The organism is Paenibacillus sp. JZ16 (genome assembly GCF_015326965.1).
GTDB lineage: Bacteria > Bacillota > Bacilli > Paenibacillales > Paenibacillaceae > Paenibacillus_AQ.
In genome coordinates this window covers 6,209,727-6,267,397 of sequence record NZ_CP017659.1, presented here as the reverse complement: position 1 = coordinate 6,267,397, position 57,671 = coordinate 6,209,727, and the positions used below count along the sequence as shown (strand labels likewise).

Sequence of the window (57,671 nt, the reverse complement as noted above, 5' to 3'; positions counted from 1 at the left end):
TCTCTTTTGTGACGAATTCTCCATCCAGATAGATCCATTGCTCTGACATTTACTTAACCTCCATTTTCTCACTCTCGTACGCATAGCCCGGATAAGTACCCAGCACACGAACCACACATCCCAGCGCTTCAATCTCTCCCATGGCGGCGACCAACAGAACCGAATCTGCTGCAGCCATGACATCGATGTAAAAATAGTAATTACCCAGCTTCTTCTTCGTCGGACGGGATTCAATCCGCGACAGATTCAGGCGCCGCCAAGCAAACGCCGAAAGCACCTGATGCAGCGCTCCCGGCACATCCTCTGGGAGGGTCACGAGAATGCTGGTCTTGATATGCTCCGGCGAACGGTTGACTAAAATCGGCTCGCGTCCGATTAAAACAAACCGGGTGTAATTATTATCATGGTCGGTAATACGCTCGGCAAGCACGTTTAATCCGTGAGTGGCAGCGCCTAGTGTAGTGCCGATCGCCGCCCATCCCTGGCCGGGATTTTCCTTTACGATTTTAACCCCTTCCGAGGTGCTGCCTACTTGCTCCAACTCAGCCTGTGGCGCGGCCTTCGCGAGGAACTGACGGCACTGGGCCGTTGCTACTTGGTGAGACCAAATTTTTGTGATTTTACTGTAATCCATCGTACCGTCATTGGACTGGAACTCGGCAGCATTTCCGATCAGGTTCTGAATGGAAGGATAGACCCATTCCACCTGCATCGGCAGATCCACCTCATTGACCAACCAATCCATATGAAGGCTCACGGAACCTTCGATGGTATTCTCAATCGGGATTACGCTGTAATCGCTTTTTCCTTCTACTGTAGACATAAATACATCAGAGATCAGTTTATGGTGGACAAATTCCACCGGCTCACCGTTAAGGAGATAAAGTATCGCTTCATGAGATACCGATCCTGAGGGCAACAAGGCTATTTTTTTCATGCGGTAACTTCCCCTCTAATCATATCCAAAAAGGATCTGTTGTTTATATCTTCCAAGAGCTGGACGCCTTCGGCAACTGGATTCAACGGGTAGCACGAAGCCGAAATTCCTTCCGCCTTCATCGTCTGCACTAAATACGCGCTCAATTCTTCTACCCGCGAATCGTTCCGATCCACCAACGCAATCATCGTCGGGCCCGCTCCGCTTAGCGCAATCCCCAGCGCTCCGTGGCTTGTCGCTTCGGCCAAAATTTTGCTCATCCCTGGCACAAGCGGTACCCGATAAGGCTGATGAATCCGGTCTTGCATTGCGGCAGATATCAAGTCCAGTCTGCCTGCAGAAAGAGCCGCGGTCATCAAGGAGGACCGACTAATATTATACACAGCATCCGCTAAACTGACCTGGGCGGGCAGCGCTTCTCTTGCTTTGGATGTTGCCAATTCGAAATCGGGAATAACAACGAGCGTTCCGAGGTCTGCTGGAGGTTCAATACGTATATAATCCGCATGAGCTCCGTCCCATACAGCCGTAATAATCCCTCCAAATAATGAAGCTCCTACATTATCCGGGTGCTTCTCAAGATTCGTCGCCATATCAAAAAGCTTGGAATCCGGCAGGGGTGAACCGATCAGCGCATTGGCAGCCGCCAGCGCCCCTACAATCGCCGAAGCACTGCTGCCAAGACCGCGGGTAAGCGGAATTTCGGAATACATGGAAATCTCAAGATCGGGAACAGCCTGTCCCGCCTCTTCAAAAACCATCTGAGCCACCTTATAGATCAGGTTGCTCTTATCGGTCGGCAGACCGCCCATCTCATCACCATGAAGATGGAATACGGTCCGCTCCGACGCCTTCATCTCGATCCAGGAATACATAGACAATGCCATGCCGAGTGTATCGAATCCAGGTCCCAAATTAGCCGTACTGGCCGGTACCTTCACCCGGACACCTTGGGACAAACTCATACCCGTGCAGCTCCTTCAAGCTTAGCAATAGCATCCATTACGGCTGATTCCGTATCTGATACGACGAGCGGTTCGGCGTTCACGGTAGAAATGGCGATATTCGGATCCTTGAGCCCATGCCCTGTCAGCACACAGACTACGGACTCTCCACCTTTAAAATATCCTTCGCGCTTCATTTTATAAACGCCTGCGATGGAGGCAGCCGATCCTGGCTCGGCAAAAATGCCCTCACGCGATGCGATTTTGCGGTATGCGTCCAAAATCTCTTCGTCCGTAACATAGTTAATCTGTCCGCCGGATTCCTCAGCGGCCGCAACCGCGGTTTTCCAGCTGGCCGGGTTCCCGATACGGATGGCAGTCGCTACCGTTTCCGGATTTGCAATAGGCTCTCCCTTCACGATGGCCATCGCTCCTTCCGCTTCAAATCCAAGCATTCTTGGCAGAGAGGACGATTTGCCCGCAGCATGGTATTCTTTAAATCCTTTCCAGTAAGCGGAGATGTTCCCCGCGTTGCCGACCGGAATGGCCAGCACGTCCGGCGCTTTCCCTAACTGGTCAACGACTTCGAATGCAGCCGTCTTCTGGCCTTCGATTCGATAAGGATTCACGGAGTTTACAAGCGCAATCGGATGCTTCGCCGTAATCTCACGCACAATTTCCAGCGCGCGGTCAAAATTGCCTTCAATCGCAATGACCTTCGCTCCGTAAATCATCGCTTGGGCGAGCTTGCCCAGCGCAATATTGTTGTTCGGAATGATTACGATACAATTCAATCCGCCACGAGCGGCATAAGCAGCAGCTGCTGCAGACGTATTGCCCGTTGAAGCGCACATGATGGTGCGGCTTCCCTCTTCCATCGCTTTCGCTACAGCCATCACCATCCCGCGGTCTTTGAATGAACCCGTAGGATTCAGCCCTTCAAATTTGAAATGCAGATCAATTCCAAGCTCTTCGGATAAATTCACAGCTTTGATCAGAGGGGTGTTCCCTTCCTTTAGCGTTAGAAGCGGAGTACGCTCATTCACCGGCAAATATTCTCTGTAGGTTTGAAGCAATCCTTCATACGGCATCTCTCTTGTTCTCCTTTTCTTAAGAAAAAATTATATAGGGTTATTTAATGAGTTCTAATCCTTTATCCTTCAACACGGTAAACACTTTTAATCCGGCGAATGACTTCCAGGCCTTCAAAATGATTCAACACTTCATCCATATTGGCTTTGCTCGCATTGTGGGTGACGATGATAATCTCTGCGTCCGGATTATGCTCGTTCGGCTGCTGGACAACGGATTCCAGGCTGACGTTATATTCAGCGAACACCTGGGTAATTTGGGCAAGTACACCTGCTTTATCGTCGACATGAAGCAAAATGAAGTTCTTATACATGATCTGCTCGTCGGTTTTGAGTTTCTTCGGTTTGTAAGGAACGATGGCTTTGAGACCGTTGACGCCGAGCTTCAGATTCTTGATAACGGCAACCAGGTCTGCCACAACGGATGTAGCGGTTGGCATCTCACCAGCGCCGGCTCCGTAAAACATCGTTTCGCCTACAGCTTCTCCATATACATAAACCGCGTTAAATACCCCATTCACGGCTGCGATAGGATGTCCCTTCCGAACCATCGTAGGCTGAACCGTGATGCTGAACTCATCGTCCTGACGCTCCGCGATACCCAGAAGTTTCATCTCATAACCCAAACGCTTCGCATAAGCGATATCTTCTTTGGTCACTTGCGAGATTCCCTTAACGGTTACATCCTGGAGCTCGACGTTCGTGCGGAAGCCAAGTGTGCCGAGAATCGCCATCTTGCGCGCCGCGTCCAATCCTTCAACATCGGAGGTCGGGTCAGCTTCTGCATAACCCAGTTCCTGAGCTTCGGCCAGGACATCTTCATACGATGCGCCTTCTTGACTCATCTTGCTCAGAATGAAATTGGTTGTACCGTTCACGATCCCCATAATTTTCATGATACGATCCGAGGAGAAGCCTTCAATCAGCGTGCGGATAATGGGAATACCGCCAGCAACACTTGCCTCGTAGAACACGTCGCACTGCTTCTCTTGCGCCTTGGCCAATATTTCGGCACCGTGGAGAGCCATCAGATCCTTATTCGCGGTAACGATATGCTTGCCGCGCTCAAGCGCTTCGAGAATATAGGTTTTCGTCTGCTCGATCCCGCCCATCACTTCAACGATGACATCAATCTCGGGATCGCGGATGACCGCCCATGGATCTTCCGTCAGTTTATTCTGATCCACATTGACACTGCGGTACTTCTCCAAATGTTTGACAGCGATACGTTCTATCGTAATCGGCGAACCGACCTGGCTGCTCAAATCCTCCTGGTGTCCCTCTACGATGCGGACAACCCCTGTTCCTACGGTTCCTAATCCCAAAAGCCCTACTTTGACCGGTTTCATTAATACATTACCTCCTGTATCCCATCACATAGATATCTATTTAATTCGTCATAACTTAACCTTGGCCTATCATCTGCACTCTTCTTACTCCAGCTATTCGCCTCAATCCGTCAAGCAGGTCATCCAGCTCCTCATTCAGCCGGGAAACTTCGACGGAAATCACGACATTGGCGATTCCCTGCAGCGGAATACTCTGATGAATGGTTAGCACATTCCCGCCTTCACCCGCTACCAGCCCCAGCACTTCGGATAGCATCCCCGAGCGATGTTCCATATCGATAGAAATCGTTACGATTTCATCACGTTCCAGTTGATTGATGGGATGGATTCCATCCTTGTACTTATAAAAAGCGCTTCGGCTAAGCCCAACCTGTTCAACGGCTTCATGAACCGTTCTAACGTCTCCCGATGCCAGCAATTTTTTTACTTGCATCGTCTTAACCACAGCCTCGGGAAGGATGTCTTCCCGGACCAAATAGTAGCGTTCCTTCACAAACGTCCTCTCCTCAAAGACTACTGTATTCGTATAGTGGACATTATACTGGATATACCATGTAAGGGCAATACATAAGTGTCCAGTTTTTTGGTTAACCCGATATTTATATGTCAACTCTATAGCCTATACTATATCGCAATTCAAACCGGAACACATCGATATTCACGTCAAAATTGTAAATGATGCGCAAAAAAAAGCAGTCTCCGGTATGCGGAGACTGCCGATAAAACATTTGAGTTCAACGGTCCGCGTGAAATCTAAGCAACAATGATCGTGCCGCAGTACTCGCACTCTTTTTCCTCTTGGTGTGAAATCACGGTTCTTGCACCACAGCCTGAACATTCCACAGACTTCGATCCAATATCCTGCTGAATCTCGGCTGACTTTACTGACTCTCTATGCAGTGAAGTGATCATCAGCACACCATTCTCAATCTTCCCGTAAGGGAGCATCCGCTCCTTGATCATATAGTTCAAATCACGGACCACATGGGATGGAGTTTGATTCGCTGCAATCGCAATATGATCGATGTAAATCAGACGCCGCTGCAAGACGGCCTCTGCATAAATTCTCAACAGCTTTCGGAATTTCTTGTCTGCCAGGTCAGCAGCGACAAGCAGCAGCAGGCCAGGGACTAATAGGCACAATGCCATTGCTAAATTGTCGTTTAAGAACTCCTCACTGGTTTCGCTCGCCAGTAAAAAGATCACAGAAGTCATAATGTACGAACCGAACAATACCCATCCCATCAGCCTTGCATTTCTGCCCCTGTAACTGTGATGTTGTTGTGTAGGCAAAATACGAAATCCAGCAATGATCAACGCTAATGGAAAAAACACATACGTCAAGCCAATAATAAAATAATCGAATTTTGAAAATTGCGATTTAAAGGGCTTTATTGGAATGCTCATACCACGATCTCCTCAATTTTGTTAATCGGACGCATAACTAGGGTTAAGCCACAATCACCGAACCGCAATACTCACATTCTTTTTTCTCCAAATGCGTTACGACCGACCTTGCCCCGCAGCCCGGGCATTCCACAGACTTCGGCCCAGGATCGGGCTCCGCTTCGTTTCGGGTTATTGCCGCTGGTTCAGCCGCAACTTGACCTAGTGAATACTGCACTCGCTGTCCGCTGCGTGAAACAAATTCTCCTTGGAATGAAGACTGGGGTCTCCTCTGCAAGGAGGGGATGATGACAACTCCATTGTCCAGCTTTCCATTAGGCAGCATATGCCGTTCAAACATGAACGTAATATCTCGGACGGCATGGGCCGGCTTTTGCCTTGCCTCTCGAGCGATATGATCAATTTGGACGAGCCCTCTTTGCATAATGGCATTCGAATAAAATTGCAGCAAACGGTTGAATTTCTTATCTTCTTTCTTGCCAATCAACAGCATGATGATGGCTGGAACCAGTATAATAACGCCCCATACGATGGAAGCCGAATAGAGGCCGTCGACATCTTTATCTTCAATCGTCGCGAGGATCATAAGCAATTCAATGATTCCATAGGTTATGACCAGAACCCACCCGAAGAGCCGGTTGTTTCTTCCCTTACAGTGGTTATGGCGATGGGTGACAAGCACCCGAACAGCCGCCAGCACAATGGCCAGCGGAAAAAACAGTACCGCCAGCGCAATAATGAAATAATCCATGGTCGTGAACTTCTGTTTAAAGCGCTTCAGTTCAGACGCTCCCATATTCTATCCCCTCTATCATCTGCATTAGGTCGATCCCGCTTTTGCCTTCAAAAGTTCGGTGTTACGATCCTGTACCGTTCTCAGGATATCGCGGATGATGTGAACGGTTTGCTCTGCCAGCTCATCGCGTTGTTCTGCTTGCGTCTCTCCGATCAGCGCCACTTGGTCCTCCAACAATGCGATTTTTTGCTGGATCATATGCTCCACTTCATATAAAGAGGTATGCGTGATAGGATCGCTATAACGAAGCGTTTCTTCCAGCTCGGCCATCTGCCGGTCTAACGAATGAATGTTCTCTCCTGGCATCTCACCTAGTTTTCTTCGGATTCCCCCGATCCAGGCCACCGTCTCTTTCTGAACCGCCAGATGATCACTTTCCTTTCGTTCATGAGCTCCTGCATATTTTCCCGTCAGAGCTATCAGTCCCAAAACCACCGAGAACCCCAGGAAGGTTATAAGATGAATCATAAAATAAGAAGATTCAGGCAGCTTAAATAAATACCCCAGCAGAATGACCTCCAGCAAAACGGAAATGGCATAGACTCCTATAATGACGCCTGAAGCAATATAAAAAGGAGCTCCTGGCGAACCCGCTTTGCGCCGGTGGACAACTAAACCGATAAAGACGAGAATGGCCGCCTCGGCGCATCCGAGAGCGATGCCCGATATCCAAGCATTCAGCTGAACGATCCCTCCGATCAATCCGAACAGAAGGATGGTTAAGACCGGAAGCACCGCGGCAGCCAGCCATAATCCATTTCGACTTGTGGTTCTTGTACTCACTCTATTCCCTCACTTTCACTTCACATCAATTTATGTCCGCACTCCATGCAAAACTTCTGGCCCGGTTTGATCTCATGATGACATCCAGGACATGTTAGCGCATGGCTTGACCCGCAGTGCGGGCAAAACTTGGCTTTTGCATCCACCAGTTCACCGCATGCCCTGCAAGGCATAGGAAGCGCTGCACCGCAATCCGGACATTCGACGGCACCGGCCGGGTGGTCATGGCCACATTCAGGGCATGCATGGTACGGGTCACCGCAGTGAAGACAAAACTTGGCATTGGGAGGCAGTGGCTGTCCGCAATCGTTGCATTGAACGGTGCTCGCCAGTTCCTCCTCAGCCTGCACCTGAAGCGATTGTCCGCATCCCGAACAGAATCGCGCCTCTTCTGCGCTCAGTGTTCCGCACTGGGTACACGCTTTCTGTTTGGTATCGAGCTCGTTCTTTCCTGGATCCTTTGAGTCCTCAAACATTTTCCCCACGGTCTCATACATCGGACCAACCATCCCAAGTCCCATGCCCAATCCGGTTCCCATGACCGCTGCCGGGCTGCCTTGATTCTTTGCCGCCCCCTCCAGCGTATTAAAGGTTCTTTCTTGATGATAGGTATATCCGATGATGTCCATCTCCGCTTTCTTTGCCAACGCTTCCTTGATTCGAACAGCTGCCGGGTCATTCTCCGGGATGTTGATGGAGTCCACATAGAAATTCAGCAGGGTGATCCCCATTTCTTCAAATGAAGGCGCAATCGCTTCCATGATATGCTTCGATATTTCCGCTATGTAAGCATTGATCTCCACAACGCTGATTTTTTTGCGAACGATATAGGAGGATATGATTTCCGTAATATTGGACATCAGTACGCCGCGATAATATTTAATCAGTGTGCTTTGGTCAAAAGTCGGCAGTGTGCCAACCAGGGTCCCCAGAAACTTTCGCGGATCGCTGATCTGTACGCCGAATTGGCCAAAAGCCCGGACCGATACGATAATATTGTATTTTGGATCTTGCAGCTGGATCGGCGAGCTGGTCCCCCATTTCACGTCCAGTGAACGAAGTTTGTTCACAAACCAGACTTCTGCCGTAAAGGGAGACTTCCCGCCGAATGGAAGATTGATCACATTGGATAATATCGGTATATTCGCCGTACTCAGTGTATGCCGCCCAGCCGCGAAGGAGTCCAGGGCCTGACCACCCTTATACAGGATGGCCTCCTGTGTCTCATGAACAATAAGTTGGGTCCATGTACCTAACTCCTGATTCGGATAACGCCAGGCAAACACATCCGGCGGTCCTTCGTATTTTACAACTTCAATAATAGCCATAGTTCTACTCTCCTTTATACACCGTTCCTTCCATCCTGATAGTCTATGGAAAAGGACTATTGTACTACCATTGTATACGATTTACCCGATATGTGGATGCAAAATTTGGAAACCTAAGTGGAAAAGGATATCTCTGAACAACTTCCTAACCGTTGCCATAAAACACAGAGCATGTTTACGTGATATCTGGGACACAACTTCCTCCATAAAAAAAATACCGCCAAGCCTGCTGTTAAACAGACCTTGCGGTATTTTCTTACGAACGTATTTTTTGCGCATTAATAGTAGCTGCTGCCTTCAACAAATTCAAATTCGAAATCACCAATTCGTACAATGGTGCCTTCTGTCGCGCCCCGTTTCCGAAGTTCTTCATCGACGCCCATATGGCGCATCGTTCTTGCAAGCTTCAGAATGGCATCATGCGAATTCATCTGCATCCGTTTCAGCATCCGCTCAATTCGCTCGCTATGCACAACATACATCTCATTATCCCTAGTAACGGTGAAGGAGTTGTCGTTCTGCGCTTTGAATTTATAAACCTTGCGCTCGGAAACCTCGGATACTTCTTCAATGGCCGGCTCGTCCGGAATGCTCTCCAGCACATCGATCGTGCGGTAAAGAAGTTCCTGAATACCCTGACGGGTCAGCGAGGAGATTGGCATGACCTCGATGTCCGGACGAATCTCTTTCAGCTTCTCTTTGAAGGCCGCTAGATACTCTTCGGCCTCCGGCATGTCCATTTTATTAGCGGCTACGATTTGCGGCCGTTCGACCAGAACCGGGTTGTAGAGCCTGATTTCATCATTGATTTTTTCCCAGTCCTCAAACGGATCCCTTCCTTCCGTGCCTGCCATATCCACGACATGGACAATGACGCGTGTTCTTTCCACGTGCCGGAGGAATTCATGACCAAGTCCCACGCCTTCATGAGCACCCTCAATCAGACCAGGCAGGTCAGCCATAACAAAATTGCGACCGTCTCCAACCTCAACAACTCCCAAATTCGGCGTTATGGTCGTAAAGTGGTATGCGCCGATCTTTGGCTGAGCCGCAGATACAACGGACAACAAGGTTGATTTGCCTACACTCGGGAACCCGACGAGACCTACATCAGCCATCACTTTAAGTTCCATGGTTACGTAACGCTCTTCGCCTTCCTCGCCGTTCTCGGCAAGCTCAGGCGCCGGATTGTTCGGGGTAGCAAAGCGGATATTTCCTCGCCCTCCACGGCCTCCTCTGGCAACAACAACCTGTTGACCGTGTCGGGTCAAATCGCCAATCACCTCACCGGTATCGTCATCCGTTAAGATGGTACCCGGCGGGATACGGACAATCATGCTATCCGCATTGGCCCCATGCTGACTTTTATTGCGGCCTTTTTCCCCGCGCTTGGCCTTAAAATGCTTCTGGTAACGGAAATCCATCAACGTGCGCAGTCCTTCGTCCACCCGGAAAATCACGTCGCCGCCCTTACCGCCGTCTCCGCCGGCAGGTCCGCCTTCAGGAACGTATTTCTCTCGACGGAACGCAATGAGACCATCGCCGCCGTCTCCGCCTTTTACATATACTTTTGCCTTATCTACAAACATGAAATCACCTTCCTCAAGTCACAAACGGCAAATACAAACGATACGAGGTCTCCCCCGGCTCCGTTTGTTCTACCCGAATGCCTTCGCCTTTTACGGATTGTTCAATCTGAAGCTTCAAGCTGTCCGGGTCTCCAAAGGATCCTTCTCCTTGTGCCCATACCATCAGCTCTTGTTCTTGCTGCATAAATGTTAATGTTAATTGCCGGGTATCCCCCCAAGACGCTTTTCCGCTTAATTGAAAAGCTCTCACCGTTTGAATGATAGCTTCGGTAAAAGACTCCGCCGTTTGTGGCGATACTTTGTCTTCCAGTTGCACCTGGTCCACAACTTCAACGTCGAGCTGCAGATTATTGCTGTACGTACGGTATGAATGTAAATAAAAAACCAGCGAAGGAATGCCCAGCTTAGAGATTCTGCTTTCCGTCGCCATCCTGTCCTTTATTCTTTCCACAGAACCCACTGTTTTATCAAGCTTTCCAAGTTGAATGTAGCCGTACAAAATTTGAAGCTCATTCATCCAATCATGACGATGGTGATTCAGCATCTGAATCGCCGTCTGCTCCACATTCCGAATGATGGCTTGCTGCCTGCGCTCCTCCGATTTCCGGACAAGCCAAGCCCCGCAGGCAGACGCAGCGACAGCCCAAACCGTTAACACTGCTCCTGCAGCCAAAGTCGGTTTCCATACCATCCATGCTACGGGTATTACGGAGGTTAACCCCGCCCCAGCTGCTATCCATTTCCAGGATTTCATCGCTTCTCCTCGTCTTTCAACAGCAATTGGTTACATTCACCAAATCCCAGTATATCATAGACCTTCAGGACGGTTCATCCCCTGGATGATGATCTTTGCGTTATTTACAAAAAAAGAAGCCCCGGCAACGATGCCGAAAGGCTTCTTCTGTATGCAGCATAAGAAACGATTAAGCTTCTACTGCAGCCGCTACTGGAGCGACATCAACCGGGTAGACGCTCACTTTCTTGCGATCACGACCCCAACGTTCAAATTTCACAACGCCGTCAACTTTCGCAAACAAAGTATCGTCTTTACCGATACCTACGTTCGTGCCTGGATGAATTTTCGTTCCGCGTTGGCGAACCAAGATGCTGCCGCCAGTCACTGCTTGACCGTCTGCACGTTTCACACCAAGACGTTTCGATTCGCTATCGCGACCGTTCTTTGTGGAACCTACACCTTTTTTCGATGCGAATAACTGAAGATCCAATTTCAACATGTTGTCTACCTCCTTCTTCAAGTAGTCAATTCCTGTATTCTTATATACTTGCCGTATGAATCGGCAATTCCCTGTAACATAACAACCATGGATTCGAGAAGCAGTTGAACTTGTCCCGAGACGGAGTCGTTTGCCGTCGGCGGAAGATTCGCACTAAGAAAGCCGCCCTTCATCTGGGTCTCCATAACAGTTCCGGTTAACGCTTCAATGGAATTGACCGTTCCCACTGTAATGCTGGAAACTCCAGCACATACAATATCTTCTCCAGGATTGGCATATCCCGCGTGCCCCGTTACCTTAAAGCTATGGATCCGTCCATCTCCCCCGCGCAGTACTTGTACAGTAATCAATTACCGCACCTACTTACGCCTGGATTTTCTCGATGGTTACTTTAGTGTAAGGTTGACGATGACCTTGCTTCTTGTGGTAGTTCTTCTTCGGCTTGTATTTGTATACAACGACCTTACGGCCTTTACCGTGCTTCTCTACCTTTGCAGTTACAGTCGCACCGGAAACAACCGGCGTACCTGTTACCAACCCGTCCTCTTTGGATACGGCCAGTACACGGTCGAAAGTCACGCTCTCGCCGTCACCTGCAGTCAGCTTCTCGATGAACAATACGTCGCCCTCTTGAACTTTGTATTGTTTACCACCTGTTTCGATAATAGCGTACATTTGCTTGCACCTCCCTATGTCTCAGACTCGCCTAGTATAAGGTGTCCGTCCTAAAGCAGGAACGTCCTTGCTAACCCAACCGGAGCGGTTACAGCATGTGCAGCAAACCATCACTAGACACATACCTAACGATAATATCATAATCCATGTTCACCGTCAACATCATTGTTCGATAACAAAACCTCTGCCCCCGCAAGCCCCGCAAGGCTTGGCAAATGGGAGCGAAGAGCTTTCCCTGGCTTTTTTGCGGGTCATTTCCAGCAGTCCCAGCTTGGTCCAGCCCACCACAAAGCTTTTGGTGCGGTCCTTGCGCATTACAGCCTCCATGGCAGAAACAACCTGCTCCCGGTGCTCTTCACGATCCATATCGATGAAATCAACGATGATAATGCCTCCGATATCCCAGAGCCGCAAAATTCTTGCAATCTGCTTCGCCGCCAGAAGATTCGTCTTCAGCACCGTTTCCTCGAAATTATCGCCACCGATATATTTGGCTGTGTTGACATCCATGATGGTCATGGCTTCCGTCTGATCAACAACGATGGTCACACCTTCCGGAAGCGTGATTTTCCTTGCAAAGCCAGCTCTCATCTGCTCGTCCAACCCATAAGCTTGAAAAATCGGACTTCCTTCCGAGTAATATGTAACCTTAGGCTCCATACCAGGGACGGTTTCCTTCAGATAGCTTTTGGTCTCCTCGCCTTTAAGCCTGCTGTCGATCACAAGTTCATCATGAAGCGGGTCAAAGGCATCGCGGAGAAAACGCTGCAGCAGACCTAAATCGCGATGAAGCAGCGCCGGAGCAGAAGAAAGCTCGGCCTTGTCGAGAATTCGCGCCCACTCTTTTCGCAGATACTCAAGATCTCCCTTAAGGAATTCCAGAGGCTCGTCCTCTGATACCGTCCGGATAATGATCCCCTCTTCATCCGTGCGAAGCTGCTCGCCGATACTCTTCAGCCTTGCTCTCTCCGCATCACGTCCAATTTTCTTGGAGACGGCAACATAATCCGCAGTAGGCATGTACACCATGCATCTGCCAGGCAGCGAAAAATGGGTAGTGACCCGCGCCCCCTTGCCGCCTCTCGGTTCCTTCATCACCTGCACGATCAATTCCTGGCCTACCGTTAGCAGCTCCGAAATGGAAGGCTTCTGCTTGGGCTGCTTCTCTAAATGAGGATGGAGCACATCATCAATATATAAAAATGCATTCTTTTTCAGCCCGATATCTACAAAAGCCGCCTGCATCCCCGGCAGCACATTTACGACCCTGCCCTTATAAAAACTGCCGACTACACTTTGCTCACAACTCCGCTCAACGGCGAATTCTGCTAACCTCCCATCTTCGATGAGGGCCATCTGAATGGTCTCATGTTCACAATGAACTATCATTTGCCTCATGGCTTCACCCCTCAAATGGAAGACGATATTCTATTTTTTATCCTAACACAATCTCAGATGATATGAATGGATAAAGAATCATGGCCCGCCCTGCGTCTTCCTCATGGTGTTTACGATTTACGCATACCAGGGCGGACCATTTGATGCAAAATAAGAAGAAATCACATGCTGCTCCGGAACGACGGCAAGCAGGCTGCCTCGTCCGCTCATGACATAAATCAGATGATACTTCTCTCGTTTAAATAGACGCATAATATCATCCAAAGGTTTCGAAGAATCTGCAACGATTGGCTGCGCAGGACCGAGTCCATCCAAATTTCGTTCATAAATCTCGCTCCGATTGACCAAAAATCTTAAAAACCGGTAATGCACATTCCGATAGTCTTCAAAATTGGAATACGCTAAAAAGAGGCCGATCATCAGTACATTTAAACGAATACCGCCGCCGGAAAATAACGGCTGCAAGCCATATCCGATCATGATCAAGCTGCACAATATGCCAGCGCGGGAAGCCCACAACAAGGTCGCATGATATGGGGCGAGCAAACTGATGACGGCTTGCAGCACTTTGCCGCCATCCAGCGGAAGAATCGGGAGAAGGTTAAACAGCGCGATGATGAGATTCCCCTGAATGATATAAGACAACAGCTGCTCGTCTCCCCATCCCGCCCATCTGCCCATCAGGGTAATTCCAATCATGATGACATTTTGCAGCGGACCCGCAAGCGCAATGATGATTTCCTTCATTGCAGTCATCCTGCCGTCATCTTCTATGACAGCAACGCCGCCGAACGGCAGCATCTGAATGGCTCGTACCTTGAACCCCATCGCTGCCGCTGCGGCGGCGTGTCCCAATTCATGAATAAACACGATAATAAACAGGGTCAGCAATTCCAAAAAGCGACCGGTGAATACGGAGGCCAGCATGACAATAACAAAGAGAGGATGCAGCGACAATACCGTTCCCTTAAACTTAATCAAACGGAATCACTTCCGCCGGATCGATACCTCGATCCCCCTCTTTCAGTTCGAAATAAAGGGAGGGCGGGCTGCCTGCGCCTGAAGACGCCAATGTGCCAACAATATCTCCACCTTGGACCCAATCGTTTACCTTAAGTCCCGTTTCTGCCAATCTGCTGTATATCGCCGTTCTCTCTCCTGTATGCTGTATGAGAATGCTGATCCCATTCTCAGGATGTTCTTTAACCTCAAGCACGCGTCCGGTCTCTATACTCTTAACCGCCCTGTCTGCTAAAGAACCCCCTCCGGCTTCCAAAACAATGCCTTTCAGATCCACCGCAAAGGATTGGACCACCTTTCCGGAAAGCGGAGGAACTAAAGAAGTCCCGGCATTCACCTTCGTCGAGTGCTCGTCGGTTTGTCCAAAAATCGGAATGAAGGAAGGCGCGCTTCCAAAATGCTCCTCGTACCATACCTGCGCTGCCTGAAAATCCATCTCATGGCTCAGTCCCTCAACGATAAAAGCTTGCGTACGAAGAGCCCACGGGTGCTGAAACGAAAATACCCCCCATGCCAATCCAAACACCAGCGCACTGACGATGATACGGCGCACTAAGCCCGACAGAAACGAAGCTTTTCTTGGCGGTTCCCCTGGATCACCGGGATCCAGCTCACCATACCAACCGCGGTGCCCTTGCTTCCAAAGCCGCTCGGGATCCGGTTCACTCTCTGCAAGAAGCGGGGATGGGTTCGCCCTGTGATCCTGTATAAAGCCTGTCTTGTGAAGATTGGGATGGGCAGGCTTTTTCTCGGGAACGGGCCCCCATGACGACGTATCATGCGGCGCCGGTGACGCTCCTTCCAGCAGCTCGCGAATGCGGGCTTCTCTTCGGTTCTTAACTGAAGTTTTGATGTCCATTGTTCTTTCCCCCTTGGGGCTTGTTTTCTTACTCTATCCTATGAGGAGATGAAAGATATTTAGAACAAGCCCTATTGAAGAGGCGAACAGAACAAAAAAACCGATGCCTCCCGGCACCGGTTCACGTTAAAGTCTTTAACCCATTCCAAAAAACTTTTTGAATTTGGTAAACATTCCTTTTTTCTGATGGATTTGCATCAGAGGAACGGTATCACCCAGGATACGCCGGGCGATGTTTCTATAGGCGATGGCTGCCTGAGAGTCCGGATTCATCACCGTAGGCTCCCCGATATTGGCCGCTTTAATGACCATTTCATCATCGGGGACGATCCCGATCAGATCAATATTCAGCACCTGCAGCACATCTTCGATCTCCAGCATGTCGCCGGATTTCACCATGTTCGGGCGAATCCGGTTTACAACAAGCTTCGGAGACTCTACATGAGAGCTCTCCAGCAAGCCGATAATCCGATCCGCATCCCGCACGGCCGCATTCTCGGGCGTTGTAACCACAATCGCTTTATCTGCGCCGGCAATGGCATTCTTAAATCCTTGCTCGATTCCAGCCGGACAATCGATAATGACGTATTCGAATTCCTTTTTCAATTCAAGTACGATATCTTTCACCTGCTCTGGAGAAACGGCATTCTTGTCTTTGGTCTGGGCTGCAGGAAGCATATACAGCTCATCGAAGCGCTTGTCCTTGATCAGCGCCTGGTTAAGTCGGCATCGCCCTTCTGCAACGTCGCATAAATCGTATATAATCCGGTTTTCCAGGCCCATCACGACATCCAAATTACGAAGACCGATGTCCGTATCAACCAGACACACTTTTTTTCCGAGCAGTGCCAGAGCTGTGCCGATGTTCGCCGATGTCGTCGTTTTACCGACTCCGCCTTTACCTGAAGTTACGACGATTGCCTCTCCCATGTTCTACACCCCTTTAAACACATTAAAATCCCGACCCAAACGTGAGATGTTGCTGATCTTATCGATCTCCATGCTACCGTCCTTCAAATACGCAAATTCCATGACCGTTTCCCGCGTCTCCCATTCATCCGGCGGTCTGCTGATCATCTGGGAGATACGGAGCTGGGTAGGGGCAAAATACGAAGCCGCTATAATCGCTTCCTCGTTGCCCTCTACACCGGCATGCGCGGTTCCGCGCAGAGCTCCCAATATGTAGATATCACCGGTGCACGTTATGGTTCCGCCGGGATTCACATCCCCGAGGAACAAGAGATCGCCGTCATGATGCAGCACCTGTCCGGAACGCACCATCCCTGTCTTAAGCGTAAGCTTCTCCTCTGGTATGAGCTCCGACTCAAACGGCGGTGATTCCACATTACGTATCAACAGATTGCCCTTTTGCTTCAATATGTCAAGAATCGTCTGCTTCTCTTCTTCGGAAATTTTCCGGGAACCCAGCTTCACATCCACATGAATGATAGGTCCGGTCAAAATATTCTGATGACTGTGCTCCAGCTTATAGCGCAGCTCGCCGAGCAGCTCCTCCAGCTCACACTGGTCATCAAGCAGGAATACCAGGCCATCTTTGATGCCCTTAATCGTCACATGATTGGATTTTACAGCCATAAGCCTGTCCCTCCCATCCCTATACATTTCGCGCTCAAACCTTCAAGTTCCTGCTAGTCTAGTAAAATGTCATAATGGAGGGTTCAGGATGCCTTCCTTCTCTGATTCTTCGTAACCAACTCAATCTGCTTGCGAAGAGGAACGTAAATCGCCAGAGCAAAGGCAAAATGAACAAGGAGATTGGGTAGCATATGATGAAGCAGTGACCAATTATAAGAAGTCGGATTGAGTCGAAACACCTTATATATGCCAAAAAGCGTACTGTCAAACAACAGGCTCCCCAGAATGACAATGGTCATCATCATGGGCAGCGGCGCCCGCGGGGACTTGAATACAAGTCCCACCAGATATGCGGATACGCCCATAGCGAACGAATAAGTGCCAATCATCTCGCCGTAATACACGATATCGTGAAGCATGCCGAATATGAGTCCGAGTACCAGCCCCGTGTGGCGATGATAATAAATTGATACAAAAAACAAGCAAACCAACACAAAATTAGGATAAATCTGAAGCTGCAGCGAGCTTGGCGTTAACCAGAAAACCACCGTGCCCTGCAGAATAAACAGCACGAACAGCAGCAGGACGAGAATTTGTTTACGCGCCATCATTTCGGCTCCTCAGGGGTAAAGACGATGATCAGATATTTCCAGTCATCAAACTTGGCCGCCGGTTCGATCGTAGCCGTTCTGCTTTGACCGTATTGGCTCGTCTGAACGCTTATGACTTCACCTATGATCATACCTTGTGGAATAACTCCTCCGGCACCGGATGAAATGATCTTATCTTTTTCCTTAATCGGATCATCTTCCGAAATTCGCGTCATGAGCAGCGTGTTGGTCTTCTCATCATAGCTCTCAACCACGCCAAACGTTTTATCCTCTTTCCCGATCGCCGTTACCGAAATCGGCTGTGGATTCGGATCCTGAGCGTCCATCGTTGTCAACAGCTTCACCGTTGAGGTGAAATTGCTGACGTTGCTAATAATGCCGACCATGCCGTCCACTGTCGTGACCGACATGTTGGGACGAACCCCATCGCGCTCTCCCAGATCGACGACAAGTGTCCGATTATTGGGGTCCGAATTAACACTTAGCACCTGGGCAGTACGGTATTCATATTTATAACGATTTTTCTGGTTCTCTGTAAAACCTTGTAATTCTTGAAGCTTCTCGTAATTAGCTTTCATCGTGTTGTAATTCGCACTCTCTCGAGAATATTGAGCCACGGCTCTCCGCAGCTCCTCATTCTCTTCATAGATTGCCTTCATGTTCCGCACATCTTCAAAGAAACCCGCTATATAGGCAGCGGGCTTATAAAACACACTTTGCACAAAACCGACCGTATCCTTGACGAATTTTTCAGGCCAAGATAAAGAAGCTCTCGGGCCGAGCGTAAACCCCATAATAGCGATAAACGCTACCAGCCCGATGAGCATAATAAACAAACGCTTATTGCCTAGCAGCTTAAACAGTTGCAACACCCTCTAACTTACTGTTTTCTCTCCCAACATTAGGGGTTTACACTTCTATTCGGTTTCTACCGTTTAGAACGGACGGCAGAGCTGCTCCGGGATTTAAACAGGTGAATGTTCTCGAGCGCTTTACCTGTACCAATGGCTACGCAATCCAGCGGATTCTCTGCAACGATCACCGGCATGCCGGTCTCTTCGGCGAGCAGCTTGTCCAGGTTGCGAAGCAATGCGCCGCCTCCCGTAAGCACGATGCCCCGGTCCATAATATCCGCAGCAAGCTCCGGAGGACATTTCTCAAGCGTAACCTTTACCGCTTCAACAATCGCATTAATGGTATCTGCCAACGCTTCGCTAATCTCATCCGAAGTAATGGTGATCGTCTTCGGCAGCCCCGTCACCAAGTCACGGCCGCGAATTTCCATCGTTTCCACGGTCTCCAGCGGCATGGCGGAACCGACTTCCATCTTAAGCAGCTCGGATGTGCGCTCACCGATCATCAAGTTATATTGACGTTTGATATAGGAGATAATAGACTCATCCATCTCATCGCCTGCAACGCGTACAGAGCGGCTGGTTACAATACCGCCAAGAGAAATGACCGCAACCTCGGTCGTACCTCCGCCGATGTCAACGACCATGCTGCCCGTAGGTTCCCACACAGGCAAATCGGCACCAATTGCAGCTGCAAAAGGCTCTTCGATCGTGTAAGCTTCGCGTGCTCCCGCTTGCTTGGTAGCATCTTCCACCGCACGCTGCTCTACCGCCGTAATGCCGGAAGGTACGCATACCATCACGTTCGGATGACGGGGGAATATGGAACGCTGCTTCTGTGCTTGACGAATAAAGTATTTAATCATCGTAGCCGTTGTATCAAAATCAGCGATAACGCCGTCCTTCATCGGACGAATGGCACGAATGTTGCCTGGTGTGCGTCCAATCATTTTCTTAGCCGATTCACCAACGGCTTCAATGCTCTTCGTATCTGTACGCAGAGCAACCACGGAAGGCTCTCTTACGACAATTCCTTTCCCACGAACATAAACCAGCGTATTTGCCGTCCCCAAATCGATTCCCAAATCTTTCGTAAAACCACCTAACATGATGTATCTCCCTTTCTTCGTCAATCTGAACTATTATATTACATCAAGCCCCGTTCCTTCAAACTTACAAACGATCCGTCCCCAATGATCAGATGATCCAGTACGTCGATCCCGACAATCTGTCCTGCCTCCACTAAACGTGCAGTCAGCGATATGTCTTCCGGGCTGGGCGTCGGATCTCCGCTAGGATGGTTATGCGCGCACACCAGGGATGCACTGCTGCATTTGATGGCCGCTCTGAACACCTCGCGGGGATGAACGATGGAAGCATTAAGGCTTCCCATCGATAACGTTTCCTGGGCAATGACATGATTTTTCGTATTTAAAAATACACAGACAAAATGCTCTTTCTGTAAATAGCGCATCTGTTCACTGAGCAGTTCTGCCGCGTCATGCGGACTGCGAATAATAACCGGCTCTACATGTCTCGATGCGGCCAAGCGCCGTCCAAGCTCGATGCCAGCCTTCAGCTGAACAGCCTTAGCGGTTCCAATTCCTTTGATTTGCGTAATTTCCTCAATGCTAAGATCAACGAGCTGCCGGATGCCGCCTGCTTCCCCCAGCAGCCGCTGGGCTATATGTACGGCAGATTCCTGGCGGGTTCCGGTCCGAAGCAATATCGCCAGCAATTCTGCATGGCTTAAAGCGCTCGCCCCATATTGCATCATGCGCTCTCTTGGTCGTTCATCATGGGGGATGTCGCGCAGCAATAGCGTTGGCGACTCCATATATTCCCCTCTTTTCTAAGATTTAAATCAGCAGGTCACCGAAACTTCAGGATACCCCTACATTTCGTATGCCGTTGTTCTATATCTATGAATCGGTGAGTACATCCATCCCCATTTCAGACAGCATGTCCGACAGCAGAGAAAGCGGCAGGCCGACAACGTTAAAATAGTCGCCTTCGATTCCTTCCACGATGGTTGCACCCAAGCCTTGAATCGCATACGAGCCCGCTTTGTCAGCAGGTTCCCCGCTCTTTACATAAGCCGCGATCGCGTCATCACTTAACGATTTCATCTTTACGGTTGTCACACGATGAGCGACCTTGGTACGACCAGATTCCCGGTCAACACAAGCCACGCCCGTGTACACGAGGTGAGCCCGTCCTTGAAGCATGGACAACATCCTTGCCGCGTCAGCATGATCCTCCGGTTTCCCGAGGACAAGATCATCGACAACTACAATCGTGTCGCTTCCCACAATGATACCATCTCCCGGATCATCCGTCAGCTTTCGGAGAACCGCTTCCGCTTTACGTAGTGCCAGTGACTCCACAATTCGCTCTGGCGACCACCCATGCGGGGTGTCCTCGTCAGCTTCACTAGGCATAATCTCAAATGGGATACGAAGGGAGGCAATCAATTCCTGACGCCGAGGAGAGGTGGAGGCCAATATAATACGGCGGTTTCTCTTCTCATTCAAGGGGGATAATCTCCTTTGTCATGTCTTAGAGCCTGCGGTATAACCAAAGCGCTGCTATAATGCCAAGCAGACTGAGCAGGCAAAAGTTAAGTTCAAGGTTAATGTCATAACGAATAATGTCAAAATCAGCGCTAGGCGACCACTTAATCGGTGTAGTTGACGTTAAAAACGACAAAGCCTTAACAGGTTGAAGCGCCTTGGCCAGCCAAGTTCCCGTCAGCCACCCCAGCAGCAAAAACAAGATGAGCATTCCTTTGTTTTTCTTCATGCATCCTCTTCCCTCGCCATATTTTGACACCCTAATTATTATACGGTGAATCGATAAGCAATACAAACAGAAATCCGGCAGGGGGAACTATTTCCAGTTCCGAGCCGGATTTGACGTAAATTTGAATTTATAGGCCATCCAGGAGTTTCTTTTGGCCCATGACATAGTTCATCATGCCCGTTTGAATCTCCCACAAATGCCCCTTGGATTGGTTTTTGTTATATTCGGAGAGCGCCGTGATCGAACTGTTCATGGATTGCTCCATCGCCGGCAGCACTGCCCCGGTCTCCGGACCCAAGCCGGCGGACAGCAGCTTCATCGATTGGATCCACTGCTGGTGCAGATTTGTGATTGCAGTCATACTCTCTGACGCCACCGCGCCCGCCTCCTGCTGCCCCAGCAGCGATGCCGATAGCGTACTCAACTCCGACACAAGCTCCCCGCTTATCGTGAAATAGTCCGTCAGCGTCTGCTCCTCGCCCGCAAAGGCAGCTGACTCTATATCAGGCAGCGCGATTTCTCTCACGTATAATTCGACGCCTTCGGCTTTAAGCTGATTGCTGAGCAGCTTGGCCTGCTCGCGGTCTGGTGATACGCCGGCGTACACCCGGTTCTCCTCATCCAAATCTCCCCCAGCCGCAATACCGGACTGCAGCAGCTCCCCTTTCGCCTGCTCTGCCCGTTCCGACGTGCTGAATACACCGTACTGAAGCATATAAAAAATTTGACCCGGAACGTGTACTGCCGATTCAGTTGAACCGGGTGCGAGTGATGCCCCCGTTCCCCCGGAAGAGTCAGCCGGTGCTTGATTAACTGCGTCATTGCTTCCAAGCTGCCCCGATGCAGGGTCTTCACCTGCATTACCGCCGTTAAACATAGACAGCACCATATACCCAAACAGCAAACCCGTCACAACAGCCGCGGTCACGGATACAGCCATTTTCCAGAAGGAGGTAGGCTTGCGCGAGCGATAATAACCGTAATCATCGGCAGGTGACTCATATAGATCCTTCTCGGGCCCGAGATTCCAATTCGAATCGTTTGCGCCGGAGCCCACACTTCCGGAATACGCGTCATCATGAAGATCGTAAAGATCCTCAACCTCACGCATATCGTCATATGTATCGGCAGGATCAGGCCCGTCACCGAACGACCCGCCCTCAACATGATCCAGACGTCTTCTTTCCTCAGCTAATCGCCCCCTGGATTGGGTATGACGCGATGTTCTCCAATCTTGTCCGTTCACATCCCGAGTGTCCTCCTCCCGGAGCGGCGGAACAACGCGCAGATGATCATGCTGTATGCTGCTCCTATGTTCAAACGAATTGCCCGCATCGGTAAACCGATCAGTCGTTGAGTCAAACTCGTCGAATACAAGATGACGGTCATCAACTTGATCATTGCGCCTTGCGGGAACTTTCTGATACGAATCCCGTTCCTCACGCATATGATCCTTATGACTATCTTTTGGCGGATCGTGATCGAAGCGAATCGTCATTCGTGCTTTATTCATATCCACACACCTCACTTGTCCTTCTACACCTAGCTATATGATCAAGCTTGGCAACTTATGAGTGTGCGAAAAACAAAACAAACAGGCTGATCAAGAAAGTATCTTGATCAGCCTGTATTCTACTTATCGATCCGCTGCTTGCCTCCGTTCGAAGACAAAAGCCCATGCAATCCCCTGCTGCATCGAAGCAGCAAAGCATGCTTGCAATCCATTTACTTCTTGCCTTTAATAGACTCCGCTAAAGCAGCGCCGACCTTCCAAATATCGCCCGCACCCATCGTCAGAACCAGATCGCCTTCTTTTACGCGACCTTTGAGATCGCTCAGGACATCTTCTTTGGTAGGCAAATAGCGGGCACCGGCATTGCTGTTCTGGACAATCAGCTCCACCAGCTTACCGGAACTGATACCCTCGATCTGCTTCTCGCCGGCAGGAGAATAAATATCGGTAATGATCACCTCGTCCGCTTCCCCGAATGCGCGGCTAAACGCATCCAGAAGGAAAAAGGTCCTCGAATACCGCTGCGGCTGGAATACGGCAATAATCCGTTTGCCTGTAGCTTTGGCGGCACTGATCGTAGCCTCGATCTCCGTCGGATGATGCGCATAGTCGTCAATCACCAGAATGCCTTCAGCTTCGCCCAGCACCTGGAAGCGGCGCTTAGCTCCGTTGAACTTGACGATGGCCTCTACAATCGCTTCGAACGAGATTCCGCCTTTCAAGCAGCAAATCACCGTAGCCATGGCGTTGTAGACATTGTGTTTACCCGGTACGGACAATTCAACGGTACCCAGCTCCATGCCGTTATGAAGCATCGTGAAGCTGACGTGACGGTCGCCGAGCACCAGATTCGTTGCCGTATACTCTGCATCCGCATGAATGCCGTATGTGGTCACATTGCATTTTAGGTCAGGCAAAATCGCCTGAATGTTGTTATCGTCGGCGCAAACCACGGCCGTACCGTCTGCCTTGATTTGGCTCAGGAATTGTACATATGCTGCCTTGAGACGATTGAAATCCCCTTCGTAATTCTCCAAGTGATCGGCCTCAATATTCAGAACAACGCCGAGCCAAGGGTGGTACTGAAGGAATGAACCGTCACTCTCGTCCGCTTCGGCCACCACGTGCTCGCCTTCACCAGCTTTGGCATTCGTGCCAACGTTCATGATTTCCCCGCCGATAATAAACGTCGGATCGACGCCGCATTCTTCCATTACGAGCGCAATCATCGATGAAGTGGTTGTCTTACCATGCGCACCCGCTACGGCAACCCCTTTGCGTTCGTTCAGAAGACGCGCCAGCATCTGCGCACGGTGAAGGACAGGAATGTTCAGCTTCTCTGCCTCGACCCGCTCCACGTTGTCTTGGGACAATGCCGTCGAGTAAACCACAAGGTCCGCGCCCTGGACTTGCTCGGCGGTATGTCCAATGTATATTTTGGCGCCCTTGGCCGCCAGCTTTTCTGTCAATTCTTGCGATGCCACGTCAGAACCCGTGACTTTATAACCCATCTCCAGCATAACTCTTGCAATGGCGCTCATCCCGTAGCCGCCAATTCCTATAAAATGAACATGTTCCGATGTATTCAACAGATATCACCAACCTTTTTCAGAATCGGAAAGGCCCAGGAGGTTGGAACGCACGTCGGCAATCAGGTACAACGTGCCCGACACCACCCCAAGATCCTCCGCTTCCGTCCGTGACTTCAACTCTTCAAGTGCGTTTTTCCAATTTGGTTCTATGATGATTTGCAGTGTATGTTTGGCGTATTTCTCCCTTACCTGCTCTACGATGTCACCAAGCGCCTTGGCGTCCAGTTTCTTCCGGAAATCCGGTTCAGTCAGGATAAGCGTATCCACTATTGGCAGTATATGCTGCAAATACGATTCATGATGCTTATTTGCCAGCATTCCCATCATTAAGTTCAGTTTCCGATACTTATAGATCTGCTGCAAGCTTTTGGCCAAGGTTTCAGCCCCTTCGGGGTTGTGCGCACCATCGAGAACAATCCGCGGGGAGGACTGCACTTGTTCCAGTCTTCCCGCCCAGAAAGTATCCTTAAACCCTCTCCGCAATTCTTCATCATCCACGATGAAAGCCATATACTGGCGAAGCACTTCCAGCGTCATCATCGCAAGCGCGGCATTGGCGCATTGGTGCTCACCCTGCATCGAGATGTCCAGATCCATGTCCCGGAACGGACCCTTAAAACGGAAAGTCTGGCTTTCTTCGTTCCCACGCAGACGCTCATAGGAGAACTGTTCATCTACGAGATACAGACTTGTACGGTTTTTGGCTACCGTTTGTTTCAGAATATCGACAGCTTCCGGCTGAGTTACCGTGCTCACCACAGGAACTCCAGGCTTGATAATGCCAGCCTTTTCCGTGGCGATCTCCTGAATGGTATCACCCAGAACGTCGGTATGGTCCATTCCGATATTCGTGATCACCGAAATGATTGGATGAACGATATTGGTCACGTCCAGACGACCGCCAAGTCCCGTCTCCCATACCACCACGTCCGGATAAGATACCTCGGCGTAATACAGTATCGCAAGGGCGGTGGACACCTCAAACATAGTGGGCGATCCGAGCCCGGAACCCGCAATTTCGGCTACAAGCGGCTCTAAGCGATTAGCCAGTTCAAGCAGCGTCTCTTCCGATATGTCCTCGCCGTTATACTGAAACCGATTGGTAAACTTCGTAATATAGGGAGACGTGTAGGTGCCAACCGTGAATCCCCCTTGAAGCAGAACCTTTGTTAAAAAAGCGCATGTGGAGCCTTTTCCATTCGTTCCGGCCACGTGAATAAATTTTAACCGCCGCTCCGGATGGCCGAGAAGCTCCATCAATCGCTGAATTCTATCCATGCCCGGGCGGATTCCAAACGGAATCAGCCCGTTGATCCAAGCTACCGCTTCCTCATAGGTATGGAACGGAGCTGCCACTGCAGCTTCCGAATGATCAACCATCGTTCTCACCTTCTGGTCCAGATTCATCTTGCCCTTTAGCCTCTCAGTTCTTCGATGCGCGCAATCACTTTACTGCGTTTGTCCGAGTAATCCGCAAGCTTCGCCCGTTCTTCTTCAATCACCTTTTCAGGTGCTTTCGATACGAAACCTGGATTGTTCAGCTTCTTCTCCACACGCTCGACTTCGCTGTTCAAGTGCTGAATTTCCTTCTCCAGACGCGTGATCTCCTGAGCGATATCGATCAACCCGGCAAGCGGCAGATACATTTCAACACCTGTTACCACGGCGGTCATCGCCTTATCCGGCGCCTCAAGCGCAAGGGAGGATTGATACTCCGACGTGTTGCAGAAGCGGCGAATATAATCCGCATTGCGATCGATGATGCCGGCAATTTGCTCGCTTACCGGCTTCAACTGGAGTTCTACTTTTTTGCTCATCGGTACGTTTACTTCCGCCCGGATGTTACGTACAGCACGGATGACATCCATCAGCAGGTTCATTTCGGTAACGGCTTCCGCATTCTCAAATGCTTCATCATAGGTCGGCCATGAAGCCAGCATCACCGTCTCTCCTTCATGCGGCAAATGCTGCCAGATCTCTTCGGAGATGAACGGCATGAACGGGTGGATCAAGCGCATCGTGCGGTCCAGCACATAGGCAAGCACCGACTGCGTCTTTCTCTTGGCCGCTTGATCCTCGCCGTACAGGGACAGCTTAGCAAATTCAATATACCAGTCACACAGATCATCCCAGATGAAATTGTAGAGCAGTCGACCGGTCTCGCCAAATTCGTAGGCATCAATTAGACGCGTAATGTCGCGGGAAGTTTCGTTCAGACGATGCAAAATCCAACGGTCGGCCGTTCCCAGCTCTCCGGAAATGTCGATATCCGCCGCCGTGAAGCCCTCCAGATTCATGAGTGCAAAACGTGACGCATTCCAGATCTTGTTCGCGAAGTTACGCGCTTGTTCCACACGTTCCCAGCGGAATCGAAGATCCTGACCCGGCGTACTGCCGGTCGATATCATATAACGCATGGCATCTGCGCCATACTGTTCGATAACCTCGAGCGGATCGATACCATTGCCGAGCGACTTGGACATCTTGCGGCCTTCGCTATCCCGAACCAGACCATGGATAAGCGTATCTTTGAACGGCATTTGATCCGTAAATTCAAGCCCTTGGAAAATCATCCGCGAAACCCAGAACGGAATAATATCATACCCCGTTACGAGAACGCTTGTCGGATAATAACGTTTGAAATCCTCACTGTCCAGATTCGGCCAGCCCATGGTCGAGAACGGCCACAATGCCGAGCTGAACCAGGTATCCAGCACGTCCTCATCCTGTCTCAGATCGTCCTTGCCAAGCTTCGCGCGCGCTTCCTCTTCATTCATGGCAACAACCACTTCGCCCGTGGATTCGGAATACCAGGCCGGAATCCGGTGGCCCCACCACAATTGACGAGAGATGCACCAATCGCGCACATTCTCCATCCAATGCAGGTAGGTTCTCTCGAACCGGTCAGGCACGAAATTAACGCCCTTGCCGGATTTCTGCGCAGTAACGGCTGCTTCCGCAAGCGGCTGCATCTTAACAAACCACTGCGTCGACAGATACGGCTCGACAACGGCGCCGGATCTTTCGCTATGGCCAACCTGATGAACATGATCTTCGATGCGAAGCAGCACGCCCGATTCCTTCATGTCGCTTACGATCTGCTTGCGGCATTCTGCTCGGTCAAGACCCTGGTACTTGCCGGCAAATTCATTCATCGTCCCGGATTCATCCATCACGGTGATTTGCGGCAGATCATGTCTCAGACCCATTTCGAAGTCATTCGGATCATGGGCCGGCGTAATTTTAACCGCTCCGCTGCCGAAATCCTTCTCCACGTACTCATCGGCAATAACCGGAATTTCTCGGCCGACAATAGGCAGGACCAATGTCTTGCCGATCATGTCTTTATAGCGCTCATCTTCCGGATGAACGGCTACCGCCGTATCGCCAAGCATGGTCTCCGGGCGGGTGGTTGCTACGGTAATGGAGCCGCTGCCGTCTTTGAGCGGGTATTGCAAGTGGTACAAATGGCCGTTGACCTCTTTGTACTCCACTTCGATATCGGACAAAGCCGTGCGAGCAGCCGGGTCCCAGTTGATAATGCGTTTGCCGCGATATATAAGCCCCTTATCATAGAGCTTGACGAATACTTCCCGAACCGCTTCCGACAACCCCTCGTCGAGCGTGAAACGCTCTCTGGAGTAATCGAGGGACAGGCCGATCTTGGACCATTGGTCACGGATCGTATTCGCATATAGATCCTTCCACTCCCACACTTTCTCCAGGAATTTTTCACGTCCCAGATCGTAGCGGGTAACGCCTTCTTCGCGAAGCTTCTGCTCAACCTTGGTTTGCGTGGCGATGCCCGCATGGTCAGAACCCGGCAGCCACAACGCATCATAGCCCTGCATCCGCTTTACGCGAATCAGGATATCCTGCAGCGTAAAGTCAAGGGCATGGCCGATGTGAAGCATTCCCGTAACGTTTGGTGGAGGAATAACAATCGTATACGGCTCCGCGTCCGGTCGTTTGCCAGCTTCAAAGAAGCCGCCTTCCTTCCAGTACGGATACCATTTTTGTTCGGCTGCCTTCGGATCATACGTCGTCGGCATGTCTAACTGGGATTGGTTTTGTTTTTGATCCATATTTTCGTACCTCCGATACTGTTAATCAGTTTTGCCAACCCGTAACGTTTTAGCCTCCGGGCGTGGCAATGGATATCCATGTTTGCGTGAAACAAAAAAAGCCCTTCGTCCTCAAAGGACGAAAGACTGTTCTCTCGCGGTACCACCTTTGTTTCGTGCTTATAATCATTCATGAATCGAGTCCTCCCATGAAGAACATGAAAGGCCTGCGATCAAGCACGACACTTTACACAGATAACGGCTGCGGCCGGCGAACTCTAACCAGGGTAGCGATCGATCCTACTCTATCTCAAGTCCGCAACTCCGGGGCGACTTCGGCAAGCTGGTTCCTGCGGAATCTCACAGCGCATAATAGCAATTCCGCTCTCTGAAGGCCATACCTTCCTACTCTTCCCGTTCAACGTTGTTCTAGCTTTAGGAATACCTGTACATATACTATTCAAATATACCGTGGTTGTTGCATATAGTCAATATTTCGAGTGTTTCCGAACGATTTAGACATCATACCTGTCTATCCAAATTAATGCTAATACATTGTAAAAAGAAGCCCCGGCTCGTCCGACTCCCCTCTTCTTCTAACCGACTCCCCGCCAAACACAAAAAACAGGCCAAGGATATCCTACCTTGACCTGCTTGTTCTTACGCGATCGCTTCCTCCGCTGATTACTGGGGAATGTATAATACCTGGCCTTCTTCCACATTCTGCTCGGACATGCGGTTATATAACAAAAGCTCTCGCGGCGTCAGTTGATAACGCTCGGCAATCACGTCGAGTGTCTCCTCACGCTGCACAATGCACATCCGGACCTTGCGGAAAGGCGTTTCCTCACGGCGGTTACCCAGGAACAGACTCTTCCACTCCACGTCCTCGGCCGTTGCGGAGTCAACCAATTCCTCCGTCTCTTCTTCCTCGTCCCGAGCGGCTTGATCCTGATCCTGAACCGTTCTGCTCGATTGAAGCAACGAAGAGAAGCCTACGCCCGATGCGCTGGTTGTGCTGCTGTTCTTCGTGTTGAAGGCCACCTTTAACTCCGGCTTGGTCGGAACCTCTTCGGCTTTAATGGAAACCTCTTCCGTTATATCATCCATATCCTCCGAAGGGAATTCTTCCTCAGCAAAAACAGGCTGCACTTCCTCCGTTTCCGGTGATTCCAGTACCGGAACGGCTTCCACTTCTTCACCCTTACGCTCAATGACACCCGGAAAACCGGCTGCTGGATCTTCTTGCTCCGGCTCGGGCTGGACCGAAGCCCGTTCGAATTGCCATACACTTGGAATCGACGACTCAGCTGCCTGAGCTTCCGTCTCATTATGTAAGGCATATTCGACCGTATCCCGAGCTTCAGGCGAATTAGAAATGCTAATGGTGCTGTCTGCTGAGTCCTGTGAATCCCGTGTTTGGTTCTCATACTGTGCCCAGGATGCCAGATACTGCTGTGTGCGCGCATCCGTCCCGAACTCTTGGGCTCTGGTCTGAGCCTCGTTGAAGTAAGAAGGAGAAGGTGAGTTAGCGTCTGTATGAGCTCCGCTGCCATGAAGCTGGTCGTACGGGTTGGCTGCGAACTGCTGCTCCCCGTTCGAATACAAATCAGTCGCTTCAGGAGCATGTACCACTGTGAATTCCTCATTGGCCCATACTTGGTCACGGGCTCCCGGAGCCGCCGCCTGAATTCCTTTGAGCGACAGAACCCCTGTAATGTTCAAGCTGCGTTTGGATAACAAATCCACGTCAAAATTCTCGATCTCGACCGCGATGTCATCCAATGATGATACCCGGTTCATCGGGACCGTGATTTCAACCGGGATCCAGTGTTCGAGCGGCTCCGTCTCTCCTGCTTCGGTGTCACCTTTATACAGGCCTGCAAGAAGCAGATGACCCCGAAGCGTAGCCTGGTCCTGCTGACTGATCACCTGAATATGCGGGATCAACTCCGCCTCTTCCAATTCTTCGATTCCCGGCAAATCTTCCGTTAAATTAATACGCTCGTAAATATCGAACCGCAATCCGTAGGACTGGTCAAACACGGGAATGTCCTCCTTTTTGGCATATACTATCCGTGATCTGTTATCACGGCATGAGCCTAAGTTTTGCCACTCAATTTATCTATATGCCGAAAATAGGAGAGCATGACTTTTTTGCGAATTGTGCGTGAAAGTTACAGCTTCATTCAGGATCTTGCAAGTTTTCTTACCGGTCCGATGTCTCTATGATTCGCTCTCTTAACTCCAACATATCCAGAGGCCAGGGTGCATTCACCTCAATATCCTCGCCCGAGAAAGGATGAGTAAATAGCAGACGTTCGCCATGCAGCGCTTGGCGCGGAAACGCCCCTGGTCCTCCGTATAAGGAATCTCCCAGAAGCGGGTGTCCCATATGACTTAGATGCACCCGGATCTGATGCGTCCGGCCGGTTTCCAGTCGAATTTGCAGCAGGCTGGCTTTCGGATACACCTCGGATGATAGAATATGCGTGATTGCAGCCTGCCCGGTTAATGAAACTCTCCGACGGCTTGAATGATAGCGGTCTTTGCCTATCGGCAGATCGATTCTCTTCAGATCCTGAGAGACCCTCCCCTGAACGATAGCCGCGTATATCCGGACGATCTTCTTCTCCCGCATGTCCTCGTCAAGCTTTAGCTGCGCATATTCGTTCTTGGCATACAGTACGGGACCTGTTGTATCCTTATCCAGCCGATGAATATGCCGGACTGCCGTATGGATGCCTTCGGCTTCGTAATATGCGGCAACCGCATGATTCAGGGTCGTCTCGCGGCTCTCGTTGTCCGGATGGACCGCCATACCGGCCGGTTTGTTCACAACCAGGCAAAAATCGTCCTCATACAATACATCAAGCTCCTGCCATCTCGGTTCGATGCCGTAATCCCGATAAGGAAAAAGGACCAGCCGAAGCCGATCCCCTCTCCATTGTATCCCCTGTTCATGACGAAGCTTACGATACAGCTTCTCGGGCATACCGACCGTTTCCATAAGCCACTTGGCAGCGGCTTCGTTCCGATCCGGCAGACTCAATAGCGCCTTACCCGGCGTCAGCTCCAGCCATTCGCCGCGTTTGCTCCAATTTCCCCCGTAACTCATAGGCTTTTGAAGGCGTTGTAGTTGGCTTCAATGGTAGCATCGATATCTTCTACCGTATGAGCGCCAGAGATAAACATGCCCTCGAACTGGGAAGGAGGTACGCTGACTCCCTCTTGTACCATCGCTGCAAAATAACGACGGAAACGATCCAGGTCACTAGTCTTCGCAGTATCAAAATTGACGACCGGCGTATTCGTGAAGAATGGACATACCATGGAGCCGATCCGGTTAATCGTAAGCGGGATACCGAATTCCTGAGCGTTACGCTCAAATCCTGCCTGAAGACGGGCTCCCCGCTCCTCGAGCTGTTCATAGACGGCAGGCGTCAGCAGCTTCAGGGTGGTGTAACCAGCCGCCATGGCGAGCGGATTACCGCTTAACGTTCCTGCTTGATAGATCGGTCCTGCCGGAGCAATCTGATCCATCAGCTCACGCTTGCCTCCATAAGCACCGACTGGCAGACCGCCGCCAATCACCTTGCCCAAGCATGTCAAATCCGGTGTAACGCCATAACGGCCTTGCGCGCAGTTCAGATCAACGCGGAATCCGGTCATCACCTCGTCAAAAATAAGCACGCTGCCATAATCAGAAGTGACCTTGCGAAGACCTTCCAGGAATCCTGGCTGCGGAGGGACCACGCCCATATTGCCTGCCACGGGCTCAACAATAACGGCTGCAATCTCTTCGCCGAACCGCTCGAAGGCAAGCTGTACCGATTCCAGATCGTTATAAGGAACCGCAATGGTGTTGGAAGCAACGCTTTCTGGCACACCCGGACTATCAGGAAGTCCAAGCGTTGCGATGCCCGATCCCGCTTTGATCAGAAGGCTGTCGGCGTGGCCATGATAGGAGCCCTCGAATTTAATGATTTTGCTGCGTCCTGTATATCCGCGCGCTAGACGAATGGCGCTCATGGTTGCTTCCGTACCGGAATTCACCATCCGCACCACCTCGATCGACGGCACACGTTCACAGACGAGCTTCGCCATCTTCGTTTCCAATAGGGTTGGAGCACCGAAGCTGGTCCCCTTGGCAGCTGTCTCCTGAAGCGCTTCAACAACCTCAGGATGCGCGTGACCCATAATCAGCGGCCCCCAGGAACCGACATAATCGATAAAGCTGTTGCCATCGATATCATATACCCGGCTGCCTTCTCCGCGATCGATATAAATCGGGGTTAGTCCAACAGACTTAAACGCACGTACCGGACTGTTGACACCGCCGGGAATATATAACTTCGCTTCTTCAAAAGCAGAACGCGACAAATCTTCTTTTCGCAAATCTTGGCTCATCGTATGCACTCCTAACTCTTTCATCGTTAATGGTTACTAGCTGCGCATCCAGCGTGCTGCGTCCTTCGAGAAATACGTAATGATAATGTCCGCACCGGCACGCTTCATCCCGGTCAGCAGCTCCATCACAATCGCCTGCTCACTGATCCATCCCTGCTGAGCAGCCGCTTTAATCATGGAATACTCACCACTCACGTTGTATGCAACAATTGGCAGATCAAACTGGTCTCTCAGCAATCTGACAACATCAAGGTAGGCCATAGCCGGTTTCACCATCAGCATATCGGCGCCTTCCAGCACGTCCGTCTCCGCCTCGCGAAGCGCCTCTCTCACATTGGCCGGATCCATCTGATAAGTTTTGCGGTCGCCGAATTGCGGAGCGGAATCGGCAGCCTCACGGAAGGGTCCGTAAAAGGCCGAAGCGTACTTAACGGAGTAAGACATGATCGGCACGTTATAAAATCCGGCTTCGTCAAGACCGGAACGAATGGCTTGGACAAAACCATCCATCATATTGGAAGGTGCAATAATATCGGCTCCAGCTTTGGCCTGGGAAACCGCTGTACGAACGAGCAGCTCCAGCGACTCGTCGTTTAATACATCGCCGCAGGTGTGGCCGTCACGCTCAAAGGTATGCACCATACCGCAGTGGCCGTGGTCGGTAAATTCGCATAGGCACGTATCAGCAATCACCAGAAGATCGGGATGCCACGACTTGATGAGACGGGTAGCCTCTTGGACAATCCCGTCATCCGCGAAACCGGATGTGCCCACGCTGTCTTTCGTCTCGGGGATTCCGAACAGGAGCACAGCAGGAATGCCTAGACTTACGATTTCGTCTACTTCCTCTTTCAAGGTGTCAAGCGAAAAATGATAGACGCCTGGCATGGAGGAAATCTCGGATTTCACACCATTGCCATAGGTCACGAAGATCGGCTGAACCAGATCCTCCGTATGAAGCACGGTCTCGCGGACCATGCTGCGAATGCCGGCATTTTGACGCAGCCGACGATGGCGTACGATTGGAAAACTCATGACGTATACCTCCAAATGATGTAATTTCGTTCATGTATATAAGAGATTATGGATATTATGGCGCAACACGGCGTGGATCGTTCTCGTTCCAAATGCATAAGGCCTTAACCAGACTGTCGACCGTCGCTTCCTCGGCGAGGAGGGATACGTGCAGTCCGGCTTCTTCAGCCGTCTGCGCGGTTAATGGTCCGATGCAAGCAATCGTCGAACCTTTCAACAGTTCGACTGGATCTTCCACGCCCATCCCCTTCAGCACCTTCAGCAGATTGGTAACCGTAGATGAACTGGTGAACGTAACGGCGTGAATGCCTCCATCTTCAAGCAGCTTCAGCAGCTCATCATCGTCCTCGCCGCACAACACATTCTCATAGATCACGGCTTCCGTCACGTTCAGTCCCATTTCCGTCAGCTTCTCCGGCAGCCACTTGCGTGCCAGATCGCCGCGTGGCAGCAGCACGCGCTGACCGGGCTGGAGCTCTGAACCGTAAGCATCGATAAGGCCTTCCGCCTGGTAACGTTCTTTGATAACTTCAGCCACTACACCGTATTTTCCAAGAGCATGGGCTGTTGCGGGGCCAACCGCGACGATGCGCGCAGAGGCTAAGGCGCGAATATCGCGACCGTTCTCCTTCAGGTGGCGGAAAAAGAATTCGACTCCGTTCACGCTGGTGAAAAATACCCAGTCATACGTACTCAGCTTGTCCAGTGCTTGTTGAATTCCGGCAAGCCTCTCGCTCTTCGAAGGCATGACGGTTTCGATGACGGGAAACTCATAAGGCTCTCCGCCCAGCTCTTCGATTTGGGATACCAAAGCACTGGCCTGGCTTCGCGTCCTTGTGACCAGTATTCTTTTGCCGAAGAGGGGCAGCCGTTCCGCCCACTTCAGGTGCTCCCGCTGAAGCACCACCTGTCCAACAACGATAACCGCAGGCGGCTGAAAATCCGCTGCCTTGACTCTGTCCTCGATGTCCGCCAGTGTCCCCGTCAGCGTATCCTGCTCTGCCCGGGTTCCCCATCTAATAAGTGCCACCGGGGTTTCCGGCGGTCGGCCGTGCTTGATCAGCTGACGACTGATATAACCGATTTTCGCCACACCCATCATAAAAATCAAAGTTCCCGTTGCATTGGTAACCTTGTCCCATTGAATCATTCGGTCCAGCTTTTCGGGACTTTCGTGGCCGGTAATTATCGATAATGACGAAGCATGGTCACGATGCGTCACGGGAATCCCGGCATAAGCCGGAACACTGATCGCCGAGGTGATCCCCGGCACAATTTCGTACATGATGCCATTACGGTATAACAGCTCCGCTTCTTCACCCACTCTTCCGAAGATCGTTGGATCGCCGCCCTTTAAACGGACAACTGTCTTGCCTTCCAAAGCATAATCAACCAGCAGCTGATTGATCTGCTCCTGTTTCATCGTATGCCGATCCGGAAGCTTGCCTACATAGACCTTCTCCGCTCCGGGTTTCATCCATCGCAGCAGCCGTGGACTAGCTAATCGGTCATACACCACGACATCCGCTTTTTCAATGCATTCCTTGCCTTTAATCGTAATCAGGCGTGCATCGCCCGGTCCTGCTCCCACCAGATAAACCTTGCCTGCCATCCCCTCAGCCCCTAACTTGTGCCAGTATCTTCTCCGCTCCTTTAGCTTTCAGCTTTTCAGCCACTTCCACTCCGAGCGATTCAGGGTCGGTTCCTTCGGCGCTTTCCTTCAGTATGATTTCGCCGTCAGGAGAACCTACCATTCCTGTCAATTGTATAACGTTTTGTTCTCCGCGGGAATCTCCGGCATCCACATTCTTGAGGACGGCGTAAGCTCCGATAGGCACCTGGCATCCTCCGTTAAGCTCGCTTAGAAACTTGCGCTCCGCCGCAACGGTTCGTGCAGTAACCTCATCATTATAAAGAGAGAGCAAATGCAGCAGATCTACATCGTTTTCGCGGCATTCAATTCCAAGTGCGCCCTGGCCGACGGCTGGCAGACTAATTTCAATCGGCAAGTACGACGTGATCCGGTCCTCCCAGCCCATACGCTGAAGACCGGCGGTCGCCAGAATGATGGCCTGAAATTCACCGTCCTCCATTTTGCGAATGCGAGAATCGATATTCCCCCTAATCCATTCGATCTGCAGATCCGGCCGGTAGGCCTTGAGCTGACTGGACCGGCGCAGACTGCTTGTTCCCACCTTGGCACCTGCAGGAAGGCCATCCAGCGTTGTTCCTTCTTTGGAGATCAGGCAATCACGAGGATCCTTTCTTGCCGGCACCGCGCCGGACACCAAACCTTCGGGCAGAACGGAAGGCATGTCCTTCATGCTGTGAACCGCCATATCAATCTCGCCGTCCATCATCGCCTGCTCGATTTCTTTGACAAACAATCCTTTGCCGCCTACCTTGGAGAGCGTAACATCCAGTATGCGGTCGCCCTTCGTGACGATTTTTTTGACGGTGAAGTCATAGTCCAGACCGTGCTCCTTGGCTAAACGCTTTAAGTCATCAATAACCTGTCCTGTCTGTGTCAGTGCCAGAGCACTTTGTCTACTGCCAACTACGATTGTACGCATCTTTCATTCCTCCTGATTATTCGCAATCCACTGCTTGATCTTGTCCGCACTCCAGGGCTCATAACCTCCGCGGCGAATCTCTCCGAGCATATCCATGCGGTATGCCTTGTGCAAAAGCCGCCTGCGTGCGTCAGCGGACTCCACCTCTTCCCTGATCATCGAACGCATCCTATATAAAAAATCCAAATAGTCCTCATACTCAGGCCCGAACTGGTCTTCGAGCTCGTCGCGGATCTCGCGTGCGGCCATCGGCCCTGCTCCTGATGTGGATACAGCCAGCGTAAGCCTTCCCCGTCGCAGCACCGTCGGGTTGATAAACGTTCCGGCCTCGCCGTTGCTGGCCACGTTAACCAGTATGCCAAGGCGATCGGCATCCTCCGCTATTTGCAGATTCAGCTTGCTGTCATCCGTTGCCGCATGGACCATAAACGCGCCTATCAGATCGTCTGATTGATACTTCCGCTTCGTCCATCGAAGAGTCTTCTCGCTCTCTAAACGTTGAAGTTTCTCGCTTCGTAATAAGGGACTTACAATATGTACGACTGCCCCGGCATTCAGTAGGGTGACGGCTTTACGTTCCGCCACCGTGCCGCCGCCGACAATCAAGCATAAACGTCCCCTGCAATTCAGCATTACGGGTACATAATGATCATCATAGGCCATTCTTGCCATCACACTCCTGACCAACTATGGAAAGCGGACCACGTATTAAGAAAGAAATTCAGAATAATGAACCCATACCCGATTAAAGCCCATATGGCCGCTTCCCTGCCGGACCTTCTCCACAAGCGACGTTTGATGAAATAAACCAAATACATCGCAAGAGCCGTCATGGTAGACATGACTTTGATGTCCAAGAACAGGGTCCACCGTCCAGCCATGGCCACCGACATCACGGCCAAGATGAGCGACATGACCAGAATAATCGTCCCGGCCATCAGCGCTTTATAGGAATAAACATCCAGCTTCTCCAGACTTGGCAGCCTGCGCATCGTATCATTCCATTGCTTGTGCTTCAGTTTCCGGTGCAGGAACATGTATATCGCCGCAAACACGGCCCCGACGGTCAAAGCGGCGAAGCTGATACTCGCCAGGGCAATATGAATAAGCAAGAGACGATGTTCCGTCTCCCAGCTGTGCAATGCATTGTCTCCTGCCGTGAACCATAAACGATTGACCAGCATGACGCTAAACCCGACGAGGTTCATGAGCAGGACGGCAAATTCCGACCGCTTCATATACGCCAGAGCAATCGAAGTGATCGATATGCAGAACGCCAGCAGGAACAGGAAATCAAACAAAGTAAATACCGGAAAGTGGAAATGTCCGCCTTCCATCGCTCTGATGCCGATTCCGGTAAATTGTAACAGCGCAGTAATAACAAGAAGCCCTGTGCCTATCCGCTTCGCCACCGAATTGCGTGAAACGCAATCCGAGATATAAAACAGAAGGCTCAGGGCATAGATGCAAATGCCGGTGATATAAATTAAGTTTAACAGCATGGGTTATACTCACCCTCCTCAAAGGGTGGCTGGGGCCAGAGACACCTTAAGCGGTTTCTCTTCTGCCTGCTGATCTACAGCATTCTTCGACCGTTCAGCTTTAACGGGTGCAGTTGCTTTCTTGTTGCGGCTGCGGGCTTCCTGCTCATTCTCATGGATCAAGCTTTCCAGCGCAAAGATTTGTGAAAAATAATCCAGTGCTTCACCGCCCTGCTTGCCGCCCGTCATTTCCTTAATCCGGTTAATGGGATCATGCATCATCTGGTTTACGATGCTCTTGGTCAAACGACGGATGACTTTTCGCTGGCGTTCATCCAGTTCCGGAAGCTTGTTAAACAAGCTTTCCATCGTTTCTTCATGAATGGCATTCGACTTCTCCTGCAAGGCCCGAATTGCCGGTCTGACACCGAGCGTTTTCAGCCATGTGTGGAATGCATCCATCTCTTCTTGAATCATAACTTCAATCTTCGCTGCTTCCGCCCGGCGCATTTCCATATTGGTCTCTACAATGCCTTCCAGATCGTCAATATCGTACAGGAACACGTTGGATACTTCCCCAACCGCCGGATCAATGTCCCGTGGCACAGCAATATCAATCATGAACAACGGACGGGACTGGCGTTTCTTCATGCTCTCTTTCACCCGATCCGCATTCAGAACATATTCATTCGAGCCCGTGGAGCTAATAATGATATCCACGTCATTCAGCAAATGCTTGGCTTCGGCAATGGTGCATGGCGTCCCTTTGAATTTGCTTGCAAGTTCCTGAGCACGGCTAAGCGTACGGTTAGCCACAATTACTTCAGCGGCACCGTTGGCATAAAGATGCTTCACGGTAAGTTCGCTCATCTTGCCTGCACCAAGTATCATCACTTTTTTATCGTTAAATGCCCCGAAAATTCGTTTACCCAGTTCCACCGCTGCATAGCTGACAGAGACGGCACTCTCTCCGATCGATGTCTCCGAATGAGCCCGCTTGCCGAGCGTAACGGCTTGCTTAAACAACATATTGAACCAAGTACCCGTGGCATTCTGCTGCTGCGACGTCAAAAAAGCATTGCGCACCTGTCCCAGGATCTGCGTTTCTCCAATGACCATGGAATCCAAACCGCAGGTAACCTTAAACAGATGGGAAATCGCTTGTTCGTCTTCATATATATAGAGGTGCTGTGTAAATTCTTCACGATTAATGCCGAACCACTGTTCCATAAAACTGCGGATAAAGTAGCCGCACATATGAAGGCGGTCTACCACAACATAAATCTCAGTTCGGTTGCAGGTAGCGACAATGACGCCCTCCAATACGCTCTTGGTCGAATTAAGCTGCTCTAACGCCTTGGGCATGTCTTCTTCCGAGAATGTAAAGCGTTCTCTGACTTCCACAGGCGCCGTGCGATAGTTCAACCCAACAACGACGATGTGCATTGCATGTTCACCTGCCTATTTCTCCGAGTAGTTTTGCCGTTCACAACGGACATCCTTGACCTTGTTCATTATATCACAGTATGCTGAACAGCCTTGTCTATTTTATGAAATGTTTATGAAATCCCCATACTTCTTCGTTCCATTCATGAAACTTCCTACCTGTTTGATCGCACCTTACTATTGTGGATATAGAACAGCTTAGATATACGTGTTATTTACTACGATATCTCATTTCAGAGAACGCCTCCCTGGAATTCCGCCGATCTTCTCATGTTCTCAAAATAAATAACCATGGAAAAATCCATGGTTATCAGTATACGCATTTTTTAGAAGGCTGGATTAAACGAGTTCAGCCTGTTTCATCTCAGGCGTTTCCACGGTCATTTCGCCGAGTCCGCGCACGAGTTTCTTGGCATAGCATTTTTCAGGTTTCAAAGCGGATACCAGATAGTCAATAGCCAACTGCGGATCTACTGTCTCCCCGCAGGTATAACAGTCAATCGCAGCAAAACCTCTCTCAGGGTATGTGTGAATCGAGAGATGGCTTTCCGACAGCAACACCAGCACAGTCGCACCTTGTGGTTCAAACTGCTTGGATTGGACGGACAATACCGTTGCTCCACATGCTTCAGCGGCTTCCACCATCTGAGCTTGTAAAAATTCTGCACTGTTCAATAGTTCAAAATCGACTCCCCAAGTATCAACAGCAACGTGTCTTCCGAAAGTTGAGTATTCCATCTTCCGGGTTCCCCCTTCCTAGGAATAAAATGTTTGAAAATTTCATCCGCTAGGACCTACGTCATTCACTTCCCGAGGGAATAATCTCTCGCAACATTACATGTCCTGAGTGAATCCTGGTTCCTATATTCTTTTCAACGAGATTAAAAATAACATCTATGACGCTTAAATGCAACACCTTTTTCGAAAATAACCCATAAATATTTTACAGCTCAATATATGTGCGTCTGAACTACTTGGTGTCATGGATCCAATAATAAAAAAAGCCGCCCTGTTACAGGGCAGCCTCCTTAGGCTTCTAGCACGAATAGGCGTTGATTAAACTGTCGCAGCCGCTCATCTATCGTCTTCGTAATAAGTTTATCATTCCCTGCTGCAATCCGCTGGTCCAGAAGCACGTTAATATGATGCTGGATGGATTCGATCTCTTTCTCTGCTTCATTGCTGTTGAAGAGTCGCTGCAGCTCTCCTGCCGTATTCTTGTACTCATAAATGACAATGCTGTCGTTCCCGGCGACTTGCGTAATTCTATGCACCGTTCCCGCATGGTAGTCGTAGCTCATCGTAAAGCCGCGATAAATCCGATTCACTTTACCTGATCCCTTAAAAGCCGCAAACAGTTTGCGTACGGCATTTGTCAGATGGGGAGTAACCAATCGGCACGACAGCTCACAGACGTACAAGCCATTCTTGCGTTCAAAGGGCAAATGAACTTCTTCCCCGCTTTCATCTTCGAGCACAAACTCCTGCTCTCCGCTATCCATGACTTTTACCCGGTTAGTAACCCGGAAAGCTTGGGTATATTGCAGAAATTGATCCATTTGAATATCCGTCATTTGCATTGTGGCATTAACATATTCTGTGGCTAACCGCTGAGCCATAAAAATCTCCCTCAATTCTTTTAACTTACTACCATTATACAGCAGATCCAAGCGGTCTTTCCTGCCGTTCGAACGATAATATCCATCATATTTCATAAAAAAACGGAATTAGCCGGAATCAGAGCGATATTTCCCGCAAGATGCTCACTTTCCTATAAAGAATACACCGATTCCCTACATAACCCTCGAAAAAAATATCACGAAATGAACCGGATCAGGATCGCTCTTTGCCTTCCGTTTCCGAATCCAAATATGTCTCTTCCTCGTCATCCTTTGTCCCCATATGGGACTCCATGATGGCCCATAACTCATCTTTACCCAAACCGAGCTCGGATGAAAACATGACAAAAGAGTGATAGGGTTTGAAGCCAAGCGTCTCCTTCACAATCTTAACATGCTTCTGGCGGCGTGTTTTCGGAATCTTGTCCGCCTTGGTCGCGACCACGCATACCGGCCGGTTATAATGCTGCAGCCATTCATACATGCTGATATCGTCCTTTGAGGGCGGGTGACGCATGTCCACAATCAATAATACAAGCTTCAGTTCTTCCCGGCTGAGCAAATATCTCTCAATCATTTCGCCAAATGCCGCACGCTGGGTCTTGGATACCTTCGCATAACCATAGCCGGGAAAATCGACCAGATACAGGTCGTCGTTCACCCGATAATAGTTGAGCTGCTGGGTTTTCCCCGGTGTTGCGCTGGTACGGGCCAGGTTCTTACGGGATATCATACGGTTAATCAGTGATGACTTGCCCACATTGGAACGCCCTGCCAGAGCAATTTCCGGCAAGGCGTCTTCAGGATATTGAGCAGGTACGACAGCACTGATGACAAACTCGGCTTTCGTAACTTTCATAATTTAGACTTTCCTCTCTAGTGCACTCCCGCTTGTTCAACGAGCGCATGCTCCAGAACCTGATCCATATGGGATACCGGAACGAACTCAACGTCGTTCTTCACGCTGTCAGGGATATCACGCAAGTCGCGTTCGTTATCCTTAGGGAGTAATATTTTTTTGTAGCCGGCACGGTGGGCTGCCAGGGATTTCTCTTTCAAGCCACCAATCGGAAGAACGCGTCCCCGAAGTGTAATTTCCCCCGTCATGGCCACATCACGGGCTACATGCCGTTTGGTTAAAGATGAGATAAGAGCCGTCGCAATCGTAATGCCGGCTGAAGGGCCATCCTTCGGAATGGCTCCCTCCGGGATATGGATATGGACATCCAGCTTCTCGTGGAAATCCGGATCAATGCCCAGTTCTACCGCTTTTGAGCGGGTAAAACTGAAGGCGGCTTGAGCCGATTCCTTCATCACATCACCAAGCTTACCCGTCAAGGTCAGCTTGCCGGTCCCAGGCACCACGGTTACCTCAATGGTTAGTGTCTCGCCGCCCACTTCCGTCCACGCAAGACCTGTTACCGTGCCCACTTGATCTTCAAGCTCGGCCATGCCATAGCGAAACTTCGGAATACCGAGATATTCCTTAATATCGTCAGCCTTAATCTCAATGGATTCCGATTGATTGGTGACGATCTGTTTGGCGGCTTTGCGGCACAGCGCAGCCACTTGCTGCTCCAGATTCCGCACCCCGGATTCACGGGTATACTCCCGGATCACCTTCATGAGCGCTTCCTCGTCCAGAATCAGTTGCTCCGGCGTCAACCCATGCTCACTCTTCTGCTTGGGCAGCAAATAACGATTGGCGATCTGCAGTTTCTCCAGCTCCGTATATCCCGGAATGTACAGCACTTCCATCCGGTCCAGGAGCGGTCTTGGAATGTTATGCAGCACGTTTGCCGTCGTGACAAACATGACGTTGGACAGATCAAAAGGAATTTCCACGAAATGATCACTGAACGTATTATTTTGCTCAGGATCAAGTACCTCAAGCAGGGCTGAGGACGGGTCGCCCCGGAAGTCGGATGCCATCTTATCGATTTCATCCAGCAGGAATACAGGATTCATTGACCCTGCCGTTTTCATGCCTTGAATGATACGTCCCGGCATGGCCCCTACATAAGTGCGCCGGTGGCCGCGGATTTCCGCCTCGTCTCTTACCCCGCCTAACGAAATGCGAACGAACTTGCGCTCCAGAGAGCGGGCGATGGACCGGGCCAGTGATGTTTTGCCGACCCCGGGAGGGCCAACCAGACATAGAATAGGCCCTTTCATCTTCTTCACCAGCTTTTGCACCGCCAGATATTCCAGCACCCGCTCCTTCGGCTTCTCGAGTCCGTAATGGTCCTCGTCCAGCACTTGCTCCGCTTTGACGATGTCCAAATCATCCTCGGTCATGTTGGTCCACGGCAACGCCAACAGCCAATCGACATAGTTCCGAATCACGCCGCCCTCAGCAGAGCTCGCCGGCATTTTCTCGAGTCGGTCGATTTCCTTCTCAACCTTCTCGTGTACGCGCTCCGGCAGTTCAAGCTCCTGAAGCTGACTTCGGAGTTCCTCTACTTCCCCTGCACGGCCTTCCTTGTCGCCAAGCTCTTTCTGAATGGCCTTCATCTGTTCGCGCAAGTAGTATTCCTTCTGGGTCTTCTCCATTTGCTTCTTGACCCGCTGGTTAATCTTACGCTCCAGCTCCAGCACTTCGCGCTCGTTATTCAGTATATCTAGAAGTTTCTCGAGCCGTTTGCGAACATCAATTGTTTCGAGAATTTCTTGCTTATCCTTGATCTTCAGTGACAAATGACTCGTGATGACGTCTGCCAGTCGACCCGGCTCATCAATATCGGAAACGGCCGCCAGTGTCTCTGGTGTCACCTTCTTCGACAGATTGATATAATTCTCAAACTGAGACAGTACGGTTCGCATTAATGCGGAAACTTCAGGGTCATGGTTCTCTTCTTCGGGAAGTTCCCGAGCGATGACCTCATAGTATTCCTCTTGATCCGTATATTCAATAACTTCCGCCCGTTCCATACCCTCCACTAGCACACGTATGGTACCGTTGGGAAGCTTAAGCATCTGGCGTACATTCGCAACTGTGCCAATCCGAAAAATATCATCCTGCGTCGGTTCTTCAATGTTCACTTCCGATTGAGAACATAGGAGAATCAAATTGTCTTCAACCATCGCCTTTTCTAAAGCCTTTACCGACTTCTCCCGGCCTACATCCAAGTGAAGCACCATGCTTGGATAGACCAAAAGACCTCTCAAAGGCAGTAAAGGAAAACGACGACCTTTGGATTTACTGGGTCCCATCGCTTTCGCACCTCCAATGGCTCTCAATGTTGACACTATTCCTATTTTATCAAATCTGCGTATAAAAAACCAACCATACGAAGCTTAACATCCTCCGGCGTCCGTTATTTTACCGTTGCGCGGAGGCGTCGCCTGCAGCAATGAAGCGGAAGAGGATGGAAATCCCTCATTTGCGGGGAGCTGAACAACCTCCGGAGCGAACGTTCCGCCAAAAATATGGCCGAACACTTCATCCACCGATTCGACCGGGATTACCCGCAAACCGCCGCTCAAATCCTGGAACAGCGTCTGCCAGTTGTCTTTAGGGATGATCACGCGGGTCGCGCCTGCTTGGAATGCCGCCTCCACTTTAGCGATGACCCCGCCTATCGGTTTTACTTTTCCATGAATGCTCATCTCGCCGGTCATGGCGACTTTGTTATCAACTTCAATCCCTTTCATGGCTGATACGATCGCAGTAGCCATCGCAATACCCGCGGAAGGGCCGTCAATCGGCGTTCCTCCAGGGAAATTGATATGCAGGTCATAGTTTTTCGGCGTAAAGCCCATCGAACCAAGCACGGTTAGGACATTCTCGATCGAGCCTTTAGCCATACTCTTGCGGCGCAGCTTGCGTGAACCTCCGCCAAATTCCTCTTCATCCACAACCCCGGTGATATTGTAGGTACCCCGGCCCTTCTCGACAGGTACCGCAGATACTTCAATTTCAAGCAGTGCCCCCATATTCGGGCCATATACAGCCAATCCGTTGACTACGCCGATCTGAGGCTTCTCCGGTATTTTCCGGTCGGGCCTAGGCTGAAGCTGGCTGCTGCTGGCCACCCATTCCACATCCGCTGCCCGCAGCGAATCTCGTTTCTCGGTCAATGCAAGACCGGCAGCCAATTGAATCATATTGACCGCTTCCCGCCCGTTAGAGCAGTACTGCTTCACAACTTCAACCGCTTCCGGCGCAGCATTCAAACCAATTTTCTGAATGGCATCCTCTGCAATCCTCCCAATCTCTTCGGGCAAAAGCGGACGGAAAAAAATCTCCATGCAGCGTGAACGAAGCGCAGGAGCAATCTCTTCGGGCGAACGTGTCGTAGCACCCACCAAACGGAAGTCCGCCGGAAGGCCATTTTGAAAGATATCGTGTATATAGGCAGGTGTATTGGCATCCTCAGAATTATAATATGCACTTTCGAGCAGTACCTTGCGGTCCTCCAGCACTTTTAAAAGCTTATTCATCTGAATCGGATGCAATTCCCCAATTTCATCAATAAACAGGATCCCGCCATGGGCCTTGGTCACCGCTCCCGGCTTGGGTTGAGGAATGCCTGCAACCCCCATGGCTCCGGCACCTTGATAGATCGGATCATGAACAGACCCGATGAGCGGGTCGGCAATCCCGCGTTCATCGAAGCGGGCCGTCGTGGCATCAATCTCTGTGAATTTCGCGTCATATTTAAACGGAGATTGCGGATTCTTCTTGGCTTCCTCCATCACCACGCGGGCCGCGGCCGTCTTCCCGACTCCCGGCGGTCCATATACAATCACATGCTGGGGATTTGCGCTGCATAAGGCGGCCTTTAAGGCGCGCAAGCCGTCCTTTTGACCCACGATGTCATCCATCGTTTGCGGCCTTGTTTTCTCAGCGAGCGGTTTCGTTAGCGATATCGACCGGAGTTTGCGGAGTTTATCGAGCTCCTTGCGCGATTCCCGATCCACCGCTGTTTTGCTTGTCTTCTGCCCGCGCAATAAATTCCAAAAATAAATGCCGATGATGACCGCAAAAAACAGCTGCACCAGCATAATCACGATACTTAAATTCACAAGTCATTCCTCCTGTACTCCATTATGTCTTCATCCAAACGTTAATACATGGTAGTATTGCCGATTCCTTGGATGGTAAAACGCTGGAGGCGGAAAAGTATCAAAAAGTGGATGGAGATGCTTAAGTAAGACACTTAAGTGAGATGCTCCAATGGGACGCTCCGCGTACGTATCGTTCCTCCGATCGCTGTTGTTTCCGAATTTCATGAATGACGATAACAACGTAGAAATTCGGCAACAAAGGCGAACGCTTCGCTTCTCCGGAATCGATTCGTCCGCTCCGCTGGTGCGGCGTCAGGCATCCTTCTTTATCGTGGGGGTGGGGAGTGGGTAAAGCATGAGCTTCATAAAAAGAAGCTCCATAAAGAGCAACTTAAAAAAATACATTGAAACGGGCCTCCTGCACGTCTTACCGTGTGTCAGAAATGCCCCGCCCCCCTTAAACTCTTAAAAACAACAAAAACGGCAATCTCTTGTGGTCCAGAGATTGCCGTTTTTATATTAGATATTGAAACTACCTATACGGGAACTTAGTTATCCAGCTTAGACCGTGGATTTGTGCTTGCGGCCCGGGATTTCGCCCGTTTCCTCGTACACCTTCACGATATGATCGATTTCTTTCTTAAGCTCTTCAACCATGGTCTCTTCCGGCACCTTACGGATCATCTCTCCGTAACGGAAGAGAAGACCTTCCCCACGTGCTCCCGCAATCCCGATGTCGGCTTCCCTAGCCTCTCCGGGACCGTTTACGGCACAGCCCAGAACGGAAACCTTGATTGGCACTTTGATCTTCGAGATGTACTCCTCGACCTCATTGGCAATGGAGAACAAATCGATATCCAGCCGTCCGCAGGTCGGGCATGATACCAAGGTTGCCGCATCCGAGATCAGACCGAAGGATTTTAGCAGCTCCCTGCCCACCTTGATCTCTTCCACCGGATCGGCACTCAAGGATATACGCATCGTGCTGCCGATTCCAAGAGACAACAGCGCGCCAAGCCCGGCGGCACTCTTGACGGTACCCGAGAACAGGGTGCCTGCTTCGGTAATGCCCAAGTGAAGCGGGTATGGTATTACTTCCGCTGCCTTCGTGTAAGCTGCAATCGCCATCGGTACATCAGAAGCTTTAAGCGAAACGATGATATCATGGAAATCCAGTTCTTCGAGGATCCCGATATGATACAGGGCGCTTTCCACCATGGCTTCCGGTGTCGGGTACCCGTATTTTTCAAGGAGATGATTCTCCAAGGAACCGGCGTTAACCCCGATCCGAATCGGAATTCCCTTCTCTTTGCATGCTTTCACGACAGCTTCGACCTTTTCACGCTTACCGATGTTTCCCGGATTGATCCGGACTTTATCGATACCGTTCTCGATCGCCATCAGGGCAAGCTTGTAGTTAAAATGAATATCCGCCACAAGCGGAATATGAATGCGTTTCTTGATTTCCTTAATGGCCGCAGCTGCTTCCTCATTGTTCACCGTTACCCGAACGATCTGACATCCCGCTTCTTCCAGACGGAGTATCTCGGCAACGGTCGCCTCCACATCTGCTGTTTTGGTGGTGCACATGCTTTGAATAATGACTTCGTTCTTTCCCCCAATGGTGAGATTACCCACCTTGACGGGCCGTGTGTCTTGTCTCAAAAACATGGTACGATCTCTCCCATATAACGCCAAAGCTCCACCCCAGCAAAACCCGACTGGGTATAACTGGAAGTGGAGAATCAGCGTAGATTTATTCCACGTCTAATGCGCTAAAGCACATTAGGCGCTTTCTTCTTGTTTCTTGTCGTCATCGTTACTTTTGGCTTGCAGTTCAGGAATCACTTTATCCCGAACGACCTGCTCCGTAATGACGCAATCCTTAATGTCATCTCTGGACGGCACTTCGTACATCACGTCCAGCATGATGCCTTCAATGATGGAACGCAGTCCGCGTGCACCGGTATTGCGCTTAATGGCTTCGCGGGCAATCGCTTCTAGCGCGCCTGGCTCAAATTTGAGGTTTACGTTGTCAAATTCAAGCAGCTTTTGATACTGCTTCGTCAGCGCGTTTTTCGGCTCGGACAGAATTCGTACCAATGTTGCCTCATCCAGCGGTTCGAGTGTAGACACAACTGGCAGACGACCAACGAACTCCGGAATCAAGCCGAATTTCAGCAGATCTTCCGGCAGAACCATCGTCAGGTATTCACCTGGCTTAAGATCCTTCTGGTTTTCTCCGGATGCATTAAAGCCGATAACCTTTTTACCGATCCGGCGTTTAATGTACTGTTCCAATCCGTCAAATGCTCCGCCGCAAATGAACAGGATGTTCGTCGTATCGATCTGAATGAATTCCTGATGCGGATGCTTGCGTCCACCTTGCGGAGGCACGGAAGCAACGGTTCCCTCAAGAATTTTCAGCAGCGCCTGCTGAACCCCTTCACCGGAAACGTCACGGGTAATGGACGGATTCTCCGATTTACGAGCCACTTTATCGATCTCATCAATATAGATAATGCCGCGTTCCGCTTTTTCCACATCATAATCCGCTGCTTGAATCAGCTTCAGCAGAATGTTCTCAACATCCTCACCCACATAACCAGCTTCGGTCAGTGAAGTTGCATCTGCAATAGCAAACGGCACGTTGAGAATTTTGGCCATGGTTTGCGCGAGCAATGTTTTACCGGAACCTGTAGGTCCGAGCAGCAAAATATTACTCTTTTGCAATTCTACGTCCTCAATCTTGCTCTGGGTGTTGATCCGTTTATAGTGGTTATAAACAGCAACGGAAAGGGATTTCTTCGCTTGATCCTGACCGATTACATATTGATCCAGAATGTCACGAATGTCGCGCGGTTTCGGAATATCCTTCAGATCCACTTCTTCCTCATGGCCGAGTTCTTCCTCAACGATCTCTGAACACAAGTCAATGCACTCGTCACATATATAAACACCGGGCCCCGCAACCAGCTTGCGGACCTGCTCCTGCGATTTACCGCAGAAGGAGCATTTCAGCTGCCCTTTGTCATCGTTAAATTTAAACATGCTATTACCACCCCTTAAGATTTGGTCGGTGAAGACAGAACATCATCAATAATACCGTACGCCTTCGCTTCCTCCGCGCTCATGAAAAAGTCGCGGTCTGTATCGCGTTCGATTTTTTCAAGGGGCTGACCCGTGCGCTCCACATAGATTTGATTCAGCTTATGTCTGGTCTTGATGATCCAATCTGCATGGATTTGGATATCGGATGCCTGACCTTGAATACCGCCGAGCGGCTGATGAATCATCACTTCACTGTTCTCGAGCGCATAGCGTTTGCCTGGCGCTCCTGCAGTAAGCAACAGTGATCCCATGCTGGCAGCCATGCCAACGCAAATCGTGGACACATCAGGCTTGATCAACTGCATCGTATCATATATACCCATCCCGGCTGTAACCGAACCGCCAGGGGAATTGATGTACAAAGAGATGTCTTTTTCCGGATCTTCCGCAGCTAGAAACAGAAGCTGGGCAATGACAAGATTGGCAACATCGTCATCGATCGCACTGCTGAGGAATATTATGCGATCCTTCAGTAATCTTGAGTAGATATCGTAAGATCTTTCGCCTCGACTGGTTTGTTCCACAACCATAGGTACAAGACTCATGCGACCAACCTCTTTTCCTTGAAAAATATACTACAGCGTTACAAAAGTTATTCTAACATGTTCAAAGCACGATGTCATTTTTTAACCCTGCTTACATTCTATGAACTTGCCAAGAATTATATCCTGCCAACTTGTCTCATTATGTATGTCGAAATTAATAACCAATTCATGTCACAATTAGTAGTAAATTGGCTATTCTTAGTTAAAAATAAGGCACGCATGAAATGTACGTGCCTTATCTAATGTGAGGGCAGCTTATCGCAGCTGCCTATTTATTATTCTTCAGTTGCTTCTTTTTTCTCAACAGGAGCGCCTTCTACGCTGTTTTCCAACAAGAAGTCGATTGTTTTGCGAAGAAGCAGTTCTTCACGAAGGCTGTCAAGGGAACCGTTAGCACCCAGGATGCTGCGGATTTCATCAGCAGGACGTTTGTACGTGTCAGCCATGTTCTCCAGCTCTTTGTTGATTTCCTCTTCAGATACTTCGAGATTTTCTTCTTTTGCGATTTGCTCGAGCACGAGGTTGTTGCGAACGCGTTTTTCAGCATCGTCTTTCATTTGACCTTCCAGATCGGCATTCGTTTGGCCGGAGAAGCTAAGGAACATTTCCAGGTTCATGCCTTGCTGGCGAAGACGGTTGTCGAAATCGCGCATCATGTTTTGAACTTCGGATTGAATCATAGCATCAGGAATTTCAACTTCAGCGTTAGCTGCTGCTTTTTCAACGGCTTCGTTCTCACGAACGCCTTGTGCTTCTTGCTCTTTGCGAGTCAGCAATTGTTTCTTCAGATCTTCCTTGTACTCGTCAAGCGTATCGAATTCACTTACGTCTTTAGCGAATTCATCATCCAGCTCAGGAAGCTGCTTGCGTTTGATTTCGTGAACTTTCACTTTGAAGACGGCTTGTTTGTTAGCCAATTCTTCAGCATGGTAAGTTTCAGGGAATGTCACTTCCACGTCTTTGAAGTCACCAGTAGCCATTCCGATCACTTGGTCTTCAAAGCCTGGAATGAACGTGTTGCTTCCAAGCTCAAGGGAATAACGCTCAGCTTGTCCGCCTTCGAAAGGAACGCCGTCAACGGAACCGTCAAAGTCGATCACGACGATATCGCCAGACTGGGAAGCACCTTCGTCAATAACGGTAAGCTCAGCATGACGTTGTTGCAGACGCTCAAGCTCTTCGCTCAGTTCCTCGTCGGAAACTTCAGCAGCTACTGCAGCAACTTCGATACCTTTGTATTCGCCAAGTTTAACTTCTGGTTTCACAGTTACTCTTGCTTTGAATTTGAAAGTTTCGCCTTTAGCGAATTGCTCGATGTCCACTTCCGGACGATCCACAGGGAAGATATCCGCTTGTTCTACAGCTTCGCTGTATACTTCCGGAAGAAGGATGTCGATTGCATCCTGGTACAAGCTCTCAACGCCAAAGCGAGCTTCGAAGATCGAGCGAGGTACTTTACCTTTACGGAATCCAGGTACATTTGCTTTTTTAGCTACTTTATTAAAAGCTTTGTCGAGGGCGGATGCAACGCGCTCCGCATCAACCTCAACGTCAAGAACGCCAAGGTTCTTCTCTATTTTTTCCCAAGTTGCTTTCATTTATGCTTTCCCCTCCAAAATAATTCACGTGGTCGACGCAATAATGTATCACGTACCGAATAACCACTATAGTATAAACAACATTAAATTCTTTTTCAAGGGCGAACCCTTATGCTACGATACCGTAAACGTTTTCCAACTCTGGCTAATCTTCCACGCCAGCTGCGACAAATTGCTTGAGAGATCGGTAGGCTCCCTCATAGCGGAACCTCATGGTGTCCGTTATGCCGTAGAGCGGGCGGATTTCCTCCTCATTGCGAAACCCTTTCAGACTCTCCGACACGATGTCATGCAGAGCAGCCCCCCATATGTCAAGCGTGGATTCTTCTTCATCCAGCATGGAATGGTAATCTTCGGTGCCGTAAATCGCCATGATGAACTGAGACCATAATTCCTGTGCAAAATAAAACAGTGTCGGTTCATGAACCTCAGTCTGATCGGCAACGCGCTCCAAAATTCTCGTAATGGCGTCCGGGAAACCTCCCGGGTCCAGGGGAACTGTATCGATCTCAATCTCGACGGCTTCCTGCCCGCGATGAAGGCTCACATGCCCTTCCATCCCTCTTCTCCGCAGCGTTTGCAGCACCCGAAATTGCAGCAGCGGATGAAGCGGCGTATCATGCAGCCACTCGACCAAAATAGCGTCGATCTCCGGACGGTCCAAATATGCAAGCTGTTCCAGCGCCAAAATGGTCTGCTCCGTCAGCGGTCCGTTCATGACCGAAGCCAGCAGCTTGTCGGCATATCCGGCATCCTGGGCAACTTTGTCCCTAACCATCTGCCTCGCCATGTCCGCTTCGTCCGGATCATCCTCCTCGGGCTCTGCTTCGTTAACTGAACGGGGTACAGCCTGTTCCGGAAATGCAGCTTCAAGCCAGTCGAGGAGCGAATTCCACTCTTCATAATGCCGTTCATTCTGTCCGCCGCATTTCAGCAGAAAGCGCAGAACCTCCATCGCTTCACCGTAACGTTCATTCTCGAGCATAACCGTAAGCTGAATCTGGTAATAGTCCAGCGTCTTCGGAAACAGGATGATGTTCTTGTCCTCTTGTTCTTGGGAGTAAGAGTCCTTGATAAGGACACCTCCTTTCTAGTCCTGTTTTTCGTATTCGTTGATTATAGCATATGTAATGCCAAGTTAAAAAAAAGGCAATCGTCCCTCGTGCGTTGCCGCATCCGGCAACAAGTTGACGACTGTTTTTATATATCCCAGCGTATATTTTATCAATATAACCCGATATGCTGCACTCATAATCTTACAGAACCAATAATCTTTGCAACTTAAAATAATGATTGAATTTTTCCGACGTATGTGATAATATATTTTTTGCTTGAAAAATTTCTATGTCCCAGTAGCTCAGCTGGATAGAGCAACGGCCTTCTAAGCCGTCGGTCAGGGGTTCGAATCCCTTCTGGGACGTAAAAGAAGACACCGTCTTATGGCGGTGTTTTTTGTGTCCGTGAGGATGAGAACCCCACAAGGGGGTTCGTCGGAGCCTATACTTCGGGAGGATTACCTCGCAGTCGGCCCGAAGGGCCGCATCCCTTCTGGGACGTAAGAAGAAACCGCCTCTTAAGAGGCGGTGTTTTTGCGTTCGCGAGGATGAGAACCCCACAAGGGGGTTCGTCGGAGCCTATGCTTCGGGAGGATTACTTCGCAGTCGGCCCGAAGGGCCGCATCCCTTCTGGGACGTAAAAGATGGAGCCGCCACTTTTTATAATCGCGGCTTTCTTGCATTCCAGAAGGGGGATGAACCCCATAGTCGATTCCAAAACATCCCACAAAAAACACAAACTCTAACGGACCGTAGGTTCGTTATTTCGGATAAAACGGCCCAAACTAGAATTTAACGGACACCACAGCCGTTATTTAGCTATTTCATAGGCAAATTACCCTCATTTTTCCTAAATAACGGACTTCAGGTCCGTTACCGAACCAGTAAGAGCGTTTTCCCCGCAAATAACGGCCCCTGAGTCCGTTAAAGCAACGCATACCCGCCACTTGCTCAATAAGCTTCTGCAAACAGTCCTGCCTATCGCCAAGCACTGACCCGCTCCGATTTCTTCACGAAAATGGAAGACAACGCTCTCGCTCGCGCGGTCAGAAGTATTTTCCTTCCTTCGGGCGTGCGAGTATAGACCAGTTCGGCAGGGCCGATATGCTTGCGCCACAGCTGGGCAAACCGTTCCGCGTGTTCTTTGCGGCGACCGATTTCCTCCGGCACGGCATGGTAATCCCGTTTCTTCATAAACCAGCTTCGCGATTCACGGTATAGAAGATAACGCGGGTTATTGATCGGGTCCAGCACCTGCTGCAGCGAATCCAAAAAGAGTGTTTTTTCCTGAGTGGTTCCGTCTCTAAGCCAACACGTGACGGTTCCTCCCACTTCCTCAGCTTTCAATCGGTGAATGCTTGGCCCAGATTCGACCAGTTTCATATCGAACAGGGCCGTATAAACGACGAGACCAACCTCACGGATACTACGCTCCAGCGACTGATGCCGCGCCAGCATTTTGATGGCTTTATATACCCATGGACTTGATACGAGTAAGGCAACGGCAACCGGGATGAGTAAATTGAACCAGGCCGGCGCGTCCGATTGGAACAAACGCGGAGACGTTAACGTCTCGCTGAAGGCGCCCAATCCCAGACCAACGGCGAACAGGAGTACGGCTTTCACCGTATGAGAAAACACGACAGGCCTAGGGATGCTCTCTCGATCCGCCGTCAGCTCTTCCGTCATGGAGCTGTGAAGGGCAATCGCCGAATCCCAACGCCCCTTCAGAAGATGCCGCTGCTTCGCACGCTCCAATGTGTCGCGGTTATAATCGTTAATGCTGTCTGCGGTTTGCCTTTTCCGAAGATCAAGGCCCATGCGCTCCAAGCCCGACTCTATGGTCTGGTGCGAGATCGATAAACCTACGAGAGATCGAAATCTGCGGGCCAGCGAGCCCAAATCTTCACCGCCGTCGCTCTTGGCTGTATCTATGCAGGCCAGATGCCAGATCGCTCCGGTCTTATCGGGATTCCCGCGCTGCGCCCGAATCGCCCGCCCTCTCATCTGATTGGACAGCATGAACGAACCGACATATGATGCCATGACTAAGGAATTGATTCCGGGGGCATCCCACCCCTCACCCAGAAGAGCCGCCGTACCAACCAGCACCCGGATTTCTCCCTCCGAAAACACTTCCGTTATGATTGCAACGATATCCGAGCGATTCGCATCACGAACATCAATCGTTACATAGCGGCTGTCGTGAGCAAGCGGGCGCTCCGATAAGTGAATATCTCGCCGATCGGCACAAACCCTGGCTAAAGGCACAGCCTTTGCCGGCAGCACTACAAAGGAGCCGGTCAGAATTCCGATAGGCAGCTCATGCTCGCTCTGCGAGCTGTTTTTCTCAGCCAGCTGCCTTCTGATTAACTCGAAAATGGGGACAACGCCGAGCCGATGAAGCGGCTTCTCGTCAGCTGCATCCTTCGGCAGGTCCTCCTTACGGATATAATCGGTCAAAATCACCATCCGCAAGTTCTCCCCCAGCACGGAACGCTCGAAATCAAGAATACGCCCGATGCCGTGCAATTTCGAAACGCTCTGGACCAGCATTTTGTCAAATGCCGGGGTAGAACGCATATAAACCCTCCGGCGTTCAATCATGCCCATTCGGCTGAGCCTCTTTTGTAAACCCTTTAACTCCGGCAGCTCACGATCCATATGCGGATCTTTATACAGCATGCCGCTAAGGAGTTCCTCCAACCACTCTTCCGAAAAATCGGGCGTTTCCTTCTCCTTCATTCCGAGCAGCTTCACCGCCTCCTTCCAGATGGGCTGATTGGCGGCACGCAGATAAAGCACCATACTGGAGTAATACTCGGGCGAGGATAATATTTCTTCGGTATACGTTTCGGATTGCGTAATCCAAGGATGATTGACAATCAAATCCGCCAGGAACTTATCCCGGATCAGCTCGCCCTTAACCTGGGCTGCCTGCAGCCGAAACTCCCGGAGTTTAGCTGCCTCCTCTTGTGTAGGCGTGGTTAAACTTATGTAATCCTGATGCGGGCACAGCTCACCATGACGGACCAACTCCGGGACGCTAATCTCTTCGTCGATGGGACCGCAAAGCTCGATATACCGCTGCCATTCCCTTGGATTAACATCATATGGCGGTGTGGCAGTAAGGGCAATCTTCGTCGGCTGGCCCAGCATTTCGCACAGCTGCATAGCACTTTGCCACCAAGACATCCGGAGATGATGCGCCTCGTCAAAAATGACTGTATGATAGCCCTGTCGCTTCAACAATTCCAAAGTTTCTTGAGCCTCGGTACCGTTCGTGATATCATCCTCGCTAGCGCTATCCATCACCTCCGCCTCAGAAGCTTCCATGGCCATTTCGGGTTCCCTGTAGTTCTCATCTTCAACCTGATGCGCATGCTCTATCTCCGCCGTACCTTTCTTCCTCACAGAGGTTTGCTCCCCAGCAGTACTAAGCAGGCTATGAAGGGCTTGATAGGTCGTAATCGTTACCAATGCCGGTCGCTTGAGCGAGGTGGAGATCCATTCGGGCTGTTCTTGATCGTCTAGGAATAATTCCACGAATCGGCTCGCCCATTGCTGCTTGATGGTGAGTGTGGGGGCCAGGATGATCGTCGGCCGGTTAATGCGCAGCATGATTTCCAGTCCAAGAACGGTCTTCCCCGAACCCGGCGGCGCCACCAAATGCAGATGCCGATTCTTCAGATGATGCTCCAGCCCGTGAAGGACCCTTTTCTGATAGGAGCGCCACGGATAACGAAACGACAGATTACTCGGAAAAAACTTCATGAATTCCTCCAGTTTAGATGCACCTCTTTCTTCTTCGGTGTGTATAAGAAAAACGTCTATCGACGTACGTTCACAGAAGACAGATCGCGTGTAAAGGATGTTTTTCTTGCATTATCGATTGGGTTCAGCTGCGCTGAAAACTTATATATTCGATAGTCTAAAAAAGTGATCCATGACCTACTGTAATTCCATGTGAATAAGCGGAAACGGCTTTCCGGAGCCGTCCAGCTCGGAGCGACCGATTTGCACGAAGCCGTATTTTTTATAAAAAGCATGGGCCATGGGGTTCTGTTCATTCACATCGACTTGCAGCCTCCGCCCCTTGAGCTGTTCGGCATGCCGGATCAGTTCCGTTCCTGAGCCTTGGCCGTGATGGAGGGGATCCACAAACAGCATTTCGATTTTGGTGCCATCCAGCCCCATAAATCCAATCGGTTCCCCCTGTTCGGTATTCAAGCAAACCCAGATCTCTACGGCTCTCAGCGCTCCGTTTTGCATCATCTCATAATAAAACCGGATATCCTCCTCCGTCAGGAAATCATGCGTTTGGGATACGGCACGAAGCCATATTTCCACCAGCCGATCATGATACTCTTCTGTATAAGGCGCTATATGTAACACCACTTCATCCAGTCCCTTCCAAATCATTCGATCTCATCGATATTCATGATAACGTGTAAATTGCTCTATACTATTATAGTGGAATCCGGTACATTAATCAGAGACTTTATCTTTGTCAGGAAGGAGAGAACAACATGCCGTTATGGCTTATATATGCATTGCTGTCGGCGGTCACGGCGGCTCTTGTCGCCATTTTCGGAAAAATAGGCCTGCAAAACATCGATGCCAATTCGGCAACGGCCATCCGCTCTGTCATTATGGCCCTGTTTTTGCTGGGAGTCGTGGGGGTTCAGGGCAAATTCTCGGAACTCGGTGACATTCTGGTTCAGAAGAAAGCATTAAGCTTCATTGTGCTCAGCGGCATTGCGGGGGCATTGTCCTGGCTGTTTTATTTTCTTGCGCTAAAATACGGCAAAGTATCGCAGGTAGGACCTATCGATAAATTGAGCGTTGTCATCGCGGTCATTCTGGCCTTTGTGTTTCTTGGAGAAAAGATATCCTGGATTAACGCAGCCGGCGTTGCACTCATTGCCGTTGGCGCTCTTCTGGTTGCCGTTAAATAAGGTTCTACATAAAACCGCTGCTCAGCGGCTTTTTGTTCGTTCGTTTATTGTTAAAACCTATCAATATTATCACATTTATATATTTCTAATTATAAGATAAACATGTCACAATGAGGATAATTCATGGGTGAGGGAGTTGTTGTTATGTCAGAGCAAGTATGGAAAGCTCACGATTATGATCGGCAGTTATCGTTTGTCTCGGCTTATGGAAAAAGCGTAGTAGAGCTTCTTGCGCCCCAACCCGGAGAGCGGATTCTTGATCTCGGCTGCGGAACCGGCGATTTGGCAAATGAAATATCTGCTTCGGGTGCACATGTAACCGGCATGGATGATTCGGCCGAGATGATTGAGCGCGCCAAAAGCAAATACCCCGGGCTTACGTTTCTG

The 57,671-nt window shown here is 50.2% G+C and carries 54 protein-coding genes, 1 tRNA gene and 1 other annotated feature (2 of these 56 cut by a window edge); of the genes, 4 read left to right on the top strand and 51 right to left on the bottom strand.

Features of this window, described 5'->3' with window-relative positions; all coding sequences use genetic code 11:
- The 44 genes from ilvE to lonB form a co-directional block, all read right to left on the bottom strand.
- A protein-coding gene (gene ilvE, locus BJP58_RS27985; protein ID WP_071223394.1) for a branched-chain-amino-acid transaminase crosses the window boundary here: on the bottom strand, nucleotides 1-49 show its 5' portion. It extends 836 nt beyond the left edge of the window; the window shows 49 of its 885 coding nt (coding positions 1-49); the start codon lies at nucleotides 47-49; its stop codon lies off the left edge, out of view.
- The gene (gene pheA / locus BJP58_RS27980) at nucleotides 50-937 is read right to left on the bottom strand and encodes a prephenate dehydratase (RefSeq protein ID WP_194541493.1); all 888 of its coding nucleotides are present in this window, start codon (nucleotides 935-937) and stop codon (nucleotides 50-52) included.
- Nucleotides 934-1,902: a homoserine kinase gene (gene thrB, locus BJP58_RS27975; protein ID WP_194541492.1), complete on the bottom strand. Its 969-nt coding sequence runs from the start codon at nucleotides 1,900-1,902 to the stop codon at nucleotides 934-936. Before thrB ends, pheA begins: the two co-directional genes overlap by 4 nt.
- Nucleotides 1,899-2,972: a threonine synthase gene (gene thrC / locus BJP58_RS27970; RefSeq protein ID WP_194541491.1), complete on the bottom strand. Its 1,074-nt coding sequence runs from the start codon at nucleotides 2,970-2,972 to the stop codon at nucleotides 1,899-1,901. The genes thrB and thrC overlap by 4 nt, the downstream gene beginning before the upstream one ends.
- 62 nt (nucleotides 2,973-3,034) lie before the next feature.
- On the bottom strand, nucleotides 3,035-4,321 hold the full coding sequence (locus BJP58_RS27965; protein ID WP_194541490.1) for a homoserine dehydrogenase: 1,287 nt from the start codon (nucleotides 4,319-4,321) through the stop codon (nucleotides 3,035-3,037).
- Nucleotides 4,322-4,376: 55 nt separating this feature from the next.
- Nucleotides 4,377-4,814 (bottom strand): ACT domain-containing protein, encoded by a 438-nt coding sequence (locus BJP58_RS27960; protein WP_009594028.1) that lies wholly within the window; start codon nucleotides 4,812-4,814, stop codon nucleotides 4,377-4,379.
- Between the two features lie 260 nt (nucleotides 4,815-5,074).
- Complete coding sequence (locus BJP58_RS27955) at nucleotides 5,075-5,728, bottom strand: hypothetical protein (protein ID WP_194541489.1); 654 nt, start codon at nucleotides 5,726-5,728, stop codon at nucleotides 5,075-5,077.
- Between the two features lie 43 nt (nucleotides 5,729-5,771).
- Nucleotides 5,772-6,524 carry a hypothetical protein gene (locus BJP58_RS27950; RefSeq protein WP_194541488.1) on the bottom strand — a complete coding sequence of 251 codons (753 nt, stop codon included), beginning with the start codon at nucleotides 6,522-6,524 and terminating at the stop codon, nucleotides 5,772-5,774.
- A gap of 24 nt (nucleotides 6,525-6,548) precedes the next feature.
- On the bottom strand, nucleotides 6,549-7,307 hold the full coding sequence (locus BJP58_RS27945) for a FlxA-like family protein (RefSeq protein WP_194541487.1): 759 nt from the start codon (nucleotides 7,305-7,307) through the stop codon (nucleotides 6,549-6,551).
- Between the two features lie 20 nt (nucleotides 7,308-7,327).
- Nucleotides 7,328-8,635, bottom strand: coding sequence for an SPFH domain-containing protein (locus BJP58_RS27940; protein ID WP_194541486.1), 1,308 nt, complete (start codon nucleotides 8,633-8,635; stop codon nucleotides 7,328-7,330).
- 278 nt (nucleotides 8,636-8,913) lie between these two features.
- Nucleotides 8,914-10,224, bottom strand: coding sequence for a GTPase ObgE (gene obgE, locus BJP58_RS27935; protein WP_071223403.1), 1,311 nt, complete (start codon nucleotides 10,222-10,224; stop codon nucleotides 8,914-8,916).
- A gap of 13 nt (nucleotides 10,225-10,237) precedes the next feature.
- Nucleotides 10,238-10,978, bottom strand: coding sequence for a Spo0B domain-containing protein (locus BJP58_RS33780; protein WP_233354790.1), 741 nt, complete (start codon nucleotides 10,976-10,978; stop codon nucleotides 10,238-10,240).
- A 169-nt stretch (nucleotides 10,979-11,147) separates the two neighbouring features.
- Nucleotides 11,148-11,459 (bottom strand): 50S ribosomal protein L27, encoded by a 312-nt coding sequence (rpmA, locus tag BJP58_RS27925; RefSeq protein ID WP_015734021.1) that lies wholly within the window; start codon nucleotides 11,457-11,459, stop codon nucleotides 11,148-11,150.
- Nucleotides 11,460-11,476: 17 nt separating this feature from the next.
- Nucleotides 11,477-11,809, bottom strand: a complete 333-nt coding sequence (locus BJP58_RS27920; RefSeq protein ID WP_194541485.1) for a ribosomal-processing cysteine protease Prp — start codon at nucleotides 11,807-11,809, stop codon at nucleotides 11,477-11,479.
- A 13-nt stretch (nucleotides 11,810-11,822) separates the two neighbouring features.
- Entirely contained in the window at nucleotides 11,823-12,134 is a 312-nt protein-coding gene (gene rplU, locus BJP58_RS27915; RefSeq protein ID WP_113061207.1) for a 50S ribosomal protein L21, read from the bottom strand.
- A 162-nt stretch (nucleotides 12,135-12,296) separates the two neighbouring features.
- The gene (locus BJP58_RS27910; protein WP_194541484.1) at nucleotides 12,297-13,532 is read right to left on the bottom strand and encodes an Rne/Rng family ribonuclease; all 1,236 of its coding nucleotides are present in this window, start codon (nucleotides 13,530-13,532) and stop codon (nucleotides 12,297-12,299) included.
- A gap of 117 nt (nucleotides 13,533-13,649) precedes the next feature.
- Nucleotides 13,650-14,513: a M50 family metallopeptidase gene (locus tag BJP58_RS27905; protein WP_194541483.1), complete on the bottom strand. Its 864-nt coding sequence runs from the start codon at nucleotides 14,511-14,513 to the stop codon at nucleotides 13,650-13,652.
- Nucleotides 14,506-15,411 (bottom strand): M23 family metallopeptidase, encoded by a 906-nt coding sequence (locus BJP58_RS27900; protein ID WP_194541482.1) that lies wholly within the window; start codon nucleotides 15,409-15,411, stop codon nucleotides 14,506-14,508. The genes BJP58_RS27905 and BJP58_RS27900 overlap by 8 nt, the downstream gene beginning before the upstream one ends.
- Before the next feature lie 135 nt (nucleotides 15,412-15,546).
- Complete coding sequence (gene minD / locus BJP58_RS27895; RefSeq protein ID WP_009594006.1) at nucleotides 15,547-16,341, bottom strand: septum site-determining protein MinD; 795 nt, start codon at nucleotides 16,339-16,341, stop codon at nucleotides 15,547-15,549.
- A 3-nt stretch (nucleotides 16,342-16,344) separates the two neighbouring features.
- Entirely contained in the window at nucleotides 16,345-17,007 is a 663-nt protein-coding gene (locus BJP58_RS27890; RefSeq protein ID WP_194541481.1) for a septum site-determining protein MinC, read from the bottom strand.
- Between the two features lie 83 nt (nucleotides 17,008-17,090).
- A complete protein-coding gene (mreD, locus tag BJP58_RS27885) occupies nucleotides 17,091-17,618 on the bottom strand; it encodes a rod shape-determining protein MreD (protein WP_194541480.1) in 528 nt (175 codons plus the stop codon).
- The gene (gene mreC, locus BJP58_RS27880; RefSeq protein ID WP_194541479.1) at nucleotides 17,615-18,490 is read right to left on the bottom strand and encodes a rod shape-determining protein MreC; all 876 of its coding nucleotides are present in this window, start codon (nucleotides 18,488-18,490) and stop codon (nucleotides 17,615-17,617) included. The genes mreD and mreC overlap by 4 nt, the downstream gene beginning before the upstream one ends.
- 56 nt (nucleotides 18,491-18,546) lie before the next feature.
- Nucleotides 18,547-19,581, bottom strand: a complete 1,035-nt coding sequence (locus tag BJP58_RS27875) for a rod shape-determining protein (RefSeq protein ID WP_009593998.1) — start codon at nucleotides 19,579-19,581, stop codon at nucleotides 18,547-18,549.
- Nucleotides 19,582-19,619: 38 nt separating this feature from the next.
- Entirely contained in the window at nucleotides 19,620-20,309 is a 690-nt protein-coding gene (radC, locus tag BJP58_RS27870; protein ID WP_009593994.1) for a RadC family protein, read from the bottom strand.
- Nucleotides 20,310-20,394: 85 nt separating this feature from the next.
- Nucleotides 20,395-21,006 carry a Maf family protein gene (locus BJP58_RS27865; RefSeq protein ID WP_071223414.1) on the bottom strand — a complete coding sequence of 204 codons (612 nt, stop codon included), beginning with the start codon at nucleotides 21,004-21,006 and terminating at the stop codon, nucleotides 20,395-20,397.
- 25 nt (nucleotides 21,007-21,031) lie between these two features.
- The gene (locus BJP58_RS27860; RefSeq protein WP_071223415.1) at nucleotides 21,032-21,274 is read right to left on the bottom strand and encodes a DUF4321 domain-containing protein; all 243 of its coding nucleotides are present in this window, start codon (nucleotides 21,272-21,274) and stop codon (nucleotides 21,032-21,034) included.
- A 127-nt stretch (nucleotides 21,275-21,401) separates the two neighbouring features.
- Nucleotides 21,402-22,787 carry an SPOR domain-containing protein gene (locus tag BJP58_RS27855; protein ID WP_194541478.1) on the bottom strand — a complete coding sequence of 462 codons (1,386 nt, stop codon included), beginning with the start codon at nucleotides 22,785-22,787 and terminating at the stop codon, nucleotides 21,402-21,404.
- A 212-nt stretch (nucleotides 22,788-22,999) separates the two neighbouring features.
- Complete coding sequence (gene murC, locus BJP58_RS27850; protein WP_071223416.1) at nucleotides 23,000-24,376, bottom strand: UDP-N-acetylmuramate--L-alanine ligase; 1,377 nt, start codon at nucleotides 24,374-24,376, stop codon at nucleotides 23,000-23,002.
- 6 nt (nucleotides 24,377-24,382) lie between these two features.
- A complete protein-coding gene (locus tag BJP58_RS27845; protein WP_194545086.1) occupies nucleotides 24,383-25,759 on the bottom strand; it encodes a bifunctional folylpolyglutamate synthase/dihydrofolate synthase in 1,377 nt (458 codons plus the stop codon).
- 35 nt (nucleotides 25,760-25,794) lie between these two features.
- On the bottom strand, nucleotides 25,795-28,464 hold the full coding sequence (locus BJP58_RS27840) for a valine--tRNA ligase (RefSeq protein WP_194541477.1): 2,670 nt from the start codon (nucleotides 28,462-28,464) through the stop codon (nucleotides 25,795-25,797).
- A 111-nt stretch (nucleotides 28,465-28,575) separates the two neighbouring features.
- Nucleotides 28,576-28,874: a binding site (T-box leader), on the bottom strand.
- Between the two features lie 253 nt (nucleotides 28,875-29,127).
- Complete coding sequence (locus BJP58_RS27835) at nucleotides 29,128-30,489, bottom strand: LysM peptidoglycan-binding domain-containing protein (protein WP_194541476.1); 1,362 nt, start codon at nucleotides 30,487-30,489, stop codon at nucleotides 29,128-29,130.
- Between the two features lie 163 nt (nucleotides 30,490-30,652).
- Nucleotides 30,653-31,561, bottom strand: a complete 909-nt coding sequence (locus tag BJP58_RS27830) for an RluA family pseudouridine synthase (protein WP_194541475.1) — start codon at nucleotides 31,559-31,561, stop codon at nucleotides 30,653-30,655.
- Entirely contained in the window at nucleotides 31,558-32,853 is a 1,296-nt protein-coding gene (hemL, locus tag BJP58_RS27825; RefSeq protein WP_127589524.1) for a glutamate-1-semialdehyde 2,1-aminomutase, read from the bottom strand. The genes BJP58_RS27830 and hemL overlap by 4 nt, the downstream gene beginning before the upstream one ends.
- A gap of 36 nt (nucleotides 32,854-32,889) precedes the next feature.
- A complete protein-coding gene (gene hemB / locus BJP58_RS27820; protein WP_194541474.1) occupies nucleotides 32,890-33,888 on the bottom strand; it encodes a porphobilinogen synthase in 999 nt (332 codons plus the stop codon).
- A gap of 55 nt (nucleotides 33,889-33,943) precedes the next feature.
- The gene (gene cobA, locus BJP58_RS27815) at nucleotides 33,944-35,500 is read right to left on the bottom strand and encodes a uroporphyrinogen-III C-methyltransferase (RefSeq protein WP_194541473.1); all 1,557 of its coding nucleotides are present in this window, start codon (nucleotides 35,498-35,500) and stop codon (nucleotides 33,944-33,946) included.
- 4 nt (nucleotides 35,501-35,504) lie between these two features.
- Entirely contained in the window at nucleotides 35,505-36,461 is a 957-nt protein-coding gene (gene hemC, locus BJP58_RS27810) for a hydroxymethylbilane synthase (protein WP_194541472.1), read from the bottom strand.
- A 3-nt stretch (nucleotides 36,462-36,464) separates the two neighbouring features.
- A complete protein-coding gene (locus BJP58_RS27805; protein ID WP_194541471.1) occupies nucleotides 36,465-37,124 on the bottom strand; it encodes a precorrin-2 dehydrogenase/sirohydrochlorin ferrochelatase family protein in 660 nt (219 codons plus the stop codon).
- Nucleotides 37,125-37,132: 8 nt separating this feature from the next.
- On the bottom strand, nucleotides 37,133-37,963 hold the full coding sequence (ccsA, locus tag BJP58_RS27800) for a cytochrome c biogenesis protein CcsA (protein ID WP_071223427.1): 831 nt from the start codon (nucleotides 37,961-37,963) through the stop codon (nucleotides 37,133-37,135).
- An 18-nt stretch (nucleotides 37,964-37,981) separates the two neighbouring features.
- On the bottom strand, nucleotides 37,982-39,388 hold the full coding sequence (gene hemA, locus BJP58_RS27795) for a glutamyl-tRNA reductase (RefSeq protein WP_194541470.1): 1,407 nt from the start codon (nucleotides 39,386-39,388) through the stop codon (nucleotides 37,982-37,984).
- A gap of 339 nt (nucleotides 39,389-39,727) precedes the next feature.
- A complete protein-coding gene (gene speD / locus BJP58_RS27790) occupies nucleotides 39,728-40,126 on the bottom strand; it encodes an adenosylmethionine decarboxylase (protein ID WP_006208786.1) in 399 nt (132 codons plus the stop codon).
- 290 nt (nucleotides 40,127-40,416) lie between these two features.
- Complete coding sequence (locus tag BJP58_RS27785; RefSeq protein WP_071223429.1) at nucleotides 40,417-41,007, bottom strand: non-ribosomal peptide synthetase module; 591 nt, start codon at nucleotides 41,005-41,007, stop codon at nucleotides 40,417-40,419.
- A 214-nt stretch (nucleotides 41,008-41,221) separates the two neighbouring features.
- Nucleotides 41,222-41,866, bottom strand: coding sequence for a ribosome biogenesis GTP-binding protein YihA/YsxC (gene yihA, locus BJP58_RS27780; RefSeq protein ID WP_194541469.1), 645 nt, complete (start codon nucleotides 41,864-41,866; stop codon nucleotides 41,222-41,224).
- A gap of 17 nt (nucleotides 41,867-41,883) precedes the next feature.
- The gene (gene lon, locus BJP58_RS27775) at nucleotides 41,884-44,220 is read right to left on the bottom strand and encodes an endopeptidase La (RefSeq protein ID WP_194541468.1); all 2,337 of its coding nucleotides are present in this window, start codon (nucleotides 44,218-44,220) and stop codon (nucleotides 41,884-41,886) included.
- A gap of 84 nt (nucleotides 44,221-44,304) precedes the next feature.
- Nucleotides 44,305-46,014, bottom strand: a complete 1,710-nt coding sequence (lonB, locus tag BJP58_RS27770; protein WP_442953973.1) for an ATP-dependent protease LonB — start codon at nucleotides 46,012-46,014, stop codon at nucleotides 44,305-44,307.
- A gap of 172 nt (nucleotides 46,015-46,186) precedes the next feature.
- On the opposite strand from lonB, the gene BJP58_RS27765 reads away from it, so the two are divergent.
- On the top strand, nucleotides 46,187-46,369 hold the full coding sequence (locus BJP58_RS27765) for a hypothetical protein (RefSeq protein WP_194541466.1): 183 nt from the start codon (nucleotides 46,187-46,189) through the stop codon (nucleotides 46,367-46,369).
- Between the two features lie 209 nt (nucleotides 46,370-46,578).
- On the opposite strand, the gene ispG is transcribed toward BJP58_RS27765, so the two are convergent.
- The 5 genes from ispG to BJP58_RS27740 all read right to left on the bottom strand — a co-directional run bounded on the left by ispG (nucleotide 46,579) and on the right by BJP58_RS27740 (nucleotide 52,256).
- Nucleotides 46,579-47,688, bottom strand: coding sequence for a flavodoxin-dependent (E)-4-hydroxy-3-methylbut-2-enyl-diphosphate synthase (gene ispG / locus BJP58_RS27760; protein WP_071223433.1), 1,110 nt, complete (start codon nucleotides 47,686-47,688; stop codon nucleotides 46,579-46,581).
- A 114-nt stretch (nucleotides 47,689-47,802) separates the two neighbouring features.
- Complete coding sequence (clpX, locus tag BJP58_RS27755; RefSeq protein WP_071223434.1) at nucleotides 47,803-49,068, bottom strand: ATP-dependent protease ATP-binding subunit ClpX; 1,266 nt, start codon at nucleotides 49,066-49,068, stop codon at nucleotides 47,803-47,805.
- Nucleotides 49,069-49,082: 14 nt separating this feature from the next.
- Nucleotides 49,083-49,673 carry an ATP-dependent Clp endopeptidase proteolytic subunit ClpP gene (gene clpP / locus BJP58_RS27750; protein ID WP_006208779.1) on the bottom strand — a complete coding sequence of 197 codons (591 nt, stop codon included), beginning with the start codon at nucleotides 49,671-49,673 and terminating at the stop codon, nucleotides 49,083-49,085.
- Between the two features lie 275 nt (nucleotides 49,674-49,948).
- On the bottom strand, nucleotides 49,949-51,271 hold the full coding sequence (gene tig / locus BJP58_RS27745) for a trigger factor (RefSeq protein WP_194541465.1): 1,323 nt from the start codon (nucleotides 51,269-51,271) through the stop codon (nucleotides 49,949-49,951).
- A 145-nt stretch (nucleotides 51,272-51,416) separates the two neighbouring features.
- Complete coding sequence (locus tag BJP58_RS27740) at nucleotides 51,417-52,256, bottom strand: hypothetical protein (RefSeq protein ID WP_194541464.1); 840 nt, start codon at nucleotides 52,254-52,256, stop codon at nucleotides 51,417-51,419.
- Between the two features lie 361 nt (nucleotides 52,257-52,617).
- Here BJP58_RS27740 and BJP58_RS27735 point away from each other — a divergent pair.
- Nucleotides 52,618-52,691 (top strand) — tRNA-Arg (locus BJP58_RS27735).
- Nucleotides 52,692-53,304: 613 nt separating this feature from the next.
- Here the strand turns inward: BJP58_RS27735 and BJP58_RS27730 are convergent.
- The gene (locus tag BJP58_RS27730) at nucleotides 53,305-56,100 is read right to left on the bottom strand and encodes a DEAD/DEAH box helicase family protein (protein ID WP_194541463.1); all 2,796 of its coding nucleotides are present in this window, start codon (nucleotides 56,098-56,100) and stop codon (nucleotides 53,305-53,307) included.
- 177 nt (nucleotides 56,101-56,277) lie between these two features.
- A complete protein-coding gene (locus BJP58_RS27725; protein ID WP_194541462.1) occupies nucleotides 56,278-56,748 on the bottom strand; it encodes an acetyltransferase in 471 nt (156 codons plus the stop codon).
- A gap of 107 nt (nucleotides 56,749-56,855) precedes the next feature.
- Here BJP58_RS27725 and BJP58_RS27720 point away from each other — a divergent pair, with 107 nt between their 5' ends.
- The gene (locus BJP58_RS27720) at nucleotides 56,856-57,284 is read left to right on the top strand and encodes an EamA family transporter (protein WP_071223439.1); all 429 of its coding nucleotides are present in this window, start codon (nucleotides 56,856-56,858) and stop codon (nucleotides 57,282-57,284) included.
- A gap of 144 nt (nucleotides 57,285-57,428) precedes the next feature.
- Nucleotides 57,429-57,671, top strand: partial view of a class I SAM-dependent methyltransferase gene (locus BJP58_RS27715; RefSeq protein ID WP_194541461.1) — the 5' end (the start) only. It continues 525 nt past the right edge of the window; 243 of the gene's 768 nt are visible here — the first part of the coding sequence; its start codon is at nucleotides 57,429-57,431; its stop codon lies off the right edge, out of view.

Coding starts and splice junctions, on each gene's coding strand:
- pheA (WP_194541493.1), bottom strand. CDS start 937: ATGAAAAAAATAGCCTTGTTGCCCTCAGGATCGGTATCTCATGAAGCG.
- thrB (WP_194541492.1), bottom strand. CDS start 1,902: ATGAGTTTGTCCCAAGGTGTCCGGGTGAAGGTACCGGCCAGTACGGCT.
- thrC (WP_194541491.1), bottom strand. CDS start 2,972: ATGCCGTATGAAGGATTGCTTCAAACCTACAGAGAATATTTGCCGGTG.
- BJP58_RS27965 (WP_194541490.1), bottom strand. CDS start 4,321: ATGAAACCGGTCAAAGTAGGGCTTTTGGGATTAGGAACCGTAGGAACA.
- BJP58_RS27955 (WP_194541489.1), bottom strand. CDS start 5,728: ATGAGCATTCCAATAAAGCCCTTTAAATCGCAATTTTCAAAATTCGAT.
- BJP58_RS27950 (WP_194541488.1), bottom strand. CDS start 6,524: ATGGGAGCGTCTGAACTGAAGCGCTTTAAACAGAAGTTCACGACCATG.
- BJP58_RS27940 (WP_194541486.1), bottom strand. CDS start 8,635: ATGGCTATTATTGAAGTTGTAAAATACGAAGGACCGCCGGATGTGTTT.
- obgE (WP_071223403.1), bottom strand. CDS start 10,224: ATGTTTGTAGATAAGGCAAAAGTATATGTAAAAGGCGGAGACGGCGGC.
- BJP58_RS33780 (WP_233354790.1), bottom strand. CDS start 10,978: ATGAAATCCTGGAAATGGATAGCAGCTGGGGCGGGGTTAACCTCCGTA.
- rpmA (WP_015734021.1), bottom strand. CDS start 11,459: ATGTTGAAATTGGATCTTCAGTTATTCGCATCGAAAAAAGGTGTAGGT.
- rplU (WP_113061207.1), bottom strand. CDS start 12,134: ATGTACGCTATTATCGAAACAGGTGGTAAACAATACAAAGTTCAAGAG.
- BJP58_RS27910 (WP_194541484.1), bottom strand. CDS start 13,532: ATGAGGCAAATGATAGTTCATTGTGAACATGAGACCATTCAGATGGCC.
- BJP58_RS27900 (WP_194541482.1), bottom strand. CDS start 15,411: ATGGACATCAAAACTTCAGTTAAGAACCGAAGAGAAGCCCGCATTCGC.
- minD (WP_009594006.1), bottom strand. CDS start 16,341: ATGGGAGAGGCAATCGTCGTAACTTCAGGTAAAGGCGGAGTCGGTAAA.
- BJP58_RS27890 (WP_194541481.1), bottom strand. CDS start 17,007: ATGGCTGTAAAATCCAATCATGTGACGATTAAGGGCATCAAAGATGGC.
- mreD (WP_194541480.1), bottom strand. CDS start 17,618: ATGATGGCGCGTAAACAAATTCTCGTCCTGCTGCTGTTCGTGCTGTTT.
- BJP58_RS27875 (WP_009593998.1), bottom strand. CDS start 19,581: ATGTTAGGTGGTTTTACGAAAGATTTGGGAATCGATTTGGGGACGGCA.
- radC (WP_009593994.1), bottom strand. CDS start 20,309: ATGGAGTCGCCAACGCTATTGCTGCGCGACATCCCCCATGATGAACGA.
- BJP58_RS27860 (WP_071223415.1), bottom strand. CDS start 21,274: ATGAAGAAAAACAAAGGAATGCTCATCTTGTTTTTGCTGCTGGGGTGG.
- BJP58_RS27855 (WP_194541478.1), bottom strand. CDS start 22,787: ATGAATAAAGCACGAATGACGATTCGCTTCGATCACGATCCGCCAAAA.
- BJP58_RS27845 (WP_194545086.1), bottom strand. CDS start 25,759: ATGGTTGATCATTCGGAAGCTGCAGTGGCAGCTCCGTTCCATACCTAT.
- BJP58_RS27840 (WP_194541477.1), bottom strand. CDS start 28,464: ATGGATCAAAAACAAAACCAATCCCAGTTAGACATGCCGACGACGTAT.
- BJP58_RS27830 (WP_194541475.1), bottom strand. CDS start 31,561: ATGAGTTACGGGGGAAATTGGAGCAAACGCGGCGAATGGCTGGAGCTG.
- hemL (WP_127589524.1), bottom strand. CDS start 32,853: ATGAGCCAAGATTTGCGAAAAGAAGATTTGTCGCGTTCTGCTTTTGAA.
- hemB (WP_194541474.1), bottom strand. CDS start 33,888: ATGAGTTTTCCAATCGTACGCCATCGTCGGCTGCGTCAAAATGCCGGC.
- cobA (WP_194541473.1), bottom strand. CDS start 35,500: ATGGCAGGCAAGGTTTATCTGGTGGGAGCAGGACCGGGCGATGCACGC.
- hemC (WP_194541472.1), bottom strand. CDS start 36,461: ATGCGTACAATCGTAGTTGGCAGTAGACAAAGTGCTCTGGCACTGACA.
- BJP58_RS27805 (WP_194541471.1), bottom strand. CDS start 37,124: ATGGCCTATGATGATCATTATGTACCCGTAATGCTGAATTGCAGGGGA.
- ccsA (WP_071223427.1), bottom strand. CDS start 37,963: ATGCTGTTAAACTTAATTTATATCACCGGCATTTGCATCTATGCCCTG.
- hemA (WP_194541470.1), bottom strand. CDS start 39,388: ATGCACATCGTCGTTGTTGGGTTGAACTATCGCACGGCGCCTGTGGAA.
- speD (WP_006208786.1), bottom strand. CDS start 40,126: ATGGAATACTCAACTTTCGGAAGACACGTTGCTGTTGATACTTGGGGA.
- BJP58_RS27785 (WP_071223429.1), bottom strand. CDS start 41,007: ATGGCTCAGCGGTTAGCCACAGAATATGTTAATGCCACAATGCAAATG.
- yihA (WP_194541469.1), bottom strand. CDS start 41,866: ATGAAAGTTACGAAAGCCGAGTTTGTCATCAGTGCTGTCGTACCTGCT.
- lon (WP_194541468.1), bottom strand. CDS start 44,220: ATGGGACCCAGTAAATCCAAAGGTCGTCGTTTTCCTTTACTGCCTTTG.
- lonB (WP_442953973.1), bottom strand. CDS start 46,014: ATGCTGGTGCAGCTGTTTTTTGCGGTCATCATCGGCATTTATTTTTGG.
- BJP58_RS27765 (WP_194541466.1), top strand. CDS start 46,187: ATGGGACGCTCCGCGTACGTATCGTTCCTCCGATCGCTGTTGTTTCCG.
- ispG (WP_071223433.1), bottom strand. CDS start 47,688: ATGTTTTTGAGACAAGACACACGGCCCGTCAAGGTGGGTAATCTCACC.
- clpX (WP_071223434.1), bottom strand. CDS start 49,068: ATGTTTAAATTTAACGATGACAAAGGGCAGCTGAAATGCTCCTTCTGC.
- clpP (WP_006208779.1), bottom strand. CDS start 49,673: ATGAGTCTTGTACCTATGGTTGTGGAACAAACCAGTCGAGGCGAAAGA.
- tig (WP_194541465.1), bottom strand. CDS start 51,271: ATGAAAGCAACTTGGGAAAAAATAGAGAAGAACCTTGGCGTTCTTGAC.
- BJP58_RS27740 (WP_194541464.1), bottom strand. CDS start 52,256: ATGCTCGAGAATGAACGTTACGGTGAAGCGATGGAGGTTCTGCGCTTT.
- BJP58_RS27730 (WP_194541463.1), bottom strand. CDS start 56,100: ATGAAGTTTTTTCCGAGTAATCTGTCGTTTCGTTATCCGTGGCGCTCC.
- BJP58_RS27725 (WP_194541462.1), bottom strand. CDS start 56,748: ATGATTTGGAAGGGACTGGATGAAGTGGTGTTACATATAGCGCCTTAT.
- BJP58_RS27720 (WP_071223439.1), top strand. CDS start 56,856: ATGCCGTTATGGCTTATATATGCATTGCTGTCGGCGGTCACGGCGGCT.